The organism is Hominibacterium faecale, assembly GCF_020734085.1.
Taxonomy (GTDB): domain Bacteria; phylum Bacillota; class Clostridia; order Peptostreptococcales; family Anaerovoracaceae; genus Hominibacterium; species Hominibacterium faecale.
The window spans coordinates 230,687-288,357 of the sequence record NZ_JAJAGH010000003.1; the positions used below are offsets into that span (position 1 = coordinate 230,687).

The following is a 57,671-nucleotide window of genomic DNA, read 5'->3' on the forward strand; positions in this document are numbered from 1 at the left end:
CCATAGAAAAATGCGGAAACAGCGATGCCTTTGCCTATCCATATGGGGACTATACCCAGGAGTGCCGAAACATCCTGGAAGAAGCAGGTTTTCTGTGTGCAGTGACCACAGAAAGCGGCAAGGCCAGGCCGGGAATGGATCCTCTGCTCCTGCCCCGGGTAAGAATGTCCATGGGACAAAGCCTTCAGAGATTCCAGAACATGGTAATGCCGCCGGGTACCAGCGCCGAGTGAGTTAGTCAGCCGGTGCCCCTTGGATGATACTTCCGATATCTTCAAGGGCGTATTGGCTGAAATACTTGACCTTCAAGCCGCGGCTTTCAATAAACGATCGAATTTTTTCGTAATCGGGATGGGACTTCAGATTGCCGTTAAAGATGATTTCATCTCCAACCCGACCGGAGGCTCCGCCCAGAAAACCATAAGGAAAGCCCCGCAAAGCCACATGCCCCGGATCCACCAGCAGCACATCCAGCTTCCCGCTGCACGCCTTATAAATGCCCCGGTCTGCGGTGATGATCGAGGTTTCATCTACAATCACGATATTACATTTGGCATACCCCTGCCGAACGTGGATTTTCTCCATACTTTCTGCTTGTGTCAGCAGCGCTTGATCCGTATAGGTCAAATTGTGAATGAAAAAGGCTCCAGTGCAGGCTGCATTGTAAACGATGTTTTGCGGATACTTGGGGCCAATTTTGGAAGGATCGCCGAAAAAAACCGAACCGCCCGGCCCCATCCCGCACAGATAAATATCCGGATGGGCGGACACCGGGTCGTAGGTGCGGTCTGTGGGGGCGATCAAATGGACTTGATGCCCGGCCCGCTGCAAATGGTCGATCAATATGGAGTTGGCCGTTTGGGATACATAAATCATACTCATATCCCAAGTATAGCATGGCAAAGGACATTTTCATAAAAATTTTCTTGCATTTCTTCGGATGAGCGGGTATACTACATATCCGTAACAACAGAATCAGACAGTTCGCGACCATCCTGTCTCTAAACAAAACTACGGGAACCGCAGCGGTGCATGTCAATCCGCTGTCATTTGGGATGGTGCTTTTAAGGAAGCGCCTTTTTTGTTGGGAAATTTATCGGAAAGGACCCGCTTATGGATCGATACAGCAGAATAACAGAAAAAAATCCCCGGGAGATCGTTCTCCTCCGGGGCAGCGGATGCAAATGGAGAAGATGCCGCTTTTGCGATTATCACCTGGATTTTTCATCTGATGAAAAAGCAAACTATCGGCTTAATAAACAGGTGCTTGGACAGGTGGAAGGCATTTACAGCAGTTTGGAAGTCATCAATTCGGGCAGCTTTTGCGACCTGGATGAAGAATCGATAGGTGAAATTCTGCAGGTTTGCAAAGATAAAACCATCAGCCGGATTCATTTGGAGTGCCACTGGCGCGATCGGGAAACCCTTTCCCAATTCCGCAGCTTTTTTGGAGAGCATGGGATTCAAGTGACGGTAAAAATGGGAGTGGAAACCTTTGATGAGGTTTTTCGGGATGGTGTGCTGCAAAAGGGCATGGACCACGTAAAGCCGCAGGAAATCGCACGTTACGCCGATGAGGTCTGTCTGTTGTTCGGACTGACCGGGCAGAGCGAAGCTTCTATGATAAGGGATATGGAGACCGGCCTTGCGTTTTTCAACCGGGTTTGTGTCAATCTGATGACGAAAAACACATCGCGGATGGAGCCGGATCCCGTTGTCCTTGACATTTTCAAAGACCGGATCTATCCAAAGTACAGCGCGGACAGCCGGGTCGATATTCTGTTGGAAAACACAGACTTTGGCGTTGGAGGAGAATCAAGACATGAATAACGAACTATTATTGATGGGATCGCTGATCCTGATCTACGGAGGCGTTCTGGTTATGTACCGGATTTTCGGCAGAACCGGCCTCTACTGCTGCACGGTAATTGCCACGATTACAGCCAATATGGAAGTCCTGCTGATGGTGGACGCCTTCGGTATGGAGCAGACCCTGGGCAACATTCTTTTTGCGGCCACCTTTTTAATCACGGACATTCTCAGTGAAACCGCAGGGAAAAAAGCTGCCCAGAAGGCGGTCAACATCGGCATCGCCACTTCCGTGGCTTTTATTCTCATTTCCCAGTCCTGGCTCCTTTATACGCCGGCTGCCAGCGATTGGGCCAGGGAAAGCTTTGAAACCATCTTTACCAATACGCCAAGACTTATGATTGTCAGCTTTCTGGTCTATGCCATATGCCAGCGCTTTGATGTATGGGCTTATCACAAATGGTGGGCCTTCACGACCAAGCGGTGCGGCGACGGCAAACGGTTTTTATGGCTGCGAAACAATGGATCCACCATGATATCCCAAATCCTCAATACGGTGCTATATACCTTCGGCGCGTTTTTCTCCATGTATGATCTATCGACGCTGATCAGTATATGCGTGTCCAGCTATGTGATCTTTTTGGTCACAAGTCTGGCCGATACGCCGGTTATCTATCTGGCCAGAAGGATGAAAAAAGAGAAAAATTTTCTTGACATGAATAATAATTCATGCAATAATAATTGATAAATGCGAAGACCAGAAACTAGTAAATCCGCCAAAGCCCTACAGAGAGCAGCCGGAAGGTGAGAGGCGCAGGAAACCGTCGGATCGAATACATTCTGCGAGCAGTCCGCTGAACGGGAATTTTATGCAAAGGAATTCCGCAAATAGGTTGGAACGGGTTCACCCGTTATAGTGAGCGAGTTTAGTAAGAACTCAGTGAGGCTGCGGTTGTGAGGCTGCAGTGAACAGAGGTGGTAACGCGGTATATAATCTGCCCTCTGAACATAGTTCAGAGGGTTTTTTCGTTTTTGGAAATACGCTCTGTAAAATAAAACAGAAAGGATTGAAAAAAACTATGTTAATCAAAATCTTACTATTGTGTGTATTCTTTGCCATCATGATCGGAATCGGCCTTTATTGCAGAAAGCATGCCACCGACGTGAACGGATTTGTTCTGGGAGGGCGCTCCGTAGGGCCGTGGCTGACGGCGTTCGCTTACGGCACCTCCTATTTTTCCGCTGTTATATTTATCGGCTACGCAGGACAGTTCGGATGGAAATACGGCATCGCCTCCACCTGGATCGGCATCGGCAATGCCTTAATCGGTTCCCTTTTGGCTTGGGTGATTTTAGGCCGCAGGACACGGATCATGACCCAGCACTTGGATTCTGCCACCATGCCGGAATTCTTTGGCGCCAGATTTAACAGCAAAGCGCTCAAAGTGGGAGCATCCGTTATCATATTTATCTTTTTGATTCCGTATACAGCTTCCCTGTACAACGGTCTTTCCCGGCTTTTCGGGATGGCCTTTCATATCGATTATACGGTCTGCATCATCATTATGGCCGTGCTGACCGGGATCTATGTCATTGCAGGAGGCTATATGGCAACCGCCATCAATGACTTTATTCAGGGGATCATCATGCTCTTTGGAATTATAGCCGTCATCGCGGCGGTGATTATGAGCAAAGGCGGCTTTATGGAAGCTTTAAACGGCTTGGCCAGCGTGGAAGATCCGGCTGTATCTGCGACTCCGGGCGCCTTTAATTCCTTCTTCGGTCCTGATCCGCTCAACCTGCTGGGCGTGGTCATCCTCACATCCCTGGGAACCTGGGGTCTGCCTCAAATGGTACAAAAATTTTACGCCATTGAAAGCGAAAAATCCATACATAAAGGAACGATCATTTCAACGCTGTTTGCCCTGGTCGTGGCTGGCGGATGCTATTTCCTGGGCGGCTTCGGTAGATTGTTCTCTGACCAGATTAATATCGAAGCGGACGGGTTTGACGCTATCATTCCCACGATGCTTTCCAACCTGCCGGACGCCCTGGTGGGGCTGGTGGTGCTGCTGGTGCTGTCGGCATCCATGTCAACGCTGTCCTCACTGGTAATGGCATCCAGTTCAACCCTGACCATCGATTTTCTCAAGGACAATTTCATCAAGAACATGAGCGATAAGACCCAGGTCTTTGTGATTCGTGTATTAATTGTAGTCTTTATCGCCATATCGGTTGTGATCGCAGTCATTCAGTACAGGAGCGCGGTAACCTTCATCGCCCAGCTGATGGGCGTGTCCTGGGGCGCGCTGGCAGGCGCCTTCCTGGCGCCGCTGCTCTATGGTCTTTACTGGAAGGGGACTACCAAGATCGCCTGCTGGTGCAGCTATGTCTGGGGCGCGGGGCTGATGATGCTCAATCTGCTTTTCAGAGAATCTTTCCCCATGATCCTGCAATCGCCAATCAATGCGGGCGCCTTCGCCATGCTTTCTGGGCTGATTATAGTCCCGGTGGTGAGCTGGCTGACGCCCAAGCTGGACCGCCAGATGGTGGAAAACTGCTTCTCCTGGTATGAAGAGCCGGTGAAAGTGCCGGCAAAATTTGCCCTCAGCGATGGGGAGGAGTAAAAGATTTAAGAAAGTCCTGCCGGATGGAGCAGATTTGAGAATAGGGCGGACTCAGGCCCAGCAAGCGTTTGAGAAATTCCATTTGGCCGGCGGACAGGGGCAGCTGCCGGTACCAGGGCTGTTTGCCGCCGCTGCCTTTGGAAACAGGGTAAAGGGCATATAATAAGTAAAGAAAAAAGTCTCCCAGATAGGAAAAGTCGGACTGGAAGAGAGCGTGCTCCTGATGGGCAAATCTGGCCAGTCCGAAATCCACCAGAGACAGCCGCTGCTGGTCCGGATCCCACAGGACGTTGGAAATGCGAATATCCCTATGGACGATGTCTTTATGGTGAAGATAAGCGATCAGGTCCAAGAGCTGCACCATAATTTGATGGATCTCTTCATACGTAAAGGGATGGCGGCGGGAAAAGAGCAGCTGCTTGATCGATATGCCGGGCATATATTCCAGCACAAAAAAATAGCTGCGGCCTTCGTTGACAATCCCCAACAGCTCAGGCACAGCAGGGTGCCGGAGCATAGAAAGAATCACAGGTTCAAAATGATTTTTGCCTGTGTTCTTTTTTTTCATCGGATTGTGGAGACGTTTGAGCACCACAAGCTTGCCGCCTGCGGATCGGGCGGCAAAACAGCTGCCGTACCTGCCTTGGCCGAGGCTTTTTTCCAGCTTGTAGCCTTGAAAGCTGCGGCCTATATATCTTTTTGGAAAAAGGAGCATTTGGGACTATTTCCTGGGAGCGCCGCAGGACGGGCAGAATTTTGCGTTGTCCGGCAGTTTTTGTCCGCAGCCTGTGCAGATGGAGCCGCTGTTCATCTTAGCACCGCATTCCAGACAGAATTTCGATCCGGCAGGAACTTGGGAGCCGCAGGACGGACAGAAGGAATTTTCCTGTGGCTGGCCGCTGGAAGACAAGGGCTGCTGGTAATTTGGCTGTTGATATTGGTTCCCCTCCGGGTAATATCCCCTTCCGCTGCTGAACGATCCCATCAGGCCTCCCAACTTGCCCAACAGACCTTTTTTCTGATAATGACGTCCGCCGTTATGGGGATTTCTGTACGGGTTTCTACCGCTTGATGCTGAAAAAAAGCTCATGGTGGTTCCTCCTTTTGAATGAAAAGCTTTGCCTTGGATTGCTGCTGATCGATCACAGCAGGATGCGTGATCCCAATCCCGCAGGCATCATATATATAAGTATATAGCCTGAACATTAAACTAAGATTAAAAAAACATTTGAGACTGGCAAATTTCCCCCGTTGTACTGCTTCTGGTGAAGTCTTGGCTCATCTTGCAGCGGATGTTTTGTAATGGTGCATATTTAAATTGACAAATTCTAAGATTATGATATATTTATATTAAATATAGTTATGTTAGATATATGGAGGCAGATATGGCAAAGCAACAATTGGATACGCTTACCGAGCCAATGTATTACATCTTGCTGGCTTTGACAGAAGAGAGGCACGGGTATGACATCATTAAAAGCACAGCAGAATTGACAAAGGGACGAGTGAATTTGGGCGCAGGGACAGTCTACAACCTTCTGAAACGGTTTGATGAAGAGGGTATCGTCGAAAAGACGAAAGTGGAAGAGCGCCGGAAACTATACCGCCTCACACCAAAGGGCAAAACAATCCTGGAAGAGGAGTACAAACGTTTATCCAATCAGGTATCCGATGGAAAGGAAATATTGAAAGGAGCGTCAAAATGAATTATCTTTACAAATTCTGGCCGAGGCCTGAAATTGAGACGAAAAAGAAAGTGGAACAATACCTTGCCTATATGGCAGCCAGAGGGTACCAGTTTGAATCCGCGGGCTTGTGTCTGGCTTCCTTTAAAAAAGGAGAACCGCAGGAGCAGTGTTATTGCGTTGATTTCTTTCGGGATCTCGGGCAGGCCAAAGACGAATACCTGCAATTGTGCGGCGATAGTGGCTGGGAATATATCGACAGTACCTCCTATGTATACTACTTCAGGAACAAAAGTGAGATTGAAAGTCCGGTGCCCCTGCATACTGATGCGCAGGTTGAAAAGAATAATTTTGACGATACCTACCGAAACGGGAGGGTGGGCACCGTTTTCTGCATTGCCTATGTGCTGATTATTCTTTGTGGATTTATCATATATGGCCCCGAAGATATCATCAGCGAGTTCTTCCTCAGTACAAAAACAATCTTCTTGTTTTACCTGCCCCTCGTTCTCTTCGTGAGTACCTTTATTTACGGGCAAAAGAAAAAAAGGAAAATAAAAGACGGGAATCCGGCAAAACGGTATGAAGTGTTTTTGAATATTTCTCCGCTGCTTTACCTCTCTCTACTTTTGATTATGATGCAAGTTGGCAGTATCGTTATTTATATTGTCGAAAAACTTATGTGATTATTGAAAAAAGCATTTGAAGCTGGCAAATTTCCCCCATTGTCAGAAACCTGCAAGTCCGCTATAATAGAATCTATGGTGAACATAGGAAACGACTGGGACCAGGTCCTGGAGGGAGAGTTTGAAAAAGAATATTATCAGAAGCTGAGACAGTTTCTGATCCAGGAATACAAGACCAAAGTCATCTACCCGAATATGTACGATCTGTTCAATGCGTTGAAATTCACGCCCTATAAGGAGGTAAAAGCAGTTATTTTAGGGCAGGATCCGTATCATCAGCCGGGACAGGCTCACGGCCTTTGTTTTTCTGTGCAAAAAGGAGTACAAACACCGCCGTCGTTGGTCAATATTTTTCAAGAGCTGAAGGATGATCTGGGGATCGACCCTCCGTCCCACGGCTGCTTGGAAAGCTGGGCAAACAACGGGGTTCTGCTGCTCAATACGGTGCTTACGGTAAGACGGAGCCAGCCCAATTCCCACCGGGGCAAGGGCTGGGAAATCTTCACCGACCGGATTATCCGGCTGCTCAATGATCGGGAAGATCCGATGGTATTCATACTCTGGGGCGGAAATGCCCGGGCAAAGCAGAGCCTGATTACCAATAACCGGCATCTCATTCTCACCGGAGCCCATCCCAGCCCGCTGGGAGCCCATAAGGGATTCTGGGGCGGAAGATATTTTTCAAAAACAAACGCTTTTTTAAAACGCTTTGGAAAAGAGCCGATCAATTGGCAGATTCCCGAGTAAGATAAGGAGAAGAAATCATGAACCTGAATATTATCATAGCGGCCGCTGTGCTGGCAGCCGTGATCTTGATTTGGCTCGTCCTGTCTTACAAAGGATTTCTCAAGCTGAAGTACAGTGTTGAAGAGGCTTTTGCGACCATGGAAGTGTATTTGAAGAAGCGCCATGGGCTGGTTAAAAAAGTGACAGCAGCTGCAGAAAACTGTCAGGACTTTGATCCTGAGCTGGCGAAAATCGCCCTTCAGCGGAAAAATGCGGCTAAGGACGCCGAAGACATGGAAGAGAAGGTAGGCTGTGAAAATGAACTGTCCGATGCGCTGGGAGAACTGATGGAGCAGGTCCGGAGCCGGGGAGAGCCGGGGAGAGGCTTTCTTAACGCAGAAAAGCAGCTGCTTTCTGCTGAGAATGATATCGAGAATTTCGCCCGCTTTTATAATGTGCTGGTGAAGATGCTCAATACAAGGGTCGGCAGCTTTCCCAGCAATCTGGTCGCCAGGCTGTTTCATTTTACGGGAAAGCCAATGCTCAACACACAGATCGGCAGCAAACGGACTTGATCGGAACCTGGAAAAGCTGATGCAGCAAGACCAGGTTCGAACTTATGAATTGATTGATTACTTACTGGAAGAGAGGAAAACAACATGAAAAAACGCGGCTGGGCATTATTGCCTTTTATTGTATTCATCGTACTATTTGCCGGGGTAGGGATCATCAGCGGGGACTTCTACGGAATGCCCGCGCTGGTAGCATTTGTGGCGGCTCTGTTTGTGGGCATGCTGCAGAACAGGGATTTGACATTTGACGAAAAACTTCACATTATCTCCAAAGGGGCGGGAGATGTGAATATCATCACGATGGTATTGATCTTTATCGTGGCCGGCGCTTTTTCAGGGGTAGTGACGGCAGCAGGCGGCGTGGACAGCACGGTTAATTTTGGACTGTCCATTCTGCCGCCGGGGTTGATGGTCGTTGGTCTTTTTGTGATTGGCTGCTTTATCTCCATTTCCATGGGAACCTCCATGGGTACCATTACGGCGCTGGCGCCCATTGCGCTGGGAGTTTCCCAGCAGACGGCCTTTCCGCTGTCCCTGTGCATCGGCGCGGTTGTCTGCGGCGCCATGTTCGGCGACAATCTTTCTATGATTTCCGATACTACCATCGCCGCGGTAAGAACCCAGGGCTGTGAAATGAAGGATAAATTCAAGCAGAACTTTTTCATCGTCCTGCCGGCGGCGGTAGTAACGCTGATTATCTTCTATGTACGCACCATGGAAATGACTTCCGTTACCAAGGATGTTTATGAGTATAATTTCGTGCAGGTTATCCCTTATCTGGTGGTGCTGATCGGAGCGCTGATCGGCTTCAACGTGTTTTTGGTGCTGATCTCGGGGATTGTTCTTTCCATGATTGTCGGCGTTGCCTTCGGAAAGTTCACCCTCTTGGAAAGCTTTACGGCCATCGGCGACGGTATGGCGGGGCTCTTTGAGATTTCGGTTATTTCCATCATCGTGGCCTGCATCGTTTCTTTGATTAAGAATAACGGCGGTATTGATCTGATTATTGATACCATTAAAAAACGCACCAAGGGAAAGCGGGGCGCCGAATTCGGCATTGCGATCCTGGTGCTGTTGGTGGATATCTGTACGGCCAATAACACGGTAGCCATCGTTATGGCAGGTCCCATTGCCAAACAAATCGGCGATGAATTTGAAGTGGCCCCCAAAAGGGTCGCCTCCATTCTGGATATTTTCGCTTCCGTTGGTCAGGGTTTGATCCCATATGGAGCCCAGCTTTTGACAGCCGCCGCCCTGGTGGGGCTGACGCCGCTGGACATTATCCCCAACCTGTATTATCCCATTTTGATGGCCATCAGCGCCATTCTCTTCATGCTCTTCAGGCCGCAAAAGCTGACATCCAAGCAGCAGGCGGAGCTGGATTCGCAGAAAACAGAATAAATTAGAATTGAAAAGGTCGGGCCCTTCGGGCCCGGATTAATAAAGGGCAAAAAGTAAAATCATCGCTGGGGCTTGTTTTAGTCTAAGTTAGCGATGATTTTTTATCGTGGGAAAAGAAAAAAAGTCAGGAAAGCGATAATTTCTTGCTGATTTTAGGTGGATTGGCAGCAAAAAGGGCCTAAAATCATCGCTTGGAAGGCATTCAGGCACAGATCACGATGATTTGTTCCCGGCCCCGCGAGTCATTTAAAATCTATTTAGAAAAATTTCGAAATAGCTATTGACATTCCAGGTCTAACTGTTAGAATCTATTTAGAAATATTTCTAAATACTGTTGATCAGGAGGTAGGCATTTGGGTTTTCAGAAAACATTCAAGGCATTGTCCGATCCCGTGAGAAGAGAAATTTTGATTATGCTCAGAAATGGGCCAATGCCCGCCGGTGAAATCGCCAGCAAATTTGAGATGACCGGCGCAACGATTTCCTATCATTTATCTCAATTGAAAAAAGCTGGTCTGGTCGCAGAAAACAAACAAAAAAACTACATCTATTATGAATTGAATTCCTCAGTCTTTGAGGAACTTATGCTGTGGTTATCACAGTTTGGAGGGGAAAAAAGATGATGAAACGCAGTCAGACTGTTTTATCGGTCGTTTTATGCTTATTGCCCATTTTGTTGGGGATCATTCTTTGGGATAAATTGCCACAGCAGATGGCCATCCATTTCGATACAACAGGCAATCCTGATAACTATGCGTCTAAGGCTCTGGTCGTCGTGGGGCTGCCGGTGTTTCTCGCCGCAGTGGACGCGCTGGCCATTTTTACAACCAATCGGGATCCCAAAAGAGAGCGGCAGCCGGAAGTCATACGCCGCCTTGTTTTTTGGATTTGCCCGGTAATCTGCAATGTAGCCATGCCGGTGACCCTATTCATTGCTCTTGGAAAAGATATTCCCATAGGTATGATCATTGGTTCTCTGGTAGGGGTTATGATCGTGATCGCGGGCAATTATCTGCCCAAATGCAAGCAAAACTATACGATCGGCATCAAGCTGCCCTGGACGCTGCAGAATGAAGATAACTGGAATTATACCCACCGGACGGCAGGATTTGTGTGGGTTGCTGCGGGAATTTTAATGATTGCCAACGCTTTTCTTAAAATCCCCTATGTAACCCTGATTCTTGTTTTCATTATGGTAGCGTTTCCTTTTATCGGTTCGTACAGATATTATTTAAAACATCAATAAGCCTTAAAGGCAGTCGATGGCCGGCTTTACCTGGTAGAATGCTTTCAGCTTCTCGTACTCTTCAGCAGCTTTGGAATTGGCGGCTTTGGTTTTGACCGCTTTTATCATAATGTTTTTCGAAGTGTGCTCCAGGCTGGTGAATTCGATCATGGCCACATCGTAGCCGCAGGCTTCCAGTTTGAGTCCGCGCAGGCCGTCGGTGAGCAGTTCGGTAAACCGATCCTTGATAATGCCATGTTTGAACATGGGCTGGTGCAGATCGTTTTTAATCTGGGAAAAGAGCTCATGCTGGCAGCAGGGTACGGAAAGAATGACCGAAGTATTCCACTTGACCGCATTGATCAGCGCGTAATCGGTGGCTGTGTCGCAGGCATGAAGGGTAACGACCATGTCCGCGTGATCGCTGGTATAATCCGCGATATCTCCCATGAGAAACTGCAGGTTCGTATAACCCAGATCATAGGCCGTCTGGCCGCAGAAGGCAATCACATCCTCTTTCAGATCAAGGCCGATGACCTCCGCATTCATGCTCTTCATCACATTGAGATAATGGTAGAGGGCAAAGGTCAGATATGCTTTCCCGCAGCCGAAATCGATGATCCGCAGAGGTTTTTCGCGGGTATCGGGAAGGTGGGGAAATACGTCCTGCAGGATCTCCAGGAAGCGGTTGATCTGACGGAACTTGGCATAGTGCTTTGGAAAAACTTTGCCCTGCTCATTCATGACGCCCAGGCGGATGAGAAAATCACAGGGCGTTCCGTCGGGGATAATATACTGTTTCGCTTGATTATGCTCCAGATTCTCCTGTTTTAAAGTGCCCGGCTTCCGGGTGATCCTGGGGCGGTCCGGCTTTGCCGCCAGAATCTGCACATCCTCTTCTTCTGTAAAAAGGTTGATCTGTTTGAAATCCCGAAGGACAAAATCAATGCAGAACTCTAAAATCTGTTCGTTCTCAATATTTTCGTGAATAGCCTTCTTTTCGTAAGTGTATTCGGCCTGCCAGGAGGGTCTGCCGCAGTGAAGGAGCGGCCTGATGGTGACGCGGCGATAGGGCAGGGATTTTTTCCGCGGACTGCTGAATATAATCTTGACCGGCGTCCTTTCGAAAAGACAGGTGGAAAACGTTTCTTTTAACTGATTCATAATATACCTTTCTCTTGCTTCAATCGATTCGTTACAAGTGTAACATATCCTCCTTCAAAATCCCAGCCGGATTTTCCAAGCCTGCCGGACAGGTTGGTTTTAGCCCCGCAGCCGTCGATACAGCGTCGATTCGCTGATACCCAGCCGCTTTGCCGCCTCTCGTTTCCCCTCCACAGACCAGCCGGTTTCCTCTAAACAACGGATGATCAGCTGCTTTTGGTAGTCGGCGCTCTGCTTTTTAAAATCCATTGCGGAACCCGAACTGGTATGAGGATTTCGAATCTTATCGGGAAGGTTTTCAATCTGAATGGCTTGGGAAGTTTCCATATTAATGGCGTACTCGAGGGCGTTTTCCAACTCACGAACGTTTCCCGGCCAGGCATAAGCGGCTAGGCATTGATAAGCGCTGCGGCTGATGGTCTTGATATCCTTGCCCAGCTTGTCCTGGAATTTGCAAAAGGCATGGTCGATCAACTGGGGGATGTCCTCCGGCCGCTGTCTGAGAGCAGGGATGTGGAGAGGAATGACGCTGAGACGAAAGTACAGATCTTCCCGGAACTGATTCTCTTTAATCATGGCTTCCAAATCCTGATTGGTGGCAGCGATGATCCGCACGTCGATAGAGACGGGCGACTGGCCGCCCACTTTGTCGATCTGTCTGGTTTGAAGTACCCGGAGCAGCTTGACTTGCAGGTGAAGGGGCATGTCTCCGATTTCATCGAGAAAAATAGTACCACCGTCGGCCAGCTCGAATTTTCCGATCTTGCCGTTTTTATCGGCTCCGGTAAAAGCCCCTTTTTCATAACCGAATAATTCGCTTTCCAGCAGCATTTCCGGAATAGCGCCGCAATTGATGGATATGAAGGGTTTTTGATTTCTGGAACTTGAAGTATGGATGGCCCGGGCAAAGAGTTCCTTGCCGGTGCCGCTTTCGCCGGTGATGAGAACCGTGGAATCGCTGGAAGAAATCTGAAAAGCACGCTGTTTTAATCGAGCCATGACCGGAGAATCGCCGATGATGGAGTCAAAGCTCCCGGAAGCCGCCGACATGTCCAGCGCTGAATTGAGACGCTGCCGCAGGGAACGATTGTGCAGTTCTACCAGCAGTCTGCTGGCGATCAATTCGGCCATGATTTTGAGGAAGGCCAGCAGCGTTTCTTGTTTGGTCCCAATCTTCTCTTTCTGCTCAGAAGTGAAGGCCACGAGGCCGATGAGCCCTGCTGCCTGTCCTTCAATTACAATGGGGCAGCAGATTTCTGCCAGTTCCTTTTCCTGGGGATCGTATAGGGGATCCTTTGCCGGGTCCAGGCAGATATAATGGGAGCAGGTTTTGAGCAGATACCCGTACAAATATGGAGACTCCAAATCGCCGCCTTCTTCATAAGAATCGACTTTATCCAAATATCTGCCAGTACCTCCGATGATCATCAGATGGGAATCCACGATTTCCGTCTCAATTCCAAGCGCGGCAGTAATTGCTTCCGCCGCTTTTTGTACAGTTTCTTTAATACGACCTAATTCCATTAAGTTCTACCTCCTGTACATAGTATAGCAACATCTGCCGGCTTGTCAAATTTGACAAATCTTTGACAAGAAACCGTCTATGAGAATATAATAGAGACATCTATGAGAGGGGCAAATTTATGGAAAAACAGATGGAACAAAGAAAAACGGAACTGGAATTAGAAGATACCAGACTGATTATGGAGGAACTGGAAGAGATTATAGAAGGTTCCTTCGACGGAATTCTGGTTACCGACGGACAAGGAAACGCTCTCCTTGCAAATACCTCTTATGTACGAAATACTGGGATTAAAAAGGAAGACATGATCGGCCATAATATTAAGGAGTTTTTGAATCCTGTATGGATGAAAAATTCTGCGGTCCTGCTGGCCATACAGCAGAAGGGACCGGTATCTCTCCACCATACAACCCAGCATGGGCGTAACATTATGGCTACCGGCCGGCCGATCTTTGATGAAAACGGCCAAATAAAACGAGTTGTTGTCAATACAAGAGATATCTCCGAAATCTATGAACTGCAGGAAGAGCTGTTGAAGGCGAAGAAGATGGAAAAGCTTTACTTTGATCAAATGACTGCTGAAGGAGACGAGGACGGAGGCGGAGAAACGATTGTCGTGACCGATCCCAGGATGCGGGATATCTATGCTTTGCTGGGAAAGGTCTGCTCCTTTGATACGACTGTACTGATCTGTGGAGAGTCGGGTGTGGGCAAGGAAGTGGTAGCCAGATATCTGCACGAAAAAAATACGCTGCGAAAAGATAAACCGTTTATCACCGTTAACTGCGGCGCGATTCCTGAGAATTTATTGGAAAGTGAGCTGTTCGGGTACGAAGAAGGGGCTTTTACCGGGGCGGCCAAAGGAGGGAAGGTTGGGCTGTTTGAAGCTGCGTCAGGAGGAACGCTTTTCCTGGATGAGATCGGAGAAATGAGCCTGAACCTGCAGGTCAAGCTCTTGCGGGCGCTTGAATCCCGAACTGTTGTGAGGGTAGGCGGAACGCGCACGATTCCAGTGGATGTGCGGATCGTTGCCGCGACCAACCGAGATTTGGTGAAAATGGTGGATGACCAGCAATTCCGTGAGGATTTGTTCTATCGGCTCAACGTGATCAGTGTTGATCTTCCGCCGCTGAAAGAACGAAAAGGGGAAATCGCACCCATGACATTAAAATTTCTAAGAAAATTTAACAAGGAATACGGACAGGACAAAAAGATCACCTATGAAGTAATTAAAGAATTTGAATCATACAGCTGGCCGGGAAACATCCGTCAATTAAAAAACACTGTGGAAAACATGGTGATAGTCAGCAGCAACGAGTATTTGCAGCTGGATGATATCCCCTGGATGGAAGAGGGGGCCAATGTGCAAAAGAACGAAAAGGGAGAAGTGCCGCTGCAGCAGGCTATGGAAAATTACGAAAAAGAGCTGCTCAAAAAAGCAAAGGAAAAATACGGTTCCAGCAGAAAAGTAGGCGTGGCGCTGCAGGTGGATCAGTCTACCGTGATCCGGAAATTAAAAAAATACGGATTATAAGCAAATCCAGTTAAAGAGGGAATCAGCATCAAAGTGATGTAATTATGCAAGACGACATCTTATAACGATGTAAAACTGCATCGATTTGAAAGATATAAAAGGGGCACAGTCAGAAAACCCAGAGACTTTTGAAAAAAAGTTTCTGGGTTTTTCAATGGCTGTGTCTGTTTTTTGATAGAAATTGAAGCTGCGCCGCGAAATTGGCATGCCAGTTGCGATTAGTAAGATAAAGAAAACACGATGAAGGAGATGAAAACATGTTAGACGCTATTAAAAAGGTAACGGTAATGGGCGCCGGTATCATGGGGAATCAAATCGCGATACAGACAGCGATGCATGGTTATCAGGTCGTTTGTTACGATATCAGTGAAGATATGATTAAGAAGGCAGCGGAATTCTCCGATTCCTGGTTAGAAAAAAGAGTGAGCAAGGGGAAAATGAAAGATTCTGAAGCCCGGGAAATACAAAAAGCTCTGACCTTTACCACCGATACGGCTGCAGCAGGAAAGGATGCCGATTTTGTAGTAGAGGCTGTATCGGACATTGTTACTGTTAAGAAAAAGGCGCTGGCAGCTATGGACGCTGCGACTCCGGCGCATACCGTCTTTGCCAGCAACAGTTCTTATATCGTCAGTTCCCGCTTTGCGGACGCTGTCTGCGATCCATCAAAAGTGCTGAACGTACATTTCTTTAATCCGGCGCTGGTGATGAAAGTGGTGGAAGTTGTCAGAGGCCCTCATGTGGCCAAAGAGACCTTTGATACGGCATACGCTTTTGTAGAAAGCATAGGAAAGACACCGGTTGCCATTGAAAAGGAAATCTATGGTTTTGTTGTAAACCGTATCTTCAGCGCTCTGACAAAGGAAGCATGTTATCTGGTGGATCAGGGCATTGCCTCCATCGAAGATATCGATACGGCAGTCAAAGGTGCTCTGGGACATTCCATGGGGCCCCTTGAGACCCTGGATATGACAGGGATCGATCTGGAATACAACGTATATATGGAAAAATTCCGGACAACCGGTGATATGGCGGACCGGCCGGCCGCCTGCCTGACGGAACACTATGCCAAAGGCGAGTATGGCCGCAAGACAGGAAAAGGATTTTACGAATACAGCAAATAGATAACAGGAGGAGAACAATCAATGGAAGAAAGAAAAACGTTTTGTAAGATGAGCGATGTTGCCAGTGAATACGAAAAAAAACTGGTAACTGCCGATGAAGCAGTCAAGGTAGTGAGATCCGGCGATCGGGTTCACTACGGACTCTTTGGAGGCATTGTAAGGGATTTGGATCTGGCCCTGGCCAAGAGAACGGAAGAATTGGAAAACGTATTGGTGATGGATACCATATGGAATTATCCGGAGCCCCCTGCTATCCTTCAGGCGGATCCACAGGCAAAACACTTTAAATACTTGTCCACCCACATGAGCGGTTTGGACCGTAAGATGAACAAACAGGGCTGCTGCTGGTTCATTCCGGTCCAGTTCCGGGAAAATCCCAAATACATGGCCGAAAACGTCGGCCCCATCGATGTGGCTATGTTCCAGGTAGCGCCGATGGATCAGTACGGGAATTTTAATTTCGGACCCCAGCTGGCTGAATATTGGGGCATCATGAAATCGGCAAAGAAGGTTATTGTAGAAGTAAATCCATGTCAGCCGATTATTCATGGCATGCAAAACACCATCAACATTTCCCAGATTGATCTGGTAGTGGAAGGGCAAGCCAGACCATTGCCCAACATCGTCGCAAAAGAGGCTACTGCGGCGGAAAAGAAAATTGCCGAACATATTGCAGAACGGATTGAAAGCGGCTCCACCCTCCAGCTGGGAATCGGGGGAATGCCCAACTACGTGGGACAGAAAATCGCTGAATCGGATATCAATGATCTGAGCGTACATACGGAGATGTTCGTAGACGCTTATGTGCATTTGTATAAAGCAGGAAAAATCACTGGCAATAAGCGTACCAACAAAGGCAAAATGGTGTTTACTTTTGCTATGGGTTCTCAAGAAGTCTATGACTTTTTGGACGATAATCCGATGGGCTATGTGGCGCCGGTGGATTATGTCAATGCTGTTGAAGTCATTGCGGCCAATGATAAAGTGGTCTCCATCAACAGCTGCCTGCAGGTGGATCTCTTCGGACAGGTCAATTCCGAATCGGCAGGACTGCAGCATATCGGCGGTACAGGCGGACAGCTGGACTTCGTAATGGGAGCCTTTCAGTCTCAGGGCGGAAAAAGTTTCCTGTGCACGCCGTCAACCAGGACCAATCGTGACGGCAGCGTCCAGTCTCTGATTATGCCCACCCTGCCTCAAGGATCCATTGTTTCGGCACCTAGAAGCGCCACACATTATGTGGTTACAGAGTTTGGCGCAGTCAATCTCAAGGGTAAATCTACATGGGAGAGGGCAGAACTTTTGATTTCTATCGCCCATCCAAGGTTCCAAGAAGACTTGATTCGAGAAGCAGAGAAAATGGGAATTTGGAAGAACAGCAGCAAAGTTCAGTATTGATAAAACGATGTTTCCTCTTATTTAAAGTATAAGTGCAATAAAACACAGCCCTCTTTCAATCGGGGCTGGGGACACCTCAGCAATGGAAAAAATATTTTTTCCATTGCTTGCGGGCGTACCTGATTATGGGTGATGTGTTGCAGGAATATACATTTAAACTCCGATTTTTAGAGGGTTCCTTCACAGTAAAAAGATTGTAGAATTCAGGTTTCTATGCTAGAATGAAGGCATGTGAAATGGACTGACGGTTTGGGGACAAGTTTTAGATCCGTCCAAAGGGAGGAACGAGAGAATGTTGGAAAAAAATCGGGCTATTGATCCAATCATAGACCTATTAGATGATGCGCCGGTATCCGCATATGTCAGTGCGATGGACAGCCGGGAATTGCTTTATGCGAATAAGATGGCAAAAAGACGATTTTTTTCTTCAACACAAGGCTGTAAAGCAACTGGCTCTTGTCCGGCGGGGTTTGAAGGACCCTGTCCTTTTTTTAATGGGGGGAAAAACAAAATTCCTATTGCCCGATCAGGCAAATTCTTCTGCCCGCAACATGGGTGCAGCTATCGTTTTAGAAGCAAGTCCATTCCGTGGGAGAATGGAACGGCTGACCTTACTTACCTTGAGGAAGATCGTCAAGGTGAGCAGGCCGACCTTCAAACAAAAAAGCAAAATTTTCAGGAGTTTTTCAGCAGCATCCCATGCGGACTTGGTGTTTATCAATTAGACCAAGAACACATTACGCTGCTGTTCCATAATCATGCTTTTTACGAAATGGCGGGATATTCCCCTGAGCAAAGTTCTTTACTGGAAAAAGAGACAACCTTTTTGGGTGTTCATCCGGAGGACTTATCTCTTCTGAAAGAAAAAATCTTAAAGGCGAGCCGGGAAAACGGTATTTTGCGGCACACTTTCCGTATATGGAATGACTTAAGGCAGGAATACCGGTATTTTGACCTTCATGGATCGGTTAAAGAAGCAGAAGCTGGAAAGAAGCTTCTATACGGTGTGTACACCGATGTCAGCGAACGGGTACAATTGGAAAAAGAGATGACAGATACCAGTGAAAAAATACAGGATATCGTAAATGCCATACCGGGAGGTGTGGCGATCTATAAGGTATCGGATATTTTTGAAACAATTTACTTCTCTGAGGGTGTTCCCGAACTTTCCGGATACACAGCTGAAGAATATCAGCAGTTAATTAAACAAGACGCAGCGGAACTGACGTACTTTGAAGATACAATGAAAGTCGTTTCAAAGGCGAAGGAAGTTATTGAAAGCCGCGGAACTGGGGAAATTGAATTTCGAAAACAGCACAAGGACGGGCAGATCGTATGGGTCCGGGCCCAGATAAAATGGATCGGTGAAGAAAACGGCTGCCCGCTGCTGCACTGCGTATTCCATAACATTTCCGACCTGAAAGAGACCCAGTCGGAAAAGGATCTTTTGATTAATTCTATACCAGGAGGTATTGCCAGTTACCGGATAGAAGAAGGGCGCTTTATACCTGTCTTTTTTTCAGATGGAGTTACGGCCCTCTCCGGACATACAAGGAAAGAGTACGAGGAGCTGCTGGGCGGCAATGCTCTGAATCTCATTTATGAACCAGATAAGGAGCGGGTAGCGGCAGCCGCCCAATCTGCCATTGAAAACGGAACGGTGATGGACGTCTCCTACCGGATGGAGCATAAAGACGGGCATTTGGTTTGGATCCACCTCAATGGGAGACGTATGGGACCATTGTCGGAATCCACAAAATTCTATGCTGTGTTCACAGGAATGTCGGCCGAGACTCGATTGTTTCAGAGTATTGCTGATGAAACGGCAGATGGGATATATGTAATCAGCAAAGACAATTACGAGCTTTTATATTCCAATGAGTCAAAAGCACTATTTGTAAATGAACAAAACTGTCTAGGAGAAAAATGTTATAAAGCGCTGCATGGTAAGGATTCACCCTGCGAATTCTGTACCCTCGGCACTCATGATCCCGATGGAAGCGAGCACGAAATGGCGATAGAAGAAACGGGCCAGTTTTATAAAACCCGCTTCCGGGAAATCGAATGGAATGGAATATCCGCCTATATTAAATATATTCATGATGTTACAGAAGAGATGAAAACCAAGAGTGAAAAAGAACGCTTGGAGCAATATTTTCAAACAGTAGTGAAAAATCTTCCAGGAGGAGTGGCCGTCGTACATTATGAAGAGGACGGACATATGGTACCAGAGTTTTTGTCCGATGGTTTTGCAGAAATGACGGGTATGTCCTTGGATGAGGCATGGGAGCTGTATGAAAAAGACGCCATGTCCGGTGTGCATCCGGATGATTGGGAGCATGTTAAAGAACAGATGCGCGCTTACATTACCAGTGACAATAATCGCTGTGAAATTGTTTATCGTCTTCGAAAAGGAACGGATAGTTATGTTTGGGTAAAAAACACGCTTACATTATTTCCTAGCGAAGGCGGGGGAAGCCGTGTATATGCCGTCTATCATGAAATGACAAAAGAACGGGAAGAAAAGGAGCAGCTTCGCAGGCAATATCAAGAATTGATTATGAGCCATTATCATACGCCGGGGCCGAATGCGCTTATTATCGGACACTGCAATATTACCCAAAACATGATTTTAGATGTGATTGATTATTCCTATTCGGATTTGCTCGATACCTTTGGCTTTAATCGGGATGCTTTTTTTTACGGCCTTTCTAATTTTATACCGGAGGAGGATCGAAAGCGATTTTTGAGCATTTATCTGAATGAACCTGCGATGAAAGCCTTTGAACGCGGGGACTCGGAACAGAAGATGGAATGCTTTGTCAAGCTGCCCAAAGAAGCAAAGGGCCGCTACGTTGAAATTAAGATGAATATGATTGCAGCTCCCGACAGTGATGATATTACGGGGATCTTAACAGTTACCGACGTTACGGAGCGGACGATCGCTGATCGGGCGCTTCATAATTTATCGGTTACTGGCTACGATTTTGTAATCGATATTGACTTGACGGACGATCGCTGTACGGTGCTGGCCCACAATGGAGAAAGTGATTGTATACCTGTCTGTCCGGGGAGTTTTTCCCAATGGACGGCATATATGCTGCACACAAAAATTGTGCCAAGAGATAAAGATTTATATCGAGATAGCCTGGATCCGGAGTATATGAGGGAGAGCTTGAAGAACGGATCTTATACATTTACTTATTCAATTGCTGAGGAAAAAGGCGATATACGCACTAAAAAAATGACGGTTTCCAATACTGATGAGCGATTGGACCGGATATGCCTATCCAGTACGGACATCACTGACTCGGTAAGGGAACAGCAGGGACTGCTGCGCATGATCGCTTATACCTTTGAATTGGCCAGCTTTATTGATCTTGGGAGCAAACATTTTACGCTCTATACAAGAGATACGGTTCTAAATAATCTGCCGCCTCATTACATTGAAGATTATGAGGCCTCCATCACACGTTTTGTCGACCGTTATGGAATGGATGAAAACCGGCAGGAGTCGCAGATTCAGTTTCAAATTCAAAATATGGTGATGCGCCTGCAAGAAAAGCCGAGCGGATATGACTTTCTGTTTCCGTATCGTACAGAAGGCCGCGAACGATACAAACAGATCAATGTCCTATGGGGGGATTCCAATCATCGGACCCTCTGCTTGGTGAGGGCGGATGTGACCGATATGCTTGCTGAGGAAAGACAGCGGAAAAAAGAACTGGAAAAAGCTTTGGCACAGGCAGAAGAAGCCAACCAGGCAAAGAGTGTATTCTTGTCTTCAATGAGCCACGATATCCGTACCCCGATGAATGCGATTATGGGCATGACCTCATTGGCTGTGGCTCATTTGGGTGATCAAAAGCGAGTAGCTGATTGCCTGGACAAAATATCCATTTCATCCAAACATTTATTGAGCTTAATTAATGATGTTTTGGATATGAGCAAGATCGAACGCTCTAAAATTACCCTCAACCACATGCAGATTGTTCTTCCTGATCTGATCGGGCAGCTGGCGGACATGATGATGCCGCAGGCAGCAGCTGCTGACCTTAAGCTAAAGATCGAGGCTGGAAATGTCAGACACCAGCTGTTTTATGGTGATGTACTGCGTATGAACCAGATTTTCATTAATCTTTTAAGTAACGCAATCAAGTTTACTCCCAGGGGCGGAAGCATTGATTTTCTGGTGGAGGAGCTGGAACCTGCAAAACAAAAGGGATATGCCCGTTATAAGTTCACAGTCAGAGATACTGGAATCGGGATGTCGCAAGATTTTCTGACCCATTTGTTCGACCCCTTTGCCCGCAGCCTGGGAGTCAGCTCCATTGAAGGAACCGGATTGGGACTCAGTATTACTAAAGGATTGATCGATTTAATGGGAGGTACGATTTCCGTAAAAAGTAAACCTAATGAGGGCAGCATCTTCAGTGTGGAATTGGAATGTGAAATTGCGGCAGAAGAAAAGGATCATAAGAATAAGGTCTTTGAACCAATGGGTAATAAGATGAAGCCGGAAAAACGTTTCGATGGATGCAGATTTCTGATTGCTGAGGATAATGCGGTCAATGCAGAAATCCTTTGTGAGTTGCTGGACATGTATGGGGCCGAAACCATCGTTTGTACAGATGGACGTCAAGCAGTGGAAGCTTTTCTCGATGCAGAGCCAGGTACCTATGATGCGATTCTCATGGATATTCAAATGCCAGAGATGAACGGGTATGAGGCGACTCGCGTTATTCGCAGTCAAACGCGGCAGGATGCGGCAAGGATTCCCATCATCGCCATGACTGCCAATGCTTTTGCTGAGGATATTAAGTCAGCACTGGAGGCGGGGATGAATGCCCATATAGCCAAGCCTCTGGATGTGGAGGTACTCCGCAAAACCATCGGCCGGGTATTGGAGTCGGAGGCGTAGCTGGATGTGAACCGGCTTGTATCCTAAGCCTCTGGATCGACGATTTGAAAGAATGATCAGAAAACAAGATGTTTTTGCAGGTTAAGATATTTTGGCAGCAATATTGCCCTGATATACAAAATGGCATCATACGAAATGATCGGGATTTAAAGAAAATCACTTCGATACTGATACTTTGTTAATCCTTTTTCAATCCAACGTGGAAAAACGTATCAATATCGAAATCGGTTTTCTCATATCCCGATCGTTTCATATGGGAACCGTTCATATACTGGGATAAAAGTGCCGCTAGAATGTCATATTTTTTTAGTGTCGTTCACTTTTCAATATTGCACTCTGCGTGCCAGCTCAATCAATTACAAGATATTTTTTACGATTTCTTCGAAAACAGCCGTGTGCTTGTCGATATCAGCCTGGCTGGTTTCAGCAGTGATCAGCGCCATATTGTGGAACGGGGTCATGAGGATTCCCCGGTTGAGGCTAGCTAGATGCATGTACTGATCCAGCTCAAAGTCAACGGCAGCTTCTGCCTGCCCGCCGTTTTGCGCAGGCTCTTTGCGGAACCAATATTCGGTTCTGCATCCCAGCTGTGTGGTGTTCCAGGGAAGATCGTATTTATCAATAACGCCCTGAACGCCTTCATTGAACCGCGCGGCCAGGGGGATATTTTTGTCATAAAATTTCTCCGTCAGGACTTCACTGAGGACAGCGCGCATAGCGTGCATACTCAGCGCGTTGGCAGCCAGCGTTCCGCCGATTCCGCCGATGTCGCACAGCTCCGGAGGAATGGCCGCCGCTGCTTTTGCACCCAGATCAGCGCTGAATCCGTAAGCTGCGGCGGGAATACCCGCGGCAACCGTTTTGCCGACAACCACCATGTCCGGCTCGAGTCCGTACGCTTTGGTGCATCCGCCTACACCGGCGCAGATGGTATGGGTTTCATCAATGATTAAAAGTGTGCCGTATTTTTTCGTCAATTCCCGCAGCTTTTCATGGTAGCCCGGCTGGGGATGAACGATGCCGCAGTTGGTCATGACCGGTTCTGCCAGAACAGCTGCAACATCTTCGTCTTTCAGGGCGTCTTCCAGAGCCTGAACATCGTTCCACTCGATGACCTTGGTGGTAATGGCAGGGTCGCATTGAGGCCCCAGGCTTCCAGGTTTGGCCACCGTCTTTCCAGTGGTTTCATCAATGATCGCTACCGTTTCGTCCACAGTACCGTGATAGCACCAGTTGTAAACCACGACTTTAGGCCGCTGAGTGACCTCTCTTGCAAGACGCAGAACGAAACGATTGGCGTCCGTGGCGCTGGTGGCGAACTGCCAGTATTTCATGCCGAACCTTCTCTGCAGTTCTTCCGCATTCCAGACGGCATCCTCAGTGGGCAGCATGAAAGTGGTCCCCTGGGCAGCGTATTCCGAAATGGCCTTGACGGCGGGCTCTGGAGCATGTCCGATCATGGAGCCTGTATCTCCCAGACAAAAATCCAGATAGTCATTGCCGTCCACATCCTGGAAATGGGCGCCTTTGGCTTTGGCCACAAAGACGGGATAGCTTCCGGCCCACTTGGTCATCCAGTTCATGGGAACGCCCTGCAGCAGGCTGTCTTGGGCTTTTTTATAAAGCTCGCCGGATTTCTTGTGTTTTTTTTCAAAGAGCTCCATTTCTTTTTGATACTGGGCCTTTAATTTTTCGCGATTGATCTCTGTCATTTTTTAATTCCTTTCTCTTTAATAATATAGGTCGGAAGGACCTTTATATTCCTGTATCGTATTTCCGCCATCGACGACCAGCGCTTCGCCGGTGATATAGGAGGCTTCTTTGGATGCAAGGAACACGATGGCGTTGGCGACCTCCTCAGGTTTGGCGCTCCGCTTCATGGGCGTATTGAGCCCTGCGGCTGCCTCGGCTTCCGTCTGGGAAGCGGTTTCGATCCAGCCTGGAAGTATGTTGTTGACGGTAATGTTATGAATGCCCGATTCAATGGCCAGGGCACGGCTCATGCCGATAATGGCAGCTTTGGCGGCACTGTATGCAGCCTCGCCTGGATTGCTCACGATCGGTCCAGTTACAGAGGAAACGTTGACGATTCTTCCGTAATTGCCTTTTACCAGGCAGGGAAGAACCTCTTTCGTCACATTGAAACAAAGGGTCAGATTGCGGTTAATGGATATATCCCAGCTTTCGTAGGTAATGTTAAGCATTTCCGAAAAATCTTCTTCCTGGCCCACTTGAACCATACCGGCATTATTGATGAGGACGTGGATTTCTCCAAAATCTTCGACCACCTGGCCGACCATGTCTGCTGTCTGGCCGCGGTCCATCAGATCGGCAATGTAGCCTTTTGCCGTAATCCCCAAGGCCTCCAGTTCTCTGACCCGGTCGAAGATCCGGTCCGTGGTGGCAGTTAGCGCGATCTTTGCCCCCAGATTGCCGAGAATTTTTGCTGTGGAAAAACCGATTCCCGCTGGGCTGCCGGCACCGGTTATAAGACATACCTGCCCCTCAAAATTTACAAATGATTGAACCATGTTCAAATACCTCCTTATGGAAACGTACGTTAACTTGTAAGTGCACTGTCCATATAGAAAGCAAGAACTGTGCCAGATAAAGCGCTGCCAGTTAAAAGAAGATAAACAGGGACCAACAGACGATAATCGGCGATAAATCTGCCGGTAATTTGTCATATTTGACAAATTACCAGTCAAAATTGATAAACGGGCCGGATAAACGTTTTACTTAAAAAAGCAATGATTGTTTATTTTGAAGAAGGCTTGCGAAAGGGTATACCAAGATACTGAGTGAGAGAAAGAACCAGTTTTTGTGCGATGACATCGATATGACCGATAATCCACTGGGCATCGTCGTAATTGTCGTGGTAAGCAAGCTCGATCAAATTGGCAGGGGCCTTTACCCGACGCAATTCAGCCAGAGAAATATTGGGAATTGTAGCGACCAGGCTGGGATTGGGGTAGATTTTTCTCAGATTATCTGCGAAAAAGTCAGCTGCCCGCTGACCGGAAGCACGGTCGGCATAATAGTATACATCCGGGCCCTGAATTGCGCCGGATAGATTTTCCGGAGCGGCGTTAGAGTGAAGGGCCAGATGAAAATCATAGTCACCGGCGTTGGACTGGTCGATGACCTGAGACAGCGTATCGTAAGGATTATTGCGGGTAAAGTCGATATCACTTGCGCGAAGATATGGAACCATAGCATCGACAATCAAATTCATGTAGTATTCTTCGTTTCCGGTACCAGTCACATACTGGTTATAGTCCTGAACGGAAGGACTCAGATAAATGCTGGGCATAGGTATTCCTCCTTTTTCTTAATAATATGTAGAAAGATTAAAAATGTGATTTCCAACAGACTAACAGAAGTATAGGAGAAACCCGGACCTTACCCTTAATTTTCTTGCTGCATAAACTTGCAAACTTTAGAATTCTATGATAAAATTATACGGTTACATTTACATGTATGATTATAACTGAAATGCACGGAAAGAAAGCAGGAAAAAGCAGCAATGACAGAAAGACAACAAATTATTAATATAGCGGTGATCGCACACGTCGATGCAGGGAAATCCACCTTGGTTGACGCATTTTTAAACCAAAGCGGCGTTTTCCGGGAGAATCAGGATGTGGTGGACTGCGTCATGGACAGCGACGATATCGAACGGGAACGGGGAATAACTATTTATTCAAAAAACTGTTCGGTTATGCACGACGATGTGAAGATCAATATCGTTGATACACCGGGTCACGCGGATTTTTCTTCAGAGGTGGAACGGATCATGAAAACGGTGGACACGGTTATTTTGCTGGTGGATTCCAGCGAAGGACCCATGCCCCAGACCCGCTTTGTACTGAAAAAATCCCTGGAGCAGGGTATAAATCCCATTCTCTTAATCAACAAAATCGACAAAAAGGATGCGCGGATCGAAGAAGTAGTGGATGAGGTCTATGAACTGTTCATGGACTTGGAAGCCAACGACAAGCAGCTGGATTTTCCTATCCTGTACGGAATCGCAAGGCAGGGAATCGTTGTTTACGACCCCAAGGACGCCGAAGGCATCGAGGTCGGCGCAGAAGACAAGAAAGCCAGGAAAACCGCTGCCGGCATGAACGGCCTGGACATTATGCCCCTTTTTGACACCATCATCAAACATGTGGAGCCGTACCCGGATCTGAATAATGAGCCGCTGCAGCTTCAAATCTCCACTTTGGGGTATGATGATTATATAGGAAGATTGGGAATCGGCCGAATTACCAAAGGAGTCCTGCGGGAAGCCCAGACTGTAGCCGTAGCTAAAGGAGACGGCAGCATCGTACAGAGGAAGGTCAATCAAGTGTTCATTTATAGGGGACTTAAACGGGTACCGGTAAAAGAGGCTCAGTCCGGCGACATTGTGGTTGTTTCCGGTATTGCAGACATCTCCATCGGAGAAACGATTTGTGATGAGAAAAATCCTCACCCCATGGAAATGATCCACATTGAAGAACCCACTCTGTCGATGAACTTTATGGTTAACAAAAGTCCCTTTGCCGGAAAGGTGGGCAAATTTGTAACCTCTCGTCATATCAAAGAAAGATTGGACAAAGAGCTGGAGGTCAATGTGGGACTGATGGTGGAAGAAACCGATTCCACCGATTGTTTCAAAGTCTCTGGAAGGGGCGAACTGCACCTGTCCATCCTCATTGAGAATATGCGAAGAGAAGGCTATGAGCTGGCGGTTTCCAAGCCCGAAGTCATCATGCGCAGGAATGAAAAGAACAAGGTGCTGGAGCCAATGGAAGAAGTGATTATCTCCGTTCCTGATGAATATACCGGCTCCGTCATTTCCAAGCTCAACTTGCGAAAGGGCGTCATGCGGGAGATGGGTGCGGAGAACGGATATACAAGGATGGAATATCTGGTTCCCACAAGAGGTCTTTTGGGATATCGGACCGAATTCATCAATGATACCAGAGGCGAAGGCACCATGGTGCGCCGCTTCGATGGATTTGATGAATACAAAGGTGATATTCCTCAGCGAACCAACGGGGTCGCCATCGCCCAGGAGGAAGGAGTCGCTACTCCATATGCGCTCTTTAACATCGGTGAGCGGGTGCAGATGTTCATTGAACCGGGAACAAAGGTCTATGAAGGCATGATCATCGGTATGAACAGCCGCAGCGAAGACATGGTGGTCAACCCGTGCAAGGCAAAAAAAGCGACCAACATGCGGGCTGCGGGAAGCGATGATAATATTAAGCTGGCGCCGGCCAGACAGTTCACCCTGGAAGAAGCGCTGGAGTTCATCGATGACGATGAACTGGTGGAGATCGTTCCCGACGATATACGGCTGCGTAAAAAGTTATTAAAAGAGCTGGACCGCAGACGAAGCGGGAGAAAAATCGACTGATTGGTCAGTTAGGAGGTCATGATGTTTGACAATTTATCTGTCTCCGATGCAACTGTGGAAAAGTTGATCAATGTAGGTATTTCGCTGATCATATTGATCGTTGGATACATCGTCATTAAGATCGTGCTGCATGTGGCCAAAAAAACCCTGGAACGCTCTTCTTTGGATCCGGTGCTGTACCGATTTATCCTTAGAATAACGAAGATTATCATGTGGATCATTTTGCTTTTGATGATCATGGAGCGGTTTGGTTTTAAGATGAACAGTCTGATCACTGTGCTGGCGGCAGCGGGCGCGGCTATTGCTCTGGCCCTGAGGGACAGTTTGGCAAATGTGGCAGGAGGTATCATGATTCTCATCAACAAACCCTTTGCGCAAGATGATTATATCGACATCAACGGCACGACGGGTCAGGTGAGGGACATTGATTTGTTTGTGACGCACCTGAAGACCTATGACAATAAGGTGATCACCATCCCCAACGGTATGGTCAACACATCGGTTTTGATCAACTACACCAAAGAGAACAAGCGGCGAGTGGATTGCTGCTTTAACATCGGATACGACGACGATATCAAACAGGCGAAGGATATCCTGGCAGCCATTGCCGAATCCCACCCTGCGATATATCGAGATCCGCAGCCTATTATCGGGGTCGCGGGTCAGAAAGACAATTGCATTTCCATTGATATGAAAGTATGGTGCGAGACCGACAATTACTGGGACGTAAAATACTTCCTGGAAGAGAACGTAAAGCTTGCGTTCGATGAAGCGGGCATTACCATTCCGTTCCCGCAGATGGACGTTCATATCAAGAAGAAATAAATAGTGGCGGTAAGCCGCTGAGAGTGATAAAATATTAGGAAACGTAAAAGAAAGGAGACTCCGAATATGGAACAAAACAAAAAGTTTAAGAGAGTGTTAGTGGCGAACAGAGGAGAGATCGCCATTCGAATATTCAGAGCCTGCAAAGAACTTGGCATCAGAAGCGTGGCAATCTATTCCGAAGAAGACAAAAACACGCTTTTCAGAACAAAAGCTGACGAGTCTTACCGTGTAGGAAAAGGTAAATCTCCGGTAGATGCTTATCTGGCTATCGATGAGATCATCGAGCTGGCGAAAGCCAAGGGCGTAGACGCCATCCATCCGGGATACGGATTCCTCTCGGAAAACGTGGAGTTTGCCAAAGCCTGTGAAGAAGCAGGAATTGTCTTTATAGGGCCTACTTACCAAATGATGGAGAATCTGGGAGATAAAATCCAGTCCAAGATCGTTGCAAACAAAGTCGGCGTGCCGACGATTCCAGGCGTAGAAGAAGCCATTCAGACGGAAGAAGACGCGGTCAAATACGCAGAGTTCTGCGGATACCCGGTCATGCTCAAAGCAGCGGCAGGCGGCGGCGGCAGAGGCATGCGGATCGTCAGAACTCCGGAAGAACTGCTTCCCCAGTTCCGCAGCGCCAAGAGCGAGGCTAAGAAAGCTTTCGGTATTGACGATATCTTTATCGAAAAATATCTGGAGCGGCCAAAACATATTGAAGTGCAGGTATTAGGCGATAATTACGGCAACCTGGTCCACCTCTATGAAAGAGACTGTTCTATTCAGAGAAGACACCAGAAAGTCGTGGAATTTACTCCGGCAATCTGTATTACGCAAGAACAGAGACAGAATATCTGCGCTGACGCTTTAAAAATCGCAGGAGCGGTAAACTACCGCAGCGCCGGTACGGTGGAGTTTTTGGTGGACAAAAACGGCGACCACTACTTTATCGAGATGAACCCGAGAATTCAGGTGGAACATACGGTAACAGAAATGACCACTGGTATCGATATCGTTCAGTCCCAGATTTTGATCGCACAGGGACACAAGCTGGATTCCGATGAAGTGAATATTAAGGGACAGGATTCCATCAAGCCGCGCGGCTATGCGATTCAGTGCCGTGTTACTACGGAGGACCCGATCAACGGATTTGCGCCGGATACGGGCGTCATCAGCATGTACCGCAGCGCATCCGGGTTCGGTATTCGTCTGGACGGAGGCAATGCCTTCACAGACTCCACCATTTCCCCTTATTACGACAGCCTTTTGGTTAAAGTCACTTCCTGGGCCAGATCCTTCAGGGATGCAACCAACAAAGCAATGCGCGCTCTGCGTGAAATGAAGATCACCGGAGTGAAAACTAACGCTGCGTTCCTGATGAACGTACTCAACCACCCGACTTTCCGCGCAGGCCAGTGCGATACCGGTTTTATTGCCGATAATCCGGAACTGCTGAATATCCGGGCAAGACAGGATAAAGAACTGAAAGTGCTTTCCTTCCTGGGAGATAAATTCATCAATGAGACTAAAGGCGTGAAGCCGGACTTCGATGTGCCCATCTTCCCGAGAATTAAGCAGGACGTTATCGACGGCCTTTCTGGAACAAAACAGATTCTGGATGAGAAAGGGCCGGAAGGGCTCGCCAAGTGGATCCTGGAGCAGAAAAAACTGCTGCTGACTGACACCACCATGAGAGACGCCCAGCAGTCCCTGATGGCAACAAGAGTAAGGACGGTGGATATGGAGAAAATCGCTCCTGCTACCGCCTATTATGGAAAGGATCTCTTCTCACTGGAAATGTGGGGCGGAGCTACTTTTGATACATCCTACCGTTTCCTGAAGGAATCTCCGTGGGAAAGACTGGATACTCTGCGCAAAAAGATGCCCAACATTCTGTTCCAGATGCTGATCCGCGGCGCCAACGGCGTAGGCTATAAAAACTACCCGGACAACGTAATCCGCAGATTCGTCAAAGAATCGGCAGATTCGGGAATCGATATTTTCCGTATTTTCGACTCCCTCAACTGGATCGAAGGTATGGAGATCGCCCTCGACGAAGTACTGAATCAGGGCAAGGTTGCAGAAGCATGTATCTGCTATACGGGAGACATTCTCGACGACAGAAAAGAAAAATACAACCTGAGCTACTATGTGAGAATGGCCAAGGAACTGGAAAAGAGAGGAAGCCACATCCTGGGAATCAAGGATATGTCCGGCCTCATCAAGCCGATGGCAGCCAGAAAGCTGATCGATGCGTTAAAGCAGGAAATCAGCATTCCAATCCACTTACATACCCACGATACCAGCGGCAACGGAATCGCTACCATTCTGATGGCAGCCAGCGCCGGCGTGGATATTGTGGACGCGGCTTTCAACAGCATGTCAGGACTGACCAGCCAGCCAGCGCTCAACTCAGTGGTTGCTGCTGTTGAAAACACAGAAAGAGAAACGGGCATTGATCCGGACGGTATCCAGAAGATTTCCGATTACTGGGCAGCCGTACGTCCGGTTTACAAGAGCTTTGAATCCGAACTTTTGGCAAGCTCTGCTGAAATTTACAAATACGAAATCCCCGGCGGTCAGTATTCCAACCTGAAACCGCAGGTGGAAAGCTTTGGCCTGGGCCATAAATTCGAAGAAGTAAAGGATATGTATAAGGCGGTCAATGAAATGCTGGGCGACATCGTCAAGGTAACGCCGTCTTCCAAGGCAGTGGGCGATATGGCCATTTTCATGGTTCAGAACGACCTGACGCCGGAAAACATTTATGAAAAAGCAAAGGATATCGACTTCCCTGATTCCATCGTTTCCTATTTTGAAGGCATGATGGGACAGCCGGAAGGCGGTTTCCCCGAGAAGCTCCAGAAGCTGGTTCTTCATGGAAAAGAGCCGATCACCTGCAGACCGGGCGAGCTGCTTCCGCCGGAAGATTTTGACGCCATTAAAAAACATCTGCAGGACGAACTGGGCCTGGAAGGTACGGAGAGAGAAGCGCTCAGCTACGCCCTCTACCCAAAAGTGTTCGAGGACTTTGTAAAGAGCCTGAAGAAGGAAGGAAACTTCCGTCTGATGGGCAGCGATATCTTCTTCCATGGTTTGTCCGAAGGCGAGACTTGCGAAGTCAAGATTGCAGAAGGCAAGGAGTTGGTGATCAAGCTGATCAATGCCAGAGATGCGGATGAAGAAGGTTTCCGTGATGTGGTATTTGAAGTAAACGGCAACCGCAGCGCGGTCAGAATCAAAGACAAGGATGCCAGCATCGTATCCACGGCTTCTCAGATCCTTTATGCCAATGCGGAAGATCCGTCTGAGATCGGAGCTAATATTCCGGGGAACATCCTCAAGGTTCTGGTCAGCGAAGGCGAAGAAGTGGAAGAAAAACAGCCCATCGCTGTTATTGAAGCTATGAAGATGGAGACCAATATTTTATCGCCGATGAAGGGATCCGTTGACAAGATCTATGTAAAAGAAGGTCAGCAGGTCAAAGCCGGCGAGCTGGTTGCCAAGTTAAAGTAACGATTGGAGCAGAGGAGTGTTGTTATGGGAGAAGGTATAATCGGGAAGTTTATCTATTTCTGGATATTCATTCTTGGCGGACTTTTGATCGGCAAGATGGTCGGCCTGACCAATACCACAAGTAATGTGGTCTGGCTGTGCATTTGTCTGGCGGTCACCTATGTGGGCTGGCAGTTTATCCGATCCAGATTGAAGAGAAACGCTGCCGCAAGGAAACCAGAACCCACCCCGAGGCGCAACAATCGTCACGGAAAAAAGAAACGATAATATTTACAAAGGCAGGCTGTCTGTGATTATAGGCAGCCTGCCTTTTTTGGGGATGTTTTTAAGGTGATAGACTGGTTGGGGGTGAGTAAAAGTTTTGTCGGGGAGGGGGAAAATTTAAAATTTAATCTTTTCCCGGGAAACCCGATTTTGGTGATTTGACAGAATCAGCTCTTTTAAATAAACCGCGAGAGGAACCATGGGCAAACAGCCGATAATGTGGTAATATGAAAACGGTAAAAGAGGTAGAAAAATGAAAATTTCTTTGATTGCGTTCACAAAGGCAGGAGCCAAAACCTGCCGCCATATTATAGAAAGCTGTGGAGAGGGAAACGAGTGCCTGGGATTTCAAAAGGGAAGTTTTCAGCCAGAGGAAGGATTGACGGTGGTTGAAGAGCCACTGGGTCAGTGGGCACAGGAAGCCTTCTACAAACAGGATGCTCTCGTTTTCATCGGTTCTGCAGGCATTGCAGTGCGGGCGATCGCCCCTTTTCTCAAAAGCAAACAAACCGATCCGGCCGTCCTTGCGGTGGATGAGCAGGGAAATTATGTGATTCCGCTGGTTTCCGGGCATATTGGCGGCGCCAACAAGCTGGCCTCCCATATTGCCGAAAGAATAGGGGCTGCCCCGGTCATTACAACGGCTACGGACATCAACGGCAGGTTTGCGGTGGACCAATGGGCGAGGGAAAACGACTTGCTGATCAGCGACATGAAGCTGGCAAAACAAATATCTGCCCATCTGCTGCAGGGAAAAGAAGTCGGCCTGGTCACAGCCTTTTCCATTGTGGGAAATCTGCCCAAGGGCTTGACTTACAAAGAGTCGCCCATTAACATTGAAGTATCGGCGGCCCGCAGGCCTGTTCGAAAAAATACGCTGCGGCTGATTCCCCAGGCGGTCGTTTTGGGAATCGGCTGCCGCAGGGGCATTTCCCGGGAAAACATCCAGACCCTGGCCGAACAAGTGCTGGATCGGGAAAACCTTTGCTGGGAAGCGGTTTGCCAAGTGGCATCCATTGACATTAAAAAAAATGAGCCGGGGCTATTGGAATTTTGCCAGGCCAAAAAGCTTCCGCTTCAAACTTACACGGCAAAAGAACTGGCAGCTGCTCGGGGCGAATTCAGTGAATCGGATTTTGTCCGGTCTGTGACAGGGGTGGACAATGTCTGTGAGCGGGCCGCTCTTTTAGCTTGCGGGAGAGGAAATCTGGCGGTAAAAAAACAGGTGAAGGATGGCGTGACCCTGGCTGTTGCCATAAAAGCACGGACCTATAGTATTTTACCATTGAATACGGCGTTGCCGCAGGGAACAGTTGGTTCATAGCGAAGACTTAAAAAAGGAGAAAGGTTATGGAATTAGTAAAAAGACCCAGAAGATTGCGGATGGACGGAAGGGTCAGAGACATGATCCGCGAAACAAGGATTACAAAGAAATCGCTGATCTACCCGATCTTTGTCGAAGAAGGGCAAGGCATCATAAGGGAAATCCCCACCATGCCGGGGCAGAAGCGCTACAGCCCCGATACCTTGCCAAAGGCCCTGGAAGAGGCCGCGGAAAAGGGAATTCAAAACATTATGTTTTTCGGCATTCCAAAACACAAGGATGAATGTGGAAGTCAGGCGTACTGCGATCACGGGATCATTCAGGAAGCAATGCGCGCAGGGAAAAAATACGTACCCCAGCTGCTCTATATCGGCGATGTATGTATGTGCGAATACACCAGCCACGGCCACTGCGGCATCATCAAGGGCGATTCAGTGGACAATGACAAAACCGTTCCTCTGCTGGCAAAGACAGCCGTATCCCAGGTAGCCGCCGGCGCCGATATGGTTGCGCCTTCCGACATGATGGACGGGAGAGTGGCGGCCATTCGCCAGGCCCTGGATGAGGCGGGATACATCGATACACCGATTATGTCCTACGCGGCCAAGTACGCATCCGCTTTTTATGGTCCCTTCCGTGATGCGGCCGGTTCGGACAACTTTAAGGGAAACCGGAAAACCTATCAAATGGACTGGCATAATCGAAGAGAAGCCCTGAAAGAAGTGGATACGGATCTGGAAGAAGGGGCGGACATCATCATGGTCAAGCCGGCATTGTCATACCTGGATATCATCCGAGAAGTGCGGGATCGGGTCAACGTTCCGGTGGCAGCCTACAGTGTCAGCGGCGAATATGCCATGATTAAGGCGGCCGGAGCCCAGGGAATGGTGGATGAATCTGCGATTATCGCCGAAACCACCACTGGAATTTACCGTGCGGGAGCAGAGATTTTAATCACCTATTTTGCAATGGAAATCGCTCAGATGATCGATGAAGGGAGAATTGGATAAATGACAAACACAACCAAATCAGCAGCGCTTTTCGCGGAAGCGCAGAACTATATACCCGGCGGTGTCAACAGCCCGGCCAGAGCTTTCCAGGCAGTCGGCGATACGCCCCGGTTCATCAAACGGGCAAAGGCCCAATATCTCTACGATGCCGATGACAACAAGCTGATCGATTACATCGGTTCATGGGGACCGATGATTTTGGGAAATAACCATCCGGCCGTGCTTAAAGCCGTACAGGAAGTGATCGAGGACGGTCTCAGCTTCGGCGCTGCCACAGAACGGGAAATTCAGATGGCAAAGCTGGTCTGCCAGCTTCTTCCTTCTGTTGAGATGGTCCGCATGGTAAATTCGGGAACGGAAGCCACCATGAGCGCCCTGCGGGCCGCCAGAGGCTATACAGGGAGAAACCGCATCATCAAATTCGAAGGATGCTATCACGGCCACAGCGACGGCCTTTTAGTCAAAGCCGGTTCCGGCCTCATCGCAGAGGGAGGAACGCCGGACAGCGCCGGTGTAACGCCTGGATGCGCCCAGGATACCCTGACCGCAAGATACAATGATTTTGAAAGTGTAGAAAAACTTTTCCAACAATATAAAGGGGAAATTGCCGCTGTCATTCTGGAGCCGGTGGCTGCCAATATGGGTGTGGTACCTCCGGAAAAAGGATTTTTAGAACAGATTAGAACCATTTGTACGGAAGAAGGGGCTGTGCTCATCTTTGATGAAGTCATCACCGGATTCCGCCTGTCCTTAGGCGGAGCACAGGAATTGCTGGGAATCACACCAGACCTTTCCACCTTCGGCAAGATCATCGGCGGCGGCATGCCGGTAGGCGCCTACGGCGGCAAGAAAGAAATCATGGAAGTGGTAGCCCCTCTGGGACCCGTTTATCAGGCCGGCACCCTCAGCGGAAATCCGGTCGCGATGGCGGCCGGCATCGCCCAGCTCACTTATTTGAAGGACCACCCAGAGGTTTATACCGTAATCGATAAGCTGGGAGAACGATTGTACGGCGGCTTGGCCCAGATTGTGGAAAAGGCGGGAGCTGCGTGCAGCGTCAATTATGTGGGTTCTATTGGAACGCTGTATTTCACAGACCAAAATGTGAGGGACTTCCAAACGGCAAAGACTGCGGATCTTGCCAGATACGCCGATTACTTTAAGTTTATGATGGAGCGGGGCCACTATTTCGCGCCGGCGCAATTTGAAGCTATGTTCCTGTCCAACGCCCACACAGAGGGCGATATTGATCGGACGCTGGACAGCGCGGCCCAGTATTTTGGAGTATAAGAATGAAACGGATTTGGATAATCGGCATTGGCATGGGAAACCCCGAAACGCTGACTGTAGGCGCTCTTAACAGGATTCAAGCAAGCCGAGCCCTCATCGGAGCCCGGCGCATGATCGAGGCACTGGGCGAGGTGAAAGCCAAAGCCTATTTTGCCGTTTCTCCCGATGAGATTCTGCAATGGATCAAGGATCATGAAGACTTGGATCCGATATCGGTTTTAATGTCGGGAGACGTGGGTTTTTTCAGCGGCGCTAAAAAGCTGCTAAAGCTGATTGAAGAAGAGACCAATTATAAGGCGGAGCTGATCCCTGGGATCAGCTCTCTCCAATATTTTTGCAGCCGCCTGGGGACTTCCTGGGAAGACGTGAAAACCGTCAGTCTCCACGGAAGAGAACGGAACTTTATCGGAGAGATTCTCAATCACAAAAGGACCTTTTTCTTGACGGACAGCATTCAGACTCCCGATTATATCTGTGCCCGGCTGGTGGAAGCGGGATTGGGAGAAACGCTGGTAGCAGCCGGCGAACGGCTTTCCTATGAAGATGAACGGATTGTGACTGGAACCGCTTGGGAACTCAGTCAAAAAACCTTTGATCCCCTCAGTGTGGTTCTGGTTGAAAATCCAAGAGCAGGAGCCGCATATCCCCATCCGGTTACTCATGGGATTCCCGATGATGCCTTTGTGCGGGGAGAGGTGCCGATGACAAAAGAAGAAGTGAGGAGCATCACCCTTTCCAAGCTGCGAATTGAAGAAGAGGACATCCTCTATGATGTAGGAGCAGGAACCGGGTCAGTGGCGGTTGAGATGGCCCTCCAGGCACGCAGAGGAGCGGTCTTTGCCATTGAAACAAAGCCTGAGGCCGTGGCTTTGATTGAAAAGAATAAAGCGGTTTTCCATGCAGATAATCTCCATGTGATCCAGGGGATAGCGCCCCAGGCCATGTGCTCCCTTCCCGTTGCGGATAAAGCCTTCATTGGGGGCAGCCGGGGCAACTTGAAGGAGATTGTAACGGCGCTTTTGAAAAAAAATCCCGATATTCGGATGGTGGTCAACGCCATAGCCCTGGAAACCATGCAGGAAACCATGGAAACCTTCAAGGAGCTGGGCCTTGAGGTGGAACTGGTGCAAGTGTTCTTATCAAAGGCAAAGAACGTGGCCGGCTATCAGATGATGATGGGTCAGAACCCGATCTTCATTATTAGCGGCCAGAGGAAGGAAGCGGAGCAATGAAGGTAGAGAAACATGCGATTCCCCGTATCCTCATCGGAGCATCGGGAAGTGGAGGCGGGAAAACCATTTTTACCTGCGGGCTGCTGCAAGCGCTGAAAACGGCGGGAAAACGCCCGGTATCCTTTAAGTGCGGACCCGATTATATCGACCCCATGTTCCACACAGAAGTTCTGGGTATTCCTTCCAGGAATCTGGACCTGTTTTTCGCTCCGGAGAACACAGTCAACTATCTCATGGCAAAGCACGCAGAGAATGGAGATATGGCGGTGATAGAAGGGGTCATGGGTTACTATGACGGCTTGGCCGGGATCTCGCCGGCGGCCAGCTCCTATGATCTGGCGAAAAAGACGAAAACTCCTGCTGTTTTGCTTTTAGACAGCCGGGGAAAATCCCGGTCCCTTTTGGCAGAAATAAAAGGATTCTTGGAGCTGGAAGAAGAGAGCATGATCCGTGGCGTGATCCTCAATCAGGTGTCGGAAATGATCTATCCCCAATTGAAAGGGCTCATTGAAGGGCAGCTGCCAGTCAAGGTATATGGTTATCTGCCAAAGATGGTCAACTGCAGTTTGGAAAGCCGCCATTTGGGGCTTGTTACCGCAAAGGAGATCAAAGACCTGCAGGGAATCGTAGATCAGCTGTCGGAGCAAATCCGTGCTTCCGTTGACCTGGAGGGGCTGATTGAGCTGGCAGGGCAGGCCGGCGAACTGGTTTATAAGCCGCTGCGGCTTCCAGTTCCATCTGCACAGCCGGTACGGATCGGGGTGGCCATGGATAAGGCTTTTTGTTTTTATTATCAGGATAATCTGGACCTTTTGGAAGAAATGGGGGCGGAAATTGTTCCTTTCAGCCCGCTGGAGGATCGGGAGCTTCCTAGAGAGCTTCACGGACTCATCTTCGGCGGCGGCTATCCGGAATTGTATCTGCCCCAGCTTTCAGAAAACCGCGCCATGCGGCAGGCCGTACGCAGCGCAGTGGAAGCAGGAATGCCATGTCTTGCGGAATGCGGCGGCTTTATGTATCTCCATGAGCGTCTGAAAGGAAAGGATGGCGTTTCCTATCCCATGGCAGGCGTGGTTTCCGGGGAAAGTTACCCTACGGATAAGCTGGGAAGGTTCGGGTATATCGAGCTGACCGCAAAGGAGGATACGCTGCTCTGCAGGAAAGGCGAAATGCTGAAAGGCCACGAGTTCCACTACTGGGACAGCACCAATCCGGGAAATGCTTTTCACGCCCAAAAGCCTCTGGGGAAGAAGAACTGGGAGTGTGTGGTTTCCCGGGAAAATCTGTTTGCCGGTTACCCGCATATATACTTTTATTCCAATCCGGAGGCAGCAGAACGGTTTGCTGCCGCCTGCAGGAAATATCGGGCAGGGTAAATCAGTTAATAAACGCAAATTTGGGCGCTAAAAGCCGATGAGATTATTTCCATCGGCTCGTTGCTGTTGTATCATTTTGTCTTACTGCCGTTCGCTCCTGCGTATGTTTTGTTACGAACGGGAAGATTGGTAAAATCAATCATTGGTTAGTCACCTTGTTTCAGTCTTAAATAGTTTTCGCGCAAATACCAAGCCTGTTCCGTAGATATTTCCTGCCCGACTTCGGCAGCGTTAATATCCGCATTCAGTTCGCACCAATAAATATTCCAATGCAAATCTTTTTTACCGCTGTCTACAATCTTCCAAGAAGCAATCATATTTTCCAAAGAGGTTTGCAGATACGGCGGCAGAGGGGAACATATAATTCAGGTTAATTACGCCAATCAAGCGGGTGAAATTTTGGGGATCATATATTTTGTAAAAATCCATGCTGTTTTTTAAGTGAAAGTGGCGGGCTTTGGGAGATGTGATTTGGGATATGTAAGACATCTCACCTAATTCAAACAACTTTCCAAAAAAAGGTTTATACTTGGTTTTTCCATAATCAGAATAAGGTATCCTTGAATCATAATTTTCTCTGAGAAATTTCAAATATTCTTCTTCGACAATTTTCCATTTTAGCATAGTCTTTCGTCTCCCTTACCAAAAAAATAAGATCGGGAAAACCCGATCTTAATTAATACGATTTTGCCAAGGATTCGTAACCTCTGATACCTATATTATATGTCATTTCGTCAAAAAATCAATCTATTTTCTTCGTGGTTTTCTATAAACAGGATATATTTTTTTAAAGGGTATGTCAACCCTTTAAATTGAATTTCTGTAAAAAAATGTATTGAAAGGCGCCTTTATCCTTAAAACAAACCTCTTGAATATTCAGGGGAGAGTGTGATACAATGAATCAACAATTGAAATGTCCCGGGTGTCCGGTGTTTCCCCGCCGGAAGAATAGGGAAGAGGGGTGAAATTCCCCCGCGGTCACGCCGCTGTGTAGGACGAATCATATCCATTTCATATCACTGTGAAAATGGGAAGATCGGATATGGTAGAGACTCCTGAGCCAGAAGACCTGCCTGTGGATGGTTGGATGCATTTTCTTACGGACGATGAGAAAGTGTAAGAGCGGAAATGCGCTTTCCGCCTTCTTGCGCTATTCTGAAAAGTCAGAATAGTTCTTTTTTTATTACGCAGGGAATATCCTCAGCGATCGTTCCGGAGTATCAAAAAAGTTCACCTTGTGAAAGTGAGCGAGAAGCGCGAATAACATTTCCCAAGAAAACTTTTTAGGAGGGAAAACTTATGACAAGAACAAGATCAAAAACAGAACGGATTATGTTTACCTGCGGAATGGTGTGCGCGCTGTTCTTCGGGGTGACGACAGCTTCCAGCGCCATGCACATCATGGAGGGATATCTGCCGCTGAATTATTGTATCATTTGGGGAGCCATCTGCGTGCCGTTTTTTATCGCAGGGCTGTTTTCCATCAAGAGGACTGTAATCCAGCACAGAAAGACGCTGCTGCTTCTGGTCATGATGGGAGCCTATGTCTTTGTGCTTTCGGCTCTGAAAATTCCATCGGTAACGGGCAGCAGCTCGCATCCCACCGGCACCGGCCTGGGCGCTGTTCTCTTTGGACCTGCGGCCATGTGCGTCATCGGAGTTATCGTTTTGTTGTTCCAGGCATTGCTTCTGGCCCATGGCGGCCTGACAACGCTGGGGGCCAATACCTTTTCCATGGCGATCGCGGGACCTTTTTTAGCATTCGGTGTATTTCTGATCTGTAAAAAACTCCGTGTGCCGAAATCCGCAGGTGTTTTTCTGGCGGCTTGTCTGGGCGATCTGTTTACATATTGTGTAACTGCTCTGCAGCTGGCCGTGGCCCATCCTTCACCAGTGGGAGGAATTGCCGCATCCCTTGCGGAATTTCTGGGAATCTTTGCGGTAACGCAGATTCCGCTGGCTGTGATCGAAGGGTTAATTGCTGTGGTTGTCATAAAGGCTCTGGAAAGTTACGCCAAACCGGAATTGACCGAGCTGGGATATCTGGGGGTGTAGATGATGACGAAGAACGCAAAAGTAATGATTATCTGTTTCGTTTTAGCGGCACTGATTGCGGTTGTGCCTCTTTTCTTCATCCATGATTCGGAATTCGGTGGTTCGGACGGAGCTGCCGAGGAAGCCATTACCGCCATTGATCCGGACTACAAAGCTTGGGCATCGCCTGTCCTTGAGCCGCCGGGCGGAGAGACCGAATCGCTGCTGTTCTGCTTGCAGGCTGCGCTGGGCGGAGGCGTCTTTGGCTTTGGCATGGGCTATCTCATCTGCAGAAAGAAATATGCAAAGAAAGAACAGGACTAAGACGATGATGATGATTGACAAGCTGGCTTATTCGTCTCCATGGCGATATAAAAGCACACATTTGAAGAGCTGCTTTGCCATCGGCACCCTTTTGATCTGTGTGGCAGTCCGCTCATTTTTCATCTCATCGATCGTTTTGATCCTAATGGGATGTCTGACTGTAACATACAGCCGGGCATCTCTTTCTCATTATGGAAAAATGATGCTGTGGCCCATGGCCTTTCTGATCATGGGAACGATCTCCATTTTGGCCGACATTGCCGATGAACCAATGGGCATGGTCCATATCAGCATCGGCAGCAAATACCTGGTGATCCTGGGCTCGTCGGTCATCGAAAGCGGGCGGCTGATATTGGTATCGCTGGCTTCCGTCTCCTGCCTCTATTTCTTAATCCTGACAACCGCTGTGCTGGATTTGATGGCCGGATTAAAGAGGCTCCACTGCCCCTGGCTGATCATTGAACTGATGACGCTGATCTATCGCTTTATCTTTGTTCTGCTGGACCTGGCGCTGTCCATCAACACAGCTCAAAAATGCAGGTTGGGAAATAAAGATTTAAAAACATCCATCCGCAGCATGGGCGGCATGCTGGCGGCGCTGTTTGTTCAGGCCATGGAAAAATCGTCGGCCCTTTTCAACGCCATGGAAGCCAGATGCTATGACGGACGGATCCACGTGCTGACTGAACACCGACCGGCGGCCAAAAAAGAAATCCTGCTTGTTGCGGCCTATTTGACGGCGCTCTTGGCTCTGGCTATCTTCTGCCGCACGAAGGGAGGCCTGTGATGAAGGAAGCAGAACCGATTGTACGGGCAGAAGATGTATCCTATACCTATGAGGACGGGACTCAGGCTCTAAAAGGAATCAGCCTTACTGTCAGAGCCGGCGAACGGGTCGCTGTCATGGGTGCCAATGGGTCGGGAAAATCGACGTTTTTCCTCCATCTGAATGGAATTCTGAAGCCCCAGGAGGGGAGGATTTTCATCGGCGGAAAGCCCATCGATTATTCAAGAAAAGGACTTTTGGAGGTACGAAAGAAGGTTGGAATCGTCTTTCAAAACCCGGATAACCAGCTGTTTTCCGCCAGTGTAAAACAGGAAATCTCCTTCGGCATTCTCAATCTGGGCGCATCGGAAACGGAAGCCGAAAAGCAGGTGGAGCAAGTGATGGAAGAGCTGGAAATCAACCCTTTTGCCCATAAGCCGACCCACTTTTTGAGCGGCGGCCAGAAAAAGCGGGTTTCCATAGCCGACATACTGGTCATGGGTCCGGAGCTGATTCTCTTAGATGAACCGGCGGCAGCCCTCGATCCCAAACATGCGAGGATGATCGACGGAATTGTGGACCAGCTGAGCCGCAGGGGAATTACCATACTGTTGTCCACCCACGACGTGGAACGGGCGCTCATCTGGGCCGACCGGGTGGTGCTCTTTGACGAGGGCGTGATCGCAGGAGAAGGCAGCCCGGAAGAAATTTTCCGCAATGATGCGCTTTTAAAACAGACCAACCTGGAAAAACCCACTGTGTTTCAGATTTTTGATACTCTATGTGAGGAAGGAATTCTGGATCCCAATCTGGATCCGCCTCATCGGGTCGAAGAGCTGACCGTATATATCAGGCAGAAAGGAATTGACCAATTATGACAAAAAAAGAAGCAATCCTGGCAGTCAGTTTTGGCACCAGCCATCAAGAGACGAGGAAAAAGACCATCGAAGCCATCGAGCATCGATTCCGGGAAGAATTTCCCGGCCATGAAGTGCGAAGAGCCTTCACCAGCGGTATGATCATGAATGTGCTTAAAAAGCGGGATCAAATCCATGTGGACAACGTATCAGAGGCATTGGAACGGCTCAAAAAAGATAGGTTTGATCGAGTGGTGGTCCAGCCGACCCACGTGATCAACGGCGAGGAATACGAGAAAATGACAGCGCAGGTCCAACCGTGGATAGACCGGTTTGCCAGCATCGTCGTCGGCAGACCGCTGCTTACCGAAAGCGATGATTACCAGGCAGTGTGCTCGGCCGTTTTAAAACAATTTCCCAAACTGAAGGAAGAGGAAGCCCTGGTCCTGATGGGCCACGGCACGGAACACTCTGCGGACGCGGCTTATGCGGCTATGGCCTATCGGTTCAGAGCCATGGGTCATAACAATGTTTTCGTAGGCACAGTGGAAGGTTATCCGGCGCTTGAGAACCTTTTGCCCCTGGTTAAGGAATATGGACCGAAAAAAGTAATCCTGCTGCCCTTGATGGTGGTCGCCGGAGATCATGCGCACAGCGATATGGCCGGAGAAGATGAAGCATCCTGGAAATCCATCTTTGAAAAGGAAGGCTATGAAGTAATGTGCATCCTCAAGGGACTCGGGGAGTTTGCTGAAATACAGGACATTTACGTTGAACACGCCAGACAGGCAATGGAAAACGATCATGGAACTCTATGTGGAAAAAGGGAATAAGCGGCTGAGAAGAGGGTTTACCACCGGGACCTGCGCCGCCGCCGCTGCTTGCGGAGCAGCGCAGGCACTGCTCTCTGAGGGACAGATGCTGCCTTGCGAGATTAAAATTCAGACGCCCAAAGGCATCCAGGCGAAAATTCCGGTGGAATCGATCAGAATTCAAGAAGAGGGCGTCCTCTGTTCCGTAAGAAAGGACAGCGGCGACGACCCGGATGTGACCGACGGGACCATGATCTGCGCCCTGGTGCAAAAGCTGGAGGGCCAATCTCAAACCGTAATCGTGGACGGCGGGCGGGGCGTTGGACGGGTGACCAAACCGGGACTTGCCTGCCAGGTGGGCGAGGCGGCCATCAATCCGATCCCTCGGAAAATGATCGAAACGGAAGTCCGTAAAGTCGCCGGGCAGCTGGGGTATAAGGGCGGGCTGCATGTGGAGATCTCCGTTCCGGAGGGGGAAGCGCTGGCGGAAAAAACCTTCAATCCCAAGTTAGGCATCGTGGGAGGACTGTCTATCCTGGGAACCAGCGGTATTGTGGAGCCCATGAGCGAGCAGGCGCTGATCGATACCATCAAAGTGGAGATCAATATGAAAAAAGCGGCTGGGGTGGAATATCTAGTGGTGACACCGGGCAATTACGGAGAAACCTTTCTCAAAGAAACCCGCAACCTTGATCAGCTGGATTATGTGAAGTGCAGCAATTTTATCGGCGATACCCTTTCCTATTTAAAGGAACAGGACTTTAAAGGCGTTCTTCTCGCGGGACATATTGGAAAACTGGTTAAGGTGGCCGCAGGAATGATGAACACCCATTCCAAGTACGGCGATAGACGAATGGAAACCCTGGCGGAGCACGCGGCCCTGGCAGGTGTGTCCCAGCCCCAAATCTGCCAAATCAGAGAATGCGTGACAACAGAAAATGCCGCTGCCCTGATCAAAGGGTGTGGTCCGGAAATGGAAAAGCGAATCTACGATTCCCTGCTGAGGGAGATCAAGGCCAATATGGACCGTCAGGTAAATGGCTGTTTGCAGACAGAGGTTATTCTCTTTTCCAGCAAATACGGATATCTGGGGGAAACGCCGGGAACCGGGCAGTTTTTGCTGCGGGCCCAGGCAAGCGGCGGAAAATGAGAATCATAAGGAGGAAGATAGATGGCAACGTTATATGGATTGGGCGTAGGGCCGGGGGATCCGGAGCTGATGACTTTAAAAACGGTGCGGCTGATTAAGGAGAGCGATATCATCGCCATTCCCCAGTCGGGACAGGATGTCAACACAGCCTATGCTATCGCAAAAAAAGCGGTTCCCCAAATCGAAGAAAAGGAGATCGCCCGGATCGCAATGCCCATGACCAGAGACCAGCAAGCGCTGGATGCCAGCCACGATGCGGCGGCCCGGCGGATCATCGATTACCTGGACCATGGGAAAAATGTAGCGTTTCTCACTCTGGGAGACCCCTCGATTTACTCCACCTATACATATATTCATAAGCGGGTGCTGGCTTCAGGCAGACAGGCGCAGATGGTTCCGGGAATTCCGTCTTTTTGTGCGGTTTCCGCCAGGCTCAATGAGCCGTTGGCAGAAGCGGGGCAGGCGCTGCACATCATTCCCGCTTCCTATAAGGCGCTGGACACGTGCATGGAGCTGGAAGGCACCAAAGTGCTGATGAAAAGCGGAAAAGCAGTTGGAGAGATTAAGGACATGATCTGCGGCCAGCCCCACAGGTGGTCGGCTAAGATGGTAGAACGCTGTGGGATGGAAGGTGAACGGGCTTTTCATTCCGCTGACGAGATCAATACCCAGGCAGGTTATTTTTCAATTATTGTGGTAAAGGATAAATAAAGGAGCAGTTATGATCTATTTTGTAGGAGCAGGGCCGGGCGCGGCCGATCTGATCACGGTCAGGGGCTGGAATTTATTGAAAGAGGCGAATGTGATCATCTATGCCGGCTCCCTGGTGAACAAACAGCTTTTGGAGTCGGCCAAGGCGGAATGCCGGATCTATAACAGCGCTTCCATGACCCTGGAAGAAGTGATAGCGGTCATGAAAGCTGCCGAGGAAAAGGGTGAAATGACCGTGCGTCTTCATACCGGGGATCCCAGCATCTACGGCGCGGTCCGGGAGCAGATGGATTTGCTGAGCAAGGCGGACATTCCTTATGAGATGGTTCCGGGCGTCAGCTCTTTTTGCGGCGCAGCGGCGGCGCTGAAAGCCGAATATACGCTGCCGGATGTCTCTCAGACCGTGATCATTACCAGAATGGCCGGAAGGACACCGGTGCCGGAAAAGGAGGAGATTTCTCTGCTGGCTTCCCACGGGGCGACGATGGCCATCTTTCTCAGCACAGGGCTGCTGGTGCCGCTGCGGGAGCGGCTTATCATTGGCGGATATCAAGAGGACACCCCGGCAGCCATCGTATACAAAGCTACCTGGCCGGAGGAGCAGATTTTTTACGGAACCGTAGGAAATCTGCCGGAAATCGCAGAGAAAAATAAAATTACAAAAACAGCGCTGATCCTGGTGGGGGACTTTTTAGGAGATGCCTATGAACGTTCCAAATTGTACGATCCTGCCTTTTCTCATGAATTCAGGGAGGCAAAGAAATGATGGATATTCGTATGATAGGCATCGACCATCAGAGCGCCTGCCTTGAACAGCGCGAAGCGCTGGCCTTCACCAAAGCCCAGGCCAGAAAGGCATTGGACCGGTGGAAGCAGGAGGACGCTTTTTCCGGCGGACTGCTTTTATCCACCTGCAACCGGACCGAGCTTTGGGCCAGCGGCAGCAAGGTCGATCTTTTGCAGCTTTTATGCGATGAAAAGGGCTTGAGAAAAGAAACCTTTGAACCGCTCTTCACCTGCCGCGGGGGAGCGGAAGCCAGCCGCCATCTGCTGCAGCTGGCCTGCGGGCTTAAATCAAGAATTTACGGGGAAGATCAGATCCTGACTCAGGTGCGGGACGCCCTGGAACTGTCAAGGGCGTGCGGGGCCGACGATACGGTGATTGAAAAACTGTTTCAAACGGCCATTTCTGCCGGAAAGCGGGTAAAGACGCAAGTTCGAATGGAAAACGCCGATCCTTCCGCGGCCAGAAATGCGGTGCTCCTCTTGAAAAAGAGACTGGGGGACCTGACCAACGTTCCCTGCCTGGTGATCGGAAACGGTCAGATGGGAAAGCTGGCGGCCAATCAGCTGACGGACAGCGGCGCATCGGTGACCATGACCCTGCGGAAAAAAATCCACGGCACAGAAGTACAGGAATCCATCATTCCCCAAGGCTGCCATATGATCGACTACGATGAGCGGCTGGATCATTTGCAAGATTACAAAGGGGTGATCAGCGCCACCTTAAGTCCCCATTTTACCATTCGAAAAGAGCAGGCAGCGGACAAATCCTTTCAGCGGGCCGTTTGGATTGATCTGGCAGTGCCCAGGGACATCGATCCTGCTGTCAGGGAGCTGGCCGGGGTCGAGCTCTATGATATGGATCAGCTGGGAGATGGGGAAACAGCAAAGAAAAACAGCAGGGCGTTCAAAGAGGCAATGGAAATTCTGGAAGACTATGAGGATGAGCTGGAGCGATGGTTCGCTTTCAGACGGCATGTGGAACGGGTAAAACAGATTTCCGCTGTCACGGTCCAGGATGCGTGCAAGCGTATGGAAAAGCTGACAGCTGCTGAGGCGATGGACCATGCGGTGGAAAAGCTGCTCTTTGGGCTGCGGGACACGCTGCCCGAGGAATTATGGGAACGCTGCTTTACGGCGCTGGAACAGTCGTCGCAGCGGGATACGTTGAAAACGGGAAAAGGAAGATAGCATGAAACTATATGTGGTGGGGCTGGGCCCCGGGGATTTGTCCCAGGCAACGGGCCGGGCCCTGGATATTCTGGAAAACTGTCAGGTGATCGCCGGATATACGGTTTACATAGAACTGATCAGAGAACGATTCGGCAGCAAAGAGTTGATTTCCACCCCTATGAAACAAGAAGTGAAACGATGCAGGCTGGCGATTGAGGAAACGTTGAAAGGGAAAAGCGTAGCCATGGTTTGCAGCGGAGATGCCGGCGTCTACGGGATGGCCGGCCTCATCTATGAAATCGCGCAGGAATACGATCCCATTGAAATTGAAGTGGTCCCCGGGATCACAGCTGCCTGCAGCGGCGCGGCAATCCTGGGAGCACCGCTGATTCATGATTTTGCAGTCATCAGCCTCAGCGACCTTCTGACTCCATGGGAGCAGATCGAAAAGCGTCTGGATTATGCGGCTATGGCTGATTTTGTCATCTGCTTGTATAACCCATCCAGCAAGAAGCGCCATGAGTATTTGAAAAAAGCCTGCGACCGGATATTGGCCCATAAGGATGGGAGCACCGTCTGCGGCATTGCCCAAAATATTGGAAGAGATGGGGAATGCGGACGGATTCTGTCTCTGAAAGAGCTGCGGGATACACAGGTGGATATGTTTTCCACCGTCTATATCGGCAACTCCACCACCAGGAAAATCGCCGGCAAAATGGTCACGTCCAGGGGATACCGGATCGGAGGAGACAATGGCTAATATTTTAATCTTTGCAGGGACGACTGAGGGAAGAAAGCTGGCAGAGGCCGCTGCCGCAGGTCAAAGCAGCACCCATCGGTTCTGGGTCAGCGTTGCAACAGAACACGGCAGACGGCTGCTGCCAAAAGACAGCGGGCGCCTCACAGTGCTGGCCCGGCGATTGAGCCGGGATGAGATGACAGGTCTGATTCAGCGGGAAAAGATCCAATGGGTGATCGATGCTACCCACCCTTATGCGGTAGAGGCTACGGAGTATATTCGGGCGGCGGCAGAAGATACAGGCGCATCTTACTGGCGGCTGGTGAGGCACGGGGAAGAAAGTCCGGATTCCTATACCATTGTTGACAATGCCAAGGAAGCGGCGGATTATTTGAAAACCACTTCCGGAAAGGTACTGGTGACCACCGGCAGCAAAGAGCTGGAGGCATTTACTCGCATCCCTGATTTTGAAAAACGGCTCTACCCACGAATTCTGCCGACGCCGGAAATGGTGGCCAAGGCCTTTTCTCTGGGGTTTGATGCTGCTCATTTAATCTGCATGCAGGGGCCCTTTTCCTACGAATCCAATCTGGCCATGCTGCGGCAGATCAAGGCCGACTACTTGGTTACCAAAGAGTCGGGAGCAGCAGGCGGGTTTGCCGAAAAGCTGGCAGCAGCCGAAGAAGCGGGAGCAGGCGTTATCATCATCGGAAGACCGCAAAGGGAGGAAGGCATATCGCTGGAAGAAGCCATGGCTCTGTGCTCCCTGGAGGAAGCGCCCAAAGAACGGGCCGCATGGTTTCCCATGTTCTGCGATTTGACCGGTAAACAGATTTTAGTGGTGGGCGGCGGCCGGATCGCGGCCAGAAGAATTCGAATTCTTTCTCAATACGATTGCCGTCTGACCGTCGTCGCTCCTCAGGTGCTGGCTCCTGTTAAAGAACTGGAGAGACAGGGCCTTCTGCGGATTAAAGAAAAGCCCTATGAAGAAGCCGATCTTTTGGGAGCGGATCTCGTTCTTGCGGCAACCGGCGACCGGCAGCTGAACAAGTCCATCGGAGAGACTTGCAAACAGCGGAACATTACCGTCAATGTGGCTGACCGCAAAGAAGAATGCGATTTTTATTTTCCCGGTGTCATAAGGCATGGGGATTTGACCATAGGATTTACTGCGGGAGGAAAGGATCACGCGCTGGCAAAGAAAGCGAGGATCCTCATTGAACGCGGACTGGAAAATGGTCTTGATCGATAGGAGGGGGATTATGAAGAAACGAGTCATTGTGGGAAGCCGGGACAGCAAGCTGGCTGTTATCCAGGCCAGGCTGGTGATGGAGCAGATCCAGCGCTTTCATCCGGAACTGGAGCTGGAGCTGGTGACCATGAAAACCACCGGTGATAAAATTCTCGATAAAACGCTGGATAAGATCGGCGGCAAAGGTCTGTTCGTAAAAGAGCTGGATCGGGCGCTGCGGGCCGGACAGATCGATCTGTCGGTACATAGCTTGAAGGATATGCCCATGGAGGTCCCGGACGATCTTCCGCTGCTGGCCTTTCCCACAAGGGAAATCGCCACCGATGTCCTGGTGCTGCCCAAAGGCGCTGAAGGACTTTCTAAAGGCAAGCCCCTGGGCAGCTCCAGTCCCCGCAGAAACGTGCAGCTGAGCCGGCTTTACCCGGATATGGAACAAAAGAGCGTCCGCGGAAATGTGCAGACAAGATTGGAAAAGCTGGACAGCGGCCAATACAGCGGCTTGATTTTGGCCTATGCAGGGCTGAAACGGCTCAATTTGGAAGAGCGGATCAGCCGGGTTTTTACGGCGGATGAAATGATTCCGGCAGCCGGACAGGGAACCATGGTCGTTCAGGGCAGAGCCGGGGAGGATTACGCTTATCTGGACTGTGTGGACGATAGAAAAGCCAGGGCGGAAGCTGAGGCGGAGCGGGCCTTTGTCGCCTATCTGGAAGGCGGGTGCAGCGCCCCCATCGGAGCTTATGCGGAAATGGCAGAGCAGGAGATTTTGATTCGCGGACTGTATTGCGCTCCCACCAAAAATGAGCCTTATATGGGGCGGATCAGCGGACCCAAAGAGCAGGGCCGCGCCCTTGCAGTCCGTTTAGCAAAACAGTTGAAAGAGGAGGCGGGAGCATGATGGATGAGCAAAAAATGGGAAAGGTCTGGCTGGTGGGAGCAGGGCCTTCCGATGAGGGTCTTTTTACATTGAAAGGAAAAGCAGTTTTGGAAGCGGCCGATGTGGTCGTGTACGACAAGCTGGTGGGGCAGGGTATCATGGCCATGATCCCCACAGGCATCCGCAGGATTGGCGTGGGAAAAGAAGCCGGTTATCATCCCGTGCCTCAGGAGCAAATCAATGAGATTTTGCTCAGAGAAGCTCTGGCCGGCCATCGTGTCGTGCGTTTGAAAGGGGGAGATCCTTTTGTGTTTGGCCGCGGCGGGGAAGAACTGGAGCTTCTCTGTCAGCATCAGATTCCCTTTGAGGTGGTCCCCGGCGTTACCTCAGCAGTCTCGGTCCCCGCTTACAATGGTATCCCAGTAACCCATCGAGATTTTTGTTCGTCGCTTCATATTATTACCGGCCATACCAAGAAGAACGATGAAGCGGATATCGATTATGAAGCCCTGGTACGCCTGAAAGGGACCCTGGTGTTTCTCATGGGTGTATCGGCGATGCCCAAGATCTGCCAGGGGCTTCTTGAGGGCGGTATGAGTCCTGATATGCCGGCCGCCGTACTGGAACGGGGGACAACTGCCCATCAGAGGAGGGTGGTATCGACGGTTTCCGATCTTCCCCAGGCTGCTAGTCTGGCAGAGATTAAAACGCCTGCCATCATTGTGGTTGGCCGGGTGTGCGCTTTGGAGAAAGCGTTTCACTGGGCGGAGGACCGGCCGCTGGGAACAAGGAAGATCGCAGTGACCAGACCCAAGGACAGGAACTCTTCTTTGGCGGAAAAGCTCAGGCTGCTGGGAGCGGAGGTAGTGCTGATGCCAACCATTGAAACAGAGCCCATTGCCAATAACCAGCGGCTGGATCAGGCGCTGGACCAGATCGGCGCCTACAGCTGGATCGCCTTTACCAGTGCTGCCGGCGTAAAGGCTTTTTATGATGCCATGAGCCGGCGGAGAATGGATATCCGCAGGCTGGGACCGATCAAAGTGGCGGCCATCGGAACCGGTACCCGCAGGGCTGTAGAAGAGCGGGGCATTTTCGTGGATTTGATGCCGGAAGTCTATAGCGGGGCAGCCCTTGGACGTGCTCTGGCAAAAACGCTGGCTCCGGAGGATAAACTCCTGCTCCCGCGGGCTGCGATGGGTACGGACGATGTGGCAGCTCCTCTCAGGGAAGCGGGCCTGTCTTTTGACGATATTCCCGTTTATGATACCAAAGAGGGAACCTGTGATGGTCCGGGTTATGATGAAACGGTGGATTATGCGGCCTTTACCAGCGCATCTACAGTGCGGGGATTTGTCAAGTTGAACCCCCATATTGATTATTCAAAAGTAAAGGCTATTTGCATCGGCAGGCAAACGGCGGAGGAGGCTGAGCGGTACGGCATGGAGGTGACCATATCGGCCCAGGCGACCATCGACAGTATGATTGAAACCATGCTGGGGCTGGAACCATGATGATGCTCATCCATTTGATGCCCATTGCCATAGGATTTTTTCTGGATCTTTTGATCGGCGATCCCTATTGGCTGCCCCATCCTGTACGGCTCATAGGAAAAGCCATTGAGCGGGGTGAAAGGATTCTGAGAAAGGCTTGCCCGGATACAGAGCGGGGCCTTTTGGCCGCTGGAACGATTTTGGGAATTGTAATTCCATTGCTGGCCCTTTTAATCCCGGCAGGGATTTTGTTTGCGGCTTACCGCTGGAAGCTGTGGGCGGGCATTGGCATAGAGACGATTATGTGCTATCAGATCCTGGCCATAAAATCCCTGAAGAAAGAGAGCATGAAAGTCTTCTGGGAACTGAAAAGAGGCAGCCTTTCAGGAGCGAGAGAAAAAATATCGATGATTGTCGGCCGGGATACGGACCATCTAAATGAAGAACAGATCGCCAAAGCCGCAGTTGAAACTGTGGCCGAGAACACTTCCGACGGAACGGTGGCGCCCATGCTGTTCATGGCCCTGGGCGGCGCTCCTTTGGGCTTTTTTTATAAAGCCATTAATACCCTGGATTCTATGGTTGGGTACAAAAACGATCGCTATTTGCTGCTGGGCAGGTTTTCAGCCAGGACAGATGATGCGGCTAATCTGATACCGGCCAGAGTTTCGGCGCTGCTGATGCTTGGAGCTGCCATGGTGCTGGGGATGGATTGGCAGAATGGATATCGGATCTTCCGGCGGGACCGTTTTAACCATGCCAGCCCCAACAGCGCCCAGACGGAAGCGGTGTGCGCAGGGGCACTGAACATTCAGCTGGCCGGCGATGCTTATTATTTTGGAAAACTTTATCCAAAAAAGACCATTGGCGATGAGGAAAAGCCTGTTTCCTATGAACATATCTGGGATGCCAACCGCCTGCTCTATGTGACAGCGTTTCTTTGCTTGGCGGTTTCTTTGGCAATTCGGGCGGCGGTTATAACGATGATTGGAGTATGGCAATGACAGAATTTCAACACGGCGGAGATCTTTATACAATCATGGAAAAGGGCGGCAGAACAGAGGGGGAGCTTCTGGATTTTTCGGCGAATATTAATCCTTTGGGCATGCCGGAAAGGGTCAGAGCCGCTGCTGCTTCCGCCCTGGCGTTTTGCGACCATTATCCCGATCCAAAGTGCCGGGCTCTGGCCCGGGCTCTGGCGGAGAAAGAGCGGATTCCTCAGGAATATTTGGTGTTCGGCAATGGGGCGGCGGATTTGATCTTCCGCATCGCAGCGGCGCTCCGGCCGCGAAAGGCTCTGGTAACGGCGCCCACCTTTTCTGAATATGAGAATGCCTTGAAAAGCGTCCAATGCCAGGTCCTTCATTATGCTTTGGAAAAAGAAAAGGACTTTCAGTTGGACGAAGCATTTCTCGCCTGTTTGGATGAACCTTTGGATATGGTGTTTCTCTGTAATCCAAACAATCCCACCGGGCAGCTGATTCCACCGGATCTGCTGGAACGGATCGCAGAAAAATGTGAGGAAAAAGAAATTTTTCTGGTGGTGGATGAATGCTTTATCGATTTTGTGAAAGAACCCCAGGTCTGCACGGTCAAGGACTTGCTTTTCCAATGCCGGTATCTGTTTGTGTTGCGGGCCTTTACCAAAAACTATGGGATGGCCGGGCTGCGTCTGGGCTACGGAATGTGCGCCAGGCCGGATGTGCTCCGGCTTATGCGGGAGGCAGGTCCGCCCTGGAACGTTTCCCTTGTGGCCCAGAAAGCAGGTATCCAGGCTCTGCGGGAGGACGATTATCTTCAGAAAGCGCGTGATTTGATCTTTGTCCAACGGGAAAAACTTCGCCAGCAATTAATCGGCCTGGGGTACTGGGTCTTAGAGGCTGCTGCCAATTATTTGCTTTTTCAGCTGAGACAGCTGGAGGATCCGGCTTACATCGATGAATTTACTTCGGATCTTTTGGAGGATGGCATTCTCATTCGGGATTGTTCCAATTATGAGGGCATCGGCAGAGGCTATTTTCGCATTGCAGTGAGAACAGAAGAAGAAAACCAGCGGCTTGTGGAAGCGCTGATCAGGAGGGAGAGACGATGGCAAAAGCAATTATGATACAGGGCACCATGTCCAATGCGGGCAAGAGTCTGGTGGCCGCCGGCCTGTGCAGGATTTTCAAGCAGGACGGTCTGCGGGCGGCACCGTTCAAGGCGCAGAACATGGCGCTCAATTCCTTTATTACTAGGGAGGGGCTGGAAATGGGGCGGGCCCAGGTGACCCAGGCTGAGGCGGCGGGAATCGAGCCCTCTGTGTTGATGAATCCTATTCTCCTCAAGCCGACCAATGACACCAGCTCTCAGGTGATCGTCTGCGGTGAGGTCATGGAAAACATGAGCGCCCAGGAATATTATAAGCATAAAAAAGAGCTGGTATCCAAGGTCAAGGAATCCTACGATCAGCTGGCCGCAATGTACGACATCATTGTTTTGGAAGGGGCGGGAAGCCCGGCGGAGATCAATCTTAAAGAAAACGATATTGTCAATATGTTCATGGCCAAGCTGGCCAAGGCGCCGGTGCTGCTGGTGGGGGACATCGACCGGGGCGGCGTATTTGCTTCCATTGTGGGCACAATGCAGCTCTTTGAGCCGGAGGAACGGGAGATGGTGAAGGGAATCTTAATCAATAAATTCCGCGGGGACCTTTCCATTTTAAAGCCCGGCCTGGATCAGCTGACGGCGATGATTCAAAAGCCGGTCGCAGGGGTGATCCCTTACATGCATTTGGACATTGATGATGAAGACAGCCTCAGTGAGCGTTTTTATAAAAAAGATACTGCCGGACTGGTGGATTTGGCGGTGATCCGGCTTCCCAGAATTTCCAACTTCACTGACTTCAATGCCCTGGAATCCATCCCATCGGCATCGGTCCGCTATGTGGATACGGCCGCATCTTTTGGAGAACCAGATTTGATTTTGCTGCCGGGAACTAAGAACACGATGGCCGATCTGCTGTGGATGCGTCAAAATGGTCTGGAAGCTTTGGTTTTAAAACATGCGGCCAAGGGAAAGCCGGTTTTCGGTATCTGCGGAGGCTATCAAATGCTGGGAAGGACTCTCAAGGATCCTTATGGTGTTGAGCATGGCGGGGAAATGGCAGGTCTGGGCCTGCTTCCCAGTACGACGGTCTTTGGCAGGGATAAGGTGAGGACCCGCGTGTCAGGCACCTTTGAAACGGTGCAGGGGATATTTGCGCAGCTTTCCGGAGTCTCTTTTGAAGGTTATGAGATTCATATGGGAACTTCTCTTTTGGAGGAAGGAGCGGTTTTGTCCAGCATTGCAGAAACAGGAGAATCCCCCAAAGCCGACGGGCTGAATCAGGGCAATATCTATGGTTCCTATGTTCACGGGATCTTTGATTCGGAGAAGGTGGCTAAAACCATCGTTTCGGCTCTTTTGAGGGCAAAAGGGCTCGATGACGGCCAAGTGGCGGGCATCGATATGGCCGCTTATAAAGAACAGCAGTATGATCTGCTGGCAGACGGCATTCGCCAAAGTATTGACATGGATCTGCTGTATCAAATCGTAGAGGAGGGTGTGAATTATGGAAAATAAGGGGAGTTTGCAGGAAGTTCGGCCTGATGAAATTGAAAAACGAAGCTTTGAAATCATTTCCCGGGAAATCGGTTCTGTGGAGCTGGATCCTCTGGAAGCGCCGATTATAAAAAGAGCCATTCATACCAGCGCTGATTTTGACTATCTGGAAAATCTGGTCTTTTCGCCGGGAGCGGCTGGCCTTGCCATGGAAGCGGTTTTAGGCGGCGCGACGATAGTAACGGATACCAATATGGCTTTTTCCGGCATCAACAAGCGGGCGGTGGAAAGACTTGGCTGCAAGGTGGTGTGCTTTATGGCGGATGAGGATGTGCGATCCGCAGCAAAATTGAATGGAACAACAAGGGCTGCAGCCAGTATGAAAAAAGCGGCATCCATTGAGGGACCGCTGATCTTTGCTATCGGCAATGCGCCCACTGCACTGGCAGCCCTTTATGATATGATCGCTGTCGGGATGCTGCACCCGGCTCTGATCATCGGCGTGCCGGTGGGGTTTGTCAATGTGGTGGAATCCAAAGAATTGATTATGAAAACCGATGTTCCTTATATTGTGGCCAAGGGAAGAAAAGGCGGAAGCAATATTGCCGCCGCCATCTGCAACGCGATTTTGTACCAATGCGGCGGGCGGGATGAGTAGCCGCTGCGGAACTTTATGGGAGCTTTTGGATTCCCGACAGCGCAGCTAAAAACTCGATGCCCAGGAAAAGGATCATCCAGATCGATGTAAAGGCATAACGGTAATACTTCTTTGGCGCCATATGCTCCGTCACATAACGTTTCAGTTTAATGCGGTTTCTCCATAAAACAAGGAGCCCGCCAGCGAAAAACACAGAAATGATCCCCCAGTTCAATACTGTCTGAACATTGGCAGAAAACCCTGAAATGAGATGGGGCCATATATCACCCATTACACAATTATTAATGATATGCAGCAGGATGGCCCAGTAAATCGAGTATTCAATGGTTATGTAGGCCAGCACGATCCCTACGCAAAATGCAAACATGCCTTGAATAAAGTTACCGTGCATAACACCAAACAAAACAGAAGAAACAATAATCGCGAACTCTTTGCCATGGCTCTTCAGGCTTTGCAGGACAAAGCCTCTGTACACGATTTCTTCTGCTGCCGGCCCCAGCAGCGAAGCATACAGGAACATAGAAATTGTTGTGCTTCCGCTGGTGGCAGATTCTACGTCCCCCATAATCGTATACCCAAACGCATTGAGTCCGTTTTCAAATCCAATAGATGCTACGCTGAAAAGAAACTGAAACCCTAAAAGCACGCAGGCAGCCTGTAAAAACACAGAAACACGCATCTTTTCCACACTGGCTAATATGCAGGTTTTCATGTTATCCCGTCGGAAATAGAGTATTAAAAATAAAATTCCGATGGCGATCCCAATAATACTGGGGCCGCCGTACAATCCGATGCTTAGTTCCAATTGGTGCAAAGCTTTGGACAACTGTGCTTCGTCCGGATGTTCCAGTATAAGCCGGACGCTTTGAATCAGTGTATCCCCCAGTATAACTGCCAGCAAAAGGATATTGTAAAAAAGTACTGCCCTTGCAATGCGATTTACCTGTCTTTTAAATTCTTTCATCTTTCTTCACCATCCTCCTTTTTATACGTTAACTATAAAACAGGCCTGCACAGTAGGGTGTTTTTTGTTGTGAAAGACTCTGAATTTGTTGCGAATCGACTCAGAACAAAATGATTTTAAGAGAATATACGGATAAACCATCCTGGGTTTCGATCCTGCGCTCCATACTGCCCATATATTTTTCGATCGCAGATTGTATGTTGAGCAGGCCAAAACCATGGTTGACTTCATCGGGCTTTCGTGTGGCCCCCGCAGCTTCTATGCGGCATCCGGCCTCTACGGGATTTTCAAATGTGAGCAGATGCATATTGCCTTGGTGGAGGATCGTCACTTTGATCCATTTATCGTTCAATTGGGATGTCTGGAGGGACTCAATTGCATTATCCACAGCATTACATAAGATGGTGCAGATATCCACCGGATTCCAGCCGCCTTGCCGGAACCGTCCTTCAACCAGCAAGGCGATCCCATTTCCGGCAGCCTGCTGATTTTTCTCATTTAAAATCGCATCTGCAATGTCATTGCCAGTATGAATCTCTGACTCTGTCTGACGTACCAGATTGCCCAGCTCCGCCAGATAATCCTTCATATTTTCATATTGTTCCTTCTCTGCCAAATCGTTTAACACTGCAAGGTGGCTTTTCATATCATGCCGGATTCTCCTTACCTCCTGCTGCGTCTGGCGATATGCCTGAAAATGTGCCAGCTCAGCCTTCAGATAACGTGCATTTAGTTCGGACACATGATAGTAGTAGTCTTTTTTGTTTCCCTGGACGACCATTGCAATAATGACTACTTCCATAAGCACTGCGCTTAAGCTCCCTATGTTAAGAAAAAACCGTATCTCTAATCCGGCGTCAAGAA

General features: G+C 49.4%; 52 protein-coding genes and 1 riboswitch (2 of these 53 running past the window's edge). Of the genes, 41 read left to right on the plus strand and 11 right to left on the minus strand.

Features of this window, described 5'->3' with window-relative positions:
* Nucleotides 1-233, plus strand: the 3' end of a protein-coding gene (locus LG211_RS03885; RefSeq protein WP_148396577.1) for an immunoglobulin-like domain-containing protein. It extends 1,015 nt beyond the left edge of the window; 233 of the gene's 1,248 nt are visible here — the last part of the coding sequence; the start codon falls outside the window, past its left edge; its stop codon occupies nt 231-233.
* Nucleotide 234: 1 nt separating this feature from the next.
* Here the strand turns inward: LG211_RS03885 and LG211_RS03890 are convergent, their stop codons facing one another.
* The gene (locus LG211_RS03890; RefSeq protein ID WP_269477023.1) at nt 235-876 is read right to left on the minus strand and encodes a DUF6873 family GME fold protein; all 642 of its coding nucleotides are present in this window, start codon (nt 874-876) and stop codon (nt 235-237) included.
* A 237-nt stretch (nt 877-1,113) separates the two neighbouring features.
* On the opposite strand from LG211_RS03890, the gene LG211_RS03895 reads away from it, so the two are divergent.
* From LG211_RS03895 to LG211_RS03905, 3 genes are all read left to right on the plus strand, one after another.
* A complete protein-coding gene (locus LG211_RS03895; RefSeq protein ID WP_227754988.1) occupies nt 1,114-1,830 on the plus strand; it encodes a radical SAM protein in 717 nt (238 codons plus the stop codon).
* Complete coding sequence (locus tag LG211_RS03900; protein ID WP_148396574.1) at nt 1,823-2,554, plus strand: queuosine precursor transporter; 732 nt, start codon at nt 1,823-1,825, stop codon at nt 2,552-2,554. Before LG211_RS03895 ends, LG211_RS03900 begins: the two co-directional genes overlap by 8 nt.
* 334 nt (nt 2,555-2,888) lie before the next feature.
* Nucleotides 2,889-4,436, plus strand: a complete 1,548-nt coding sequence (locus LG211_RS03905; protein ID WP_253019523.1) for a sodium:solute symporter family protein — start codon at nt 2,889-2,891, stop codon at nt 4,434-4,436.
* On the opposite strand, the gene LG211_RS03910 is transcribed toward LG211_RS03905, so the two are convergent.
* Together LG211_RS03910 and LG211_RS03915 are read right to left on the minus strand one after the other, a co-directional pair.
* Entirely contained in the window at nt 4,417-5,151 is a 735-nt protein-coding gene (locus LG211_RS03910; RefSeq protein ID WP_227754990.1) for a serine/threonine protein kinase, read from the minus strand. The genes LG211_RS03905 and LG211_RS03910 overlap by 20 nt on opposite strands.
* Nucleotides 5,152-5,157: 6 nt before the next feature.
* Nucleotides 5,158-5,526 carry a zinc ribbon domain-containing protein gene (locus LG211_RS03915; protein WP_148396571.1) on the minus strand — a complete coding sequence of 123 codons (369 nt, stop codon included), beginning with the start codon at nt 5,524-5,526 and terminating at the stop codon, nt 5,158-5,160.
* Nucleotides 5,527-5,821: 295 nt separating this feature from the next.
* Here LG211_RS03915 and LG211_RS03920 point away from each other — a divergent pair, with 295 nt between their 5' ends.
* The 7 genes from LG211_RS03920 to LG211_RS03950 all read left to right on the plus strand — a co-directional run bounded on the left by LG211_RS03920 (nt 5,822) and on the right by LG211_RS03950 (nt 10,752).
* Nucleotides 5,822-6,142: a PadR family transcriptional regulator gene (locus LG211_RS03920; protein WP_148396570.1), complete on the plus strand. Its 321-nt coding sequence runs from the start codon at nt 5,822-5,824 to the stop codon at nt 6,140-6,142.
* Nucleotides 6,139-6,807, plus strand: a complete 669-nt coding sequence (locus LG211_RS03925; protein WP_227754992.1) for a DUF2812 domain-containing protein — start codon at nt 6,139-6,141, stop codon at nt 6,805-6,807. Before LG211_RS03920 ends, LG211_RS03925 begins: the two co-directional genes overlap by 4 nt.
* A 75-nt stretch (nt 6,808-6,882) precedes the next feature.
* The gene (locus tag LG211_RS03930) at nt 6,883-7,554 is read left to right on the plus strand and encodes a uracil-DNA glycosylase (RefSeq protein WP_253019527.1); all 672 of its coding nucleotides are present in this window, start codon (nt 6,883-6,885) and stop codon (nt 7,552-7,554) included.
* A 17-nt stretch (nt 7,555-7,571) separates the two neighbouring features.
* Nucleotides 7,572-8,108, plus strand: a complete 537-nt coding sequence (locus LG211_RS03935) for a LemA family protein (protein WP_148396567.1) — start codon at nt 7,572-7,574, stop codon at nt 8,106-8,108.
* An 84-nt stretch (nt 8,109-8,192) separates the two neighbouring features.
* Nucleotides 8,193-9,506: a Na+/H+ antiporter NhaC family protein gene (locus LG211_RS03940; protein WP_227754994.1), complete on the plus strand. Its 1,314-nt coding sequence runs from the start codon at nt 8,193-8,195 to the stop codon at nt 9,504-9,506.
* Nucleotides 9,507-9,859: 353 nt separating this feature from the next.
* Nucleotides 9,860-10,129, plus strand: a complete 270-nt coding sequence (locus tag LG211_RS03945) for an autorepressor SdpR family transcription factor (RefSeq protein ID WP_148394567.1) — start codon at nt 9,860-9,862, stop codon at nt 10,127-10,129.
* Complete coding sequence (locus LG211_RS03950; RefSeq protein WP_269477024.1) at nt 10,126-10,752, plus strand: SdpI family protein; 627 nt, start codon at nt 10,126-10,128, stop codon at nt 10,750-10,752. Before LG211_RS03945 ends, LG211_RS03950 begins: the two co-directional genes overlap by 4 nt.
* 3 nt (nt 10,753-10,755) lie before the next feature.
* Here the strand turns inward: LG211_RS03950 and LG211_RS03955 are convergent, their stop codons facing one another.
* Together LG211_RS03955 and LG211_RS03960 are read right to left on the minus strand one after the other, a co-directional pair.
* Nucleotides 10,756-11,895 carry a class I SAM-dependent methyltransferase gene (locus LG211_RS03955; RefSeq protein ID WP_148394571.1) on the minus strand — a complete coding sequence of 380 codons (1,140 nt, stop codon included), beginning with the start codon at nt 11,893-11,895 and terminating at the stop codon, nt 10,756-10,758.
* A 99-nt stretch (nt 11,896-11,994) separates the two neighbouring features.
* Nucleotides 11,995-13,419: a sigma-54 interaction domain-containing protein gene (locus tag LG211_RS03960; protein WP_148394573.1), complete on the minus strand. Its 1,425-nt coding sequence runs from the start codon at nt 13,417-13,419 to the stop codon at nt 11,995-11,997.
* A gap of 119 nt (nt 13,420-13,538) precedes the next feature.
* Here LG211_RS03960 and LG211_RS03965 point away from each other — a divergent pair, with 119 nt between their 5' ends.
* The 4 genes from LG211_RS03965 (at nt 13,539) to LG211_RS03980 (ending at nt 22,394) form a co-directional block, all read left to right on the plus strand.
* Nucleotides 13,539-14,951: a sigma-54 interaction domain-containing protein gene (locus LG211_RS03965; protein WP_148394575.1), complete on the plus strand. Its 1,413-nt coding sequence runs from the start codon at nt 13,539-13,541 to the stop codon at nt 14,949-14,951.
* 257 nt (nt 14,952-15,208) lie between these two features.
* Entirely contained in the window at nt 15,209-16,075 is an 867-nt protein-coding gene (locus tag LG211_RS03970) for a 3-hydroxyacyl-CoA dehydrogenase family protein (RefSeq protein ID WP_269477025.1), read from the plus strand.
* A gap of 21 nt (nt 16,076-16,096) precedes the next feature.
* A complete protein-coding gene (locus LG211_RS03975; protein WP_227754997.1) occupies nt 16,097-17,473 on the plus strand; it encodes an acetyl-CoA hydrolase/transferase family protein in 1,377 nt (458 codons plus the stop codon).
* 292 nt (nt 17,474-17,765) lie between these two features.
* Nucleotides 17,766-22,394, plus strand: coding sequence for a hybrid sensor histidine kinase/response regulator (locus LG211_RS03980; RefSeq protein WP_269477026.1), 4,629 nt, complete (start codon nt 17,766-17,768; stop codon nt 22,392-22,394).
* Nucleotides 22,395-22,750: 356 nt separating this feature from the next.
* On the opposite strand, the gene LG211_RS03985 is transcribed toward LG211_RS03980, so the two are convergent.
* From LG211_RS03985 to LG211_RS03995, 3 genes are all read right to left on the minus strand, one after another.
* On the minus strand, nt 22,751-24,106 hold the full coding sequence (locus tag LG211_RS03985) for an aspartate aminotransferase family protein (protein ID WP_148394579.1): 1,356 nt from the start codon (nt 24,104-24,106) through the stop codon (nt 22,751-22,753).
* Between the two features lie 18 nt (nt 24,107-24,124).
* Nucleotides 24,125-24,925: an SDR family NAD(P)-dependent oxidoreductase gene (locus LG211_RS03990; RefSeq protein WP_148394581.1), complete on the minus strand. Its 801-nt coding sequence runs from the start codon at nt 24,923-24,925 to the stop codon at nt 24,125-24,127.
* A gap of 227 nt (nt 24,926-25,152) precedes the next feature.
* Nucleotides 25,153-25,707, minus strand: coding sequence for an N-acetylmuramoyl-L-alanine amidase (locus tag LG211_RS03995; protein WP_148394583.1), 555 nt, complete (start codon nt 25,705-25,707; stop codon nt 25,153-25,155).
* A 213-nt stretch (nt 25,708-25,920) separates the two neighbouring features.
* Here LG211_RS03995 and typA point away from each other — a divergent pair, with 213 nt between their 5' ends.
* The 9 genes from typA (at nt 25,921) to LG211_RS04040 (ending at nt 38,632) form a co-directional block, all read left to right on the plus strand.
* Nucleotides 25,921-27,801, plus strand: a complete 1,881-nt coding sequence (typA, locus tag LG211_RS04000) for a translational GTPase TypA (protein ID WP_148394585.1) — start codon at nt 25,921-25,923, stop codon at nt 27,799-27,801.
* Nucleotides 27,802-27,819: 18 nt separating this feature from the next.
* Complete coding sequence (locus tag LG211_RS04005; RefSeq protein ID WP_148394587.1) at nt 27,820-28,626, plus strand: mechanosensitive ion channel family protein; 807 nt, start codon at nt 27,820-27,822, stop codon at nt 28,624-28,626.
* 66 nt (nt 28,627-28,692) lie between these two features.
* Complete coding sequence (locus LG211_RS04010) at nt 28,693-32,136, plus strand: pyruvate carboxylase (RefSeq protein WP_148394589.1); 3,444 nt, start codon at nt 28,693-28,695, stop codon at nt 32,134-32,136.
* Between the two features lie 24 nt (nt 32,137-32,160).
* Nucleotides 32,161-32,403 (plus strand): hypothetical protein, encoded by a 243-nt coding sequence (locus LG211_RS04015; RefSeq protein WP_148394592.1) that lies wholly within the window; start codon nt 32,161-32,163, stop codon nt 32,401-32,403.
* A 250-nt stretch (nt 32,404-32,653) separates the two neighbouring features.
* Nucleotides 32,654-33,724: a cobalt-precorrin 5A hydrolase gene (locus tag LG211_RS04020; protein WP_269477027.1), complete on the plus strand. Its 1,071-nt coding sequence runs from the start codon at nt 32,654-32,656 to the stop codon at nt 33,722-33,724.
* 26 nt (nt 33,725-33,750) lie between these two features.
* Nucleotides 33,751-34,734, plus strand: a complete 984-nt coding sequence (hemB, locus tag LG211_RS04025; protein WP_148394596.1) for a porphobilinogen synthase — start codon at nt 33,751-33,753, stop codon at nt 34,732-34,734.
* Nucleotides 34,735-36,024, plus strand: a complete 1,290-nt coding sequence (gene hemL / locus LG211_RS04030; RefSeq protein ID WP_148394597.1) for a glutamate-1-semialdehyde 2,1-aminomutase — start codon at nt 34,735-34,737, stop codon at nt 36,022-36,024.
* Nucleotides 36,025-36,026: 2 nt separating this feature from the next.
* Nucleotides 36,027-37,256, plus strand: a complete 1,230-nt coding sequence (gene cbiE / locus LG211_RS04035) for a precorrin-6y C5,15-methyltransferase (decarboxylating) subunit CbiE (protein WP_148394599.1) — start codon at nt 36,027-36,029, stop codon at nt 37,254-37,256.
* Complete coding sequence (locus LG211_RS04040; protein ID WP_269477028.1) at nt 37,253-38,632, plus strand: cobyrinate a,c-diamide synthase; 1,380 nt, start codon at nt 37,253-37,255, stop codon at nt 38,630-38,632. The genes cbiE and LG211_RS04040 overlap by 4 nt, the downstream gene beginning before the upstream one ends.
* Before the next feature lie 282 nt (nt 38,633-38,914).
* Here LG211_RS04040 and LG211_RS04045 read toward each other — a convergent pair whose 3' ends face one another.
* Nucleotides 38,915-39,256: a type III toxin-antitoxin system ToxN/AbiQ family toxin gene (locus LG211_RS04045; RefSeq protein ID WP_148394602.1), complete on the minus strand. Its 342-nt coding sequence runs from the start codon at nt 39,254-39,256 to the stop codon at nt 38,915-38,917.
* Nucleotides 39,257-39,535: 279 nt separating this feature from the next.
* A riboswitch (cobalamin riboswitch) is annotated at nt 39,536-39,723 on the plus strand.
* Between the two features lie 208 nt (nt 39,724-39,931).
* Here LG211_RS04045 and LG211_RS04050 point away from each other — a divergent pair.
* From LG211_RS04050 to LG211_RS04130, 17 genes are read left to right on the plus strand one after another with little or no spacing between them, the layout of a single operon-like run.
* On the plus strand, nt 39,932-40,687 hold the full coding sequence (locus LG211_RS04050) for an energy-coupling factor ABC transporter permease (RefSeq protein WP_148394604.1): 756 nt from the start codon (nt 39,932-39,934) through the stop codon (nt 40,685-40,687).
* Complete coding sequence (locus LG211_RS04055; RefSeq protein ID WP_336246028.1) at nt 40,688-40,990, plus strand: energy-coupling factor ABC transporter substrate-binding protein; 303 nt, start codon at nt 40,688-40,690, stop codon at nt 40,988-40,990.
* Nucleotides 40,968-41,777 (plus strand): cobalt ECF transporter T component CbiQ, encoded by an 810-nt coding sequence (cbiQ, locus tag LG211_RS04060; RefSeq protein WP_148394606.1) that lies wholly within the window; start codon nt 40,968-40,970, stop codon nt 41,775-41,777. Before LG211_RS04055 ends, cbiQ begins: the two co-directional genes overlap by 23 nt.
* Nucleotides 41,777-42,634 (plus strand): energy-coupling factor ABC transporter ATP-binding protein, encoded by an 858-nt coding sequence (locus tag LG211_RS04065; protein WP_269477029.1) that lies wholly within the window; start codon nt 41,777-41,779, stop codon nt 42,632-42,634. The genes cbiQ and LG211_RS04065 overlap by 1 nt, the downstream gene beginning before the upstream one ends.
* Complete coding sequence (locus LG211_RS04070) at nt 42,631-43,446, plus strand: sirohydrochlorin cobaltochelatase (protein ID WP_269477030.1); 816 nt, start codon at nt 42,631-42,633, stop codon at nt 43,444-43,446. Before LG211_RS04065 ends, LG211_RS04070 begins: the two co-directional genes overlap by 4 nt.
* Nucleotides 43,385-44,575 (plus strand): cobalt-precorrin-5B (C(1))-methyltransferase CbiD, encoded by a 1,191-nt coding sequence (cbiD, locus tag LG211_RS04075; RefSeq protein WP_269477031.1) that lies wholly within the window; start codon nt 43,385-43,387, stop codon nt 44,573-44,575. The genes LG211_RS04070 and cbiD overlap by 62 nt, the downstream gene beginning before the upstream one ends.
* A gap of 21 nt (nt 44,576-44,596) precedes the next feature.
* Nucleotides 44,597-45,286, plus strand: a complete 690-nt coding sequence (gene cobI, locus LG211_RS04080; RefSeq protein WP_148394612.1) for a precorrin-2 C(20)-methyltransferase — start codon at nt 44,597-44,599, stop codon at nt 45,284-45,286.
* A gap of 10 nt (nt 45,287-45,296) precedes the next feature.
* Nucleotides 45,297-46,052 carry a precorrin-4 C(11)-methyltransferase gene (cobM, locus tag LG211_RS04085; protein WP_148394614.1) on the plus strand — a complete coding sequence of 252 codons (756 nt, stop codon included), beginning with the start codon at nt 45,297-45,299 and terminating at the stop codon, nt 46,050-46,052.
* Nucleotides 46,049-47,260, plus strand: a complete 1,212-nt coding sequence (gene hemA / locus LG211_RS04090; protein ID WP_148394616.1) for a glutamyl-tRNA reductase — start codon at nt 46,049-46,051, stop codon at nt 47,258-47,260. Before cobM ends, hemA begins: the two co-directional genes overlap by 4 nt.
* A 1-nt stretch (nt 47,261) precedes the next feature.
* Entirely contained in the window at nt 47,262-48,002 is a 741-nt protein-coding gene (gene cobJ / locus LG211_RS04095; protein ID WP_269477032.1) for a precorrin-3B C(17)-methyltransferase, read from the plus strand.
* Nucleotides 47,995-49,233, plus strand: coding sequence for a precorrin-6A reductase (gene cobK / locus LG211_RS04100; RefSeq protein WP_269477033.1), 1,239 nt, complete (start codon nt 47,995-47,997; stop codon nt 49,231-49,233). The genes cobJ and cobK overlap by 8 nt, the downstream gene beginning before the upstream one ends.
* A gap of 10 nt (nt 49,234-49,243) precedes the next feature.
* The gene (gene hemC / locus LG211_RS04105) at nt 49,244-50,131 is read left to right on the plus strand and encodes a hydroxymethylbilane synthase (RefSeq protein WP_265333442.1); all 888 of its coding nucleotides are present in this window, start codon (nt 49,244-49,246) and stop codon (nt 50,129-50,131) included.
* Complete coding sequence (gene cobA, locus LG211_RS04110) at nt 50,128-51,624, plus strand: uroporphyrinogen-III C-methyltransferase (RefSeq protein ID WP_465250774.1); 1,497 nt, start codon at nt 50,128-50,130, stop codon at nt 51,622-51,624. The genes hemC and cobA overlap by 4 nt, the downstream gene beginning before the upstream one ends.
* Entirely contained in the window at nt 51,621-52,607 is a 987-nt protein-coding gene (gene cbiB, locus LG211_RS04115) for an adenosylcobinamide-phosphate synthase CbiB (RefSeq protein ID WP_336246029.1), read from the plus strand. Before cobA ends, cbiB begins: the two co-directional genes overlap by 4 nt.
* Nucleotides 52,604-53,710 (plus strand): threonine-phosphate decarboxylase CobD, encoded by a 1,107-nt coding sequence (gene cobD / locus LG211_RS04120; protein ID WP_269477034.1) that lies wholly within the window; start codon nt 52,604-52,606, stop codon nt 53,708-53,710. Before cbiB ends, cobD begins: the two co-directional genes overlap by 4 nt.
* Entirely contained in the window at nt 53,692-55,206 is a 1,515-nt protein-coding gene (locus tag LG211_RS04125; protein ID WP_269477035.1) for a cobyric acid synthase, read from the plus strand. The genes cobD and LG211_RS04125 overlap by 19 nt, the downstream gene beginning before the upstream one ends.
* Nucleotides 55,196-55,843: a precorrin-8X methylmutase gene (locus tag LG211_RS04130; RefSeq protein WP_148394625.1), complete on the plus strand. Its 648-nt coding sequence runs from the start codon at nt 55,196-55,198 to the stop codon at nt 55,841-55,843. The genes LG211_RS04125 and LG211_RS04130 overlap by 11 nt, the downstream gene beginning before the upstream one ends.
* A gap of 13 nt (nt 55,844-55,856) precedes the next feature.
* Here the strand turns inward: LG211_RS04130 and LG211_RS04135 are convergent, their stop codons facing one another.
* The gene (locus LG211_RS04135; protein WP_269477036.1) at nt 55,857-56,807 is read right to left on the minus strand and encodes a CPBP family intramembrane glutamic endopeptidase; all 951 of its coding nucleotides are present in this window, start codon (nt 56,805-56,807) and stop codon (nt 55,857-55,859) included.
* Nucleotides 56,808-56,907: 100 nt separating this feature from the next.
* On the minus strand, nt 56,908-57,671 hold the 3' portion of the coding sequence (locus tag LG211_RS04140; RefSeq protein WP_227755009.1) for a sensor histidine kinase. It continues 553 nt past the right edge of the window; only the last 764 of its 1,317 coding nucleotides appear in the window; the start codon falls outside the window, past its right edge — the gene reads right to left on this strand; the stop codon is at nt 56,908-56,910.

Coding starts and splice junctions, on each gene's coding strand:
- LG211_RS03935 (WP_148396567.1), top strand. CDS start 7,572: ATGAACCTGAATATTATCATAGCGGCCGCTGTGCTGGCAGCCGTGATC.
- typA (WP_148394585.1), top strand. CDS start 25,921: ATGACAGAAAGACAACAAATTATTAATATAGCGGTGATCGCACACGTC.
- LG211_RS03900 (WP_148396574.1), top strand. CDS start 1,823: ATGAATAACGAACTATTATTGATGGGATCGCTGATCCTGATCTACGGA.
- LG211_RS03975 (WP_227754997.1), top strand. CDS start 16,097: ATGGAAGAAAGAAAAACGTTTTGTAAGATGAGCGATGTTGCCAGTGAA.
- cobK (WP_269477033.1), top strand. CDS start 47,995: ATGGCTAATATTTTAATCTTTGCAGGGACGACTGAGGGAAGAAAGCTG.
- LG211_RS04065 (WP_269477029.1), top strand. CDS start 41,777: ATGAAGGAAGCAGAACCGATTGTACGGGCAGAAGATGTATCCTATACC.
- LG211_RS03970 (WP_269477025.1), top strand. CDS start 15,209: ATGTTAGACGCTATTAAAAAGGTAACGGTAATGGGCGCCGGTATCATG.
- LG211_RS03985 (WP_148394579.1), bottom strand. CDS start 24,106: ATGACAGAGATCAATCGCGAAAAATTAAAGGCCCAGTATCAAAAAGAA.
- LG211_RS03980 (WP_269477026.1), top strand. CDS start 17,766: ATGTTGGAAAAAAATCGGGCTATTGATCCAATCATAGACCTATTAGAT.
- LG211_RS04005 (WP_148394587.1), top strand. CDS start 27,820: ATGATGTTTGACAATTTATCTGTCTCCGATGCAACTGTGGAAAAGTTG.
- LG211_RS04070 (WP_269477030.1), top strand. CDS start 42,631: ATGACAAAAAAAGAAGCAATCCTGGCAGTCAGTTTTGGCACCAGCCAT.
- LG211_RS03960 (WP_148394573.1), bottom strand. CDS start 13,419: ATGGAATTAGGTCGTATTAAAGAAACTGTACAAAAAGCGGCGGAAGCA.
- LG211_RS04015 (WP_148394592.1), top strand. CDS start 32,161: ATGGGAGAAGGTATAATCGGGAAGTTTATCTATTTCTGGATATTCATT.
- LG211_RS03895 (WP_227754988.1), top strand. CDS start 1,114: ATGGATCGATACAGCAGAATAACAGAAAAAAATCCCCGGGAGATCGTT.
- cobD (WP_269477034.1), top strand. CDS start 52,604: ATGACAGAATTTCAACACGGCGGAGATCTTTATACAATCATGGAAAAG.
- cbiQ (WP_148394606.1), top strand. CDS start 40,968: ATGCAAAGAAAGAACAGGACTAAGACGATGATGATGATTGACAAGCTG.
- LG211_RS04130 (WP_148394625.1), top strand. CDS start 55,196: ATGGAAAATAAGGGGAGTTTGCAGGAAGTTCGGCCTGATGAAATTGAA.
- LG211_RS04020 (WP_269477027.1), top strand. CDS start 32,654: ATGAAAATTTCTTTGATTGCGTTCACAAAGGCAGGAGCCAAAACCTGC.
- LG211_RS04125 (WP_269477035.1), top strand. CDS start 53,692: ATGGCAAAAGCAATTATGATACAGGGCACCATGTCCAATGCGGGCAAG.
- cbiE (WP_148394599.1), top strand. CDS start 36,027: ATGAAACGGATTTGGATAATCGGCATTGGCATGGGAAACCCCGAAACG.
- cobM (WP_148394614.1), top strand. CDS start 45,297: ATGATCTATTTTGTAGGAGCAGGGCCGGGCGCGGCCGATCTGATCACG.
- LG211_RS03930 (WP_253019527.1), top strand. CDS start 6,883: ATGGTGAACATAGGAAACGACTGGGACCAGGTCCTGGAGGGAGAGTTT.
- LG211_RS03890 (WP_269477023.1), bottom strand. CDS start 876: ATGATTTATGTATCCCAAACGGCCAACTCCATATTGATCGACCATTTG.
- LG211_RS04010 (WP_148394589.1), top strand. CDS start 28,693: ATGGAACAAAACAAAAAGTTTAAGAGAGTGTTAGTGGCGAACAGAGGA.
- cbiB (WP_336246029.1), top strand. CDS start 51,621: ATGATGATGCTCATCCATTTGATGCCCATTGCCATAGGATTTTTTCTG.
- LG211_RS04135 (WP_269477036.1), bottom strand. CDS start 56,807: ATGAAAGAATTTAAAAGACAGGTAAATCGCATTGCAAGGGCAGTACTT.
- LG211_RS03965 (WP_148394575.1), top strand. CDS start 13,539: ATGGAAAAACAGATGGAACAAAGAAAAACGGAACTGGAATTAGAAGAT.
- LG211_RS03915 (WP_148396571.1), bottom strand. CDS start 5,526: ATGAGCTTTTTTTCAGCATCAAGCGGTAGAAACCCGTACAGAAATCCC.
- hemA (WP_148394616.1), top strand. CDS start 46,049: ATGATGGATATTCGTATGATAGGCATCGACCATCAGAGCGCCTGCCTT.
- cobJ (WP_269477032.1), top strand. CDS start 47,262: ATGAAACTATATGTGGTGGGGCTGGGCCCCGGGGATTTGTCCCAGGCA.
- cobI (WP_148394612.1), top strand. CDS start 44,597: ATGGCAACGTTATATGGATTGGGCGTAGGGCCGGGGGATCCGGAGCTG.
- LG211_RS04050 (WP_148394604.1), top strand. CDS start 39,932: ATGACAAGAACAAGATCAAAAACAGAACGGATTATGTTTACCTGCGGA.
- LG211_RS03925 (WP_227754992.1), top strand. CDS start 6,139: ATGAATTATCTTTACAAATTCTGGCCGAGGCCTGAAATTGAGACGAAA.
- LG211_RS04055 (WP_336246028.1), top strand. CDS start 40,688: ATGATGACGAAGAACGCAAAAGTAATGATTATCTGTTTCGTTTTAGCG.
- LG211_RS03955 (WP_148394571.1), bottom strand. CDS start 11,895: ATGAATCAGTTAAAAGAAACGTTTTCCACCTGTCTTTTCGAAAGGACG.
- hemC (WP_265333442.1), top strand. CDS start 49,244: ATGAAGAAACGAGTCATTGTGGGAAGCCGGGACAGCAAGCTGGCTGTT.
- LG211_RS03905 (WP_253019523.1), top strand. CDS start 2,889: ATGTTAATCAAAATCTTACTATTGTGTGTATTCTTTGCCATCATGATC.
- LG211_RS04040 (WP_269477028.1), top strand. CDS start 37,253: ATGAAGGTAGAGAAACATGCGATTCCCCGTATCCTCATCGGAGCATCG.
- LG211_RS03950 (WP_269477024.1), top strand. CDS start 10,126: ATGATGAAACGCAGTCAGACTGTTTTATCGGTCGTTTTATGCTTATTG.
- LG211_RS03910 (WP_227754990.1), bottom strand. CDS start 5,151: ATGCTCCTTTTTCCAAAAAGATATATAGGCCGCAGCTTTCAAGGCTAC.
- LG211_RS03920 (WP_148396570.1), top strand. CDS start 5,822: ATGGCAAAGCAACAATTGGATACGCTTACCGAGCCAATGTATTACATC.
- LG211_RS04045 (WP_148394602.1), bottom strand. CDS start 39,256: ATGCTAAAATGGAAAATTGTCGAAGAAGAATATTTGAAATTTCTCAGA.
- LG211_RS03940 (WP_227754994.1), top strand. CDS start 8,193: ATGAAAAAACGCGGCTGGGCATTATTGCCTTTTATTGTATTCATCGTA.
- hemL (WP_148394597.1), top strand. CDS start 34,735: ATGACAAACACAACCAAATCAGCAGCGCTTTTCGCGGAAGCGCAGAAC.
- cobA (WP_465250774.1), top strand. CDS start 50,128: ATGATGGATGAGCAAAAAATGGGAAAGGTCTGGCTGGTGGGAGCAGGG.
- LG211_RS03995 (WP_148394583.1), bottom strand. CDS start 25,707: ATGCCCAGCATTTATCTGAGTCCTTCCGTTCAGGACTATAACCAGTAT.
- LG211_RS03990 (WP_148394581.1), bottom strand. CDS start 24,925: ATGGTTCAATCATTTGTAAATTTTGAGGGGCAGGTATGTCTTATAACC.
- hemB (WP_148394596.1), top strand. CDS start 33,751: ATGGAATTAGTAAAAAGACCCAGAAGATTGCGGATGGACGGAAGGGTC.